Origin of the sequence: Streptomyces sp. VRA16 Mangrove soil (assembly GCF_017377775.1) — a bacterium.
GTDB lineage: Bacteria > Actinomycetota > Actinomycetes > Streptomycetales > Streptomycetaceae > Streptomyces.
In genome coordinates, this window is sequence record NZ_JAFVLN010000018.1 from 115,007 (window position 1) to 171,616 (window position 56,610).

Sequence of the window (56,610 nt, forward strand, 5' to 3'; positions counted from 1 at the left end):
AGGAGCCCGCTTCGCCGATGAGCGAGTACGCGTACCGGGTGCGGGAGTCGGACGGGCTGCCCGTCGACCCGTGGCTGCGGGTGCACGTCCGGGCCGGCGGTGTGATCGAGAAGGTGGCGCCCGCCTCCATGACCGTGTCCGGGTCGCTCGACGAGTGGCGGACCTGGACCGGGCTGCCCTTCGACACGGCGGGGCCCGTCGTGGTGCCGGGCGCGCTGGTCCCGGTGCACTGCGCGCCCGACCGCGACCACGCCGTCTACGTAGAGCCGAACGTGTGGGTGCGGCACGCCCTTTGAACACGCCCCGTGAACACGTGCCGTGAACGCGTCCCGTGAACACTCCTGTGAACATGCCGGTGCGGCACGCGTCGTGGACGCGTGCCGCACCGGTCGCCCCCCTCGGGCGGTGATGGTGGTCCGGTCGCTCAGATCTTCAGGTCCCACTGCGTGCCGTCGTACTCGAAGCTCGGCGTGACCTCGACCGTCAGGTTCTTGGCGTCGGCCGGGGCGTCGAAGCCGTAGACGACCGTGGCCTTCTTGCCGGGCAGGATCGAGCCGTCGAAGCCCGAACCCACCTTGTCGTCGAAGATCTGCTCGGCGGTGACCCCGTCCTTGCCGGCGCGGGCGTCGGCCGTCAGCAGCGAGGCGTCGAACTTCTTCTTCGTGTCGTTCGTGACCGTGACGGTGACCTTGTAGGAGTGGTTGCCGTTCTTGTGGCCCGCCGCGTACTCGCTCGGGCTGAACGCCACCGCGTTCGACACCGTCACCGTCAGATCGTCGTCGTAGACCACGGAGTCGCCCGCCGCCATCGCCTTGCCCGCGGCCGGCTTGTCCCCCTTGTCGGACGTGCCGCTGTCCGACGTCCCCTTGTCGTCCTTGCCCTTCGCGTCGCCGGACGGCTTGGTGTCCTTGGCCTTCGTGTCCGAGACCGACTTGTTGATCTCGTCGACCGCGTCGTCCACCGCCTTGAACGTGGTGTACGCGCCGAAGACCGACAGGCCCAGGGAGACGAGCGCGAGCAGCGCACCGGCCAGCGCCACGCCCTTGTTCGTGGCCTCGCCGCGCTTGGCACGGGCCCGGCCCGTCAGACCCAGGACCAGCGCGATCACACCGAGGATGCCGGCCAGCCAGAACAGGATCGGGACCAGTCCCGACAGGGCGCCGATGACACCGAGGATCAGCGCCGCCGTCCCCAGCCCGTTCCGCGCGACCTGCTGGGGCGACTGCTGCGGCGGCTGGAACGGCGGGTACTGGGGGTGCTGCTGGGGCTGGGTCTGAGACATGACTGTTCCTCCGTGATGAGAGACGCCAACCTCCCCCCGGCTTTCCGTGTATCCGGCGGTTGGCTAGGTCAAGAACACCATCATCTGTGAACCGAGTCAACCGCGTTCACAGAACTTGTTCGGTGAACACTTGTGAATGGGGTTCTTACGCGAAGGTCGGTAGGGTCGCCCGTACACACCACGCCAGGTGTGAGCGCGCCACGCACGAGGGGAGCCGATGCGGTGCAGGACAACGCGACAGAGGTGACGGCCGCCGGGATCGCCCGGCTCGCCGGGGTCGGCCGCGCAGCCGTCTCGAACTGGCGGCGCCGGCACGCCGACTTCCCCAAGCCGGTCGGCGGCACCGAGACCAGCCCCTCCTTCGCGCTCACCGAGGTCGAGGGATGGCTGCGCGCCCAGGGCAAGCTCGCCGAGGTCCCGCTGCGCGAGCGCGTCTGGCAGCAGCTCGCCGGGCACCCCGCGGGCCCGGTCACCGCGCTGCTGCACGCCGGAAGCGTCCTGCTGCTCGTGCACGACCGGCCCACCGAGTGGCTCGTGCTGAGCGCGTCGGCCGACGACGACGGCCTCGCCGGGCGCCTGTCCGCCGCGCTCGAAGGCGTCCTCACCCCGCGCTTCGGACCGCCCGCCGAGCGCGCCCTCGCCACCCCGACGGCCGCCGCCCTGGTGCCGTCCGTCCCGCTGCTGCGCGGCGTCGCCGACCTCGCCGCCGAGCTGGGCGCCCGCCGCGCCTTCGCGTTCCTGCTCGGCCGCCACCTCGACGCGAACCCGCGCCAGTACACGCTGACCCCGCCGGGGCCGGCCGCCCTGATGGCCGCCCTCGCCGGGCCCGCCGCCACTTTCCTGGACCCGGCCTGCGGCACCGGCGCCCTGCTGCACGCCGTGCGCACCGACGGAGCCCGCTCCGAGCAACGCCTCTACGGCCAGGACGCCGCCCCCGAACTGGCCGCCCTGACCGCCCTGCGGCTCGCGCTCGACGGGCCCGCGCGCGACGGCGAGGGCCCCGTCATCCGCACCGCAGCGGCCGACACCCTGCGCGGCGACGCCCTCAGCGACGTACAGGCCGACGTCGTCCTCGCCCACCCGCCGTTCAACGAGCGCGGCTGGGGCCACGACGAGCTGGCCTACGACCCGCGCTGGGAGTACGGCTTCCCGGCCCGCACCGAGTCCGAACTGGCCTGGGTGCAGCACGCGCTGGCCCGGCTCAGGGACGGCGGCACCGCGGTCCTGCTGATGCCGCCCACCGTCGCGTCGCGCCGCTCGGGCCGCCGGATCCGCGCCGACCTGCTGCGCCGCGGCGCCCTGCGCGCGGTCGTCGCGCTGCCCGCGGGCGCGGTCCCGCCCAACAACATCCCGCTGCACCTGTGGATCCTGCGCAGGCCCACCGGATCGCCCGCCGCACCGGAGCTGCTGCTCGTCGACACCACGTCGCTGGCCGCCCCCGGCGACGTGCGCGAGAAGCAGGCGTGGGCCGCCGTGCAGGATGCCGTGCTCGACGCCTGGCGCACCTTCGACCGGGCCGGGACCCTCAAGGAGCGCCCGGGCGTGGCCCGTTCGGTCCCGGTCATCGAGCTCCTCGACGACGAGGTCGACCTCGCGCCCGCCCGCCGGCTGCCCCCGCCCGCCGCGGGCGGCGGCGGCGCCGCCGAGCTGACCGCCGTGCGCGAGAACCTCGCCGACACCCTCCGGCTGACCACCCGGCTCGCCCCGGCGCCCGCCGCGCCCGCCGCCGAGCCCGCGCGCTGGCCGCTGACCACGATCGGTGAACTCGCGCGCGCGGGCGCCCTGTTGATGCGCACGGCCGCGACCACGGGGGCCGACTCACGGACCGGCGACCACGCGCGCGTGCCCGTCCCCGTCCTCACCGACCACGACGTGCTCACCGGCGCCGCGCCCTCCGGCACGTTCACCGGCGACGACGAGCCGTTCCTCCTGGCGGCCGGCGACGTCGTCGTGCCCGTCGTCGGCGGCGGCGCCACCGCGCGCGTCGTCGACGAGGCCACCGCGGGCGCGGCCCTCGGCCGCGGCCTGGCCCTGCTGCGCCCCGACCCGGCCGCGCTCGACTCCTGGTTCCTCGCCGGGTTCCTGCGCTCCACCGCCAACAACCGGCAGGCCAGCAGCTACGCGTCCACGGCGACCCGGCTCGACGTGCGCAGGCTGCAGCTGCCCCGCCTCCCGCTGCCCGAACAGGCCGGATACGGCGATCGGTTCAGGGCGCTCGCCGCTTTCGAGGACGCGCTGCGCAGCGCGGCCCGGCTCGGTGAGCAGCTCGTGCAGGGTCTCCACGACGGCCTCACGGACGGCACGCTCGCGCCGCGCTGAGTGCGGCGCGCGACCGGAGCGGGCGCCACCGCCCGTGCAGGTCGGCAACGGTTCGGTACAACCCGGGGCCGGTTGTCCGAGTGGGCCTATACGCTCGAAGGTAGCGGCACGACGAGCGATCAGGAGCGACCATGTACGGGCCCGGCGCGGCACCTCCCTCGCGCAACGAGGGCACGGCCATCACCCTGCGGGTGCTGTTCGCCGTGCTGTCCGTGCTCAGTTGCGGTCTGCTGTCCTGCGTCCCGCTCTTCCGCATCGCGGTGCTGCGCGGCAAGGCCGTCGACTGGGTGCTCGCCTGGATCGCGCTGCCGCTGACGCTCGGCCTGTTCGCCGTCGTCGGCGCGCTCCCGGAGGCGGACCACCGCACGGACGTCGCGCTCGCCCTGGTCCTGATCATCGCCGCCGCGAGCGCCGCACACTACGTCGTCTTCGACATACGCAGGCTGCGCGCCTCCACGCCGTCGCCGCTGGGCCTGTACCCGCCGACGGCCCCGACGGTCGGCGCCGGGTACGGCTACCCGCAGCAGCACCCCCAGCCCCAGCCCTACGCACAGCCCGCCCCGCCGCCGCCCGCGCACACGACGCCCACCCAGACCGGCGGCCTCGCGCCCACGCCGCCGCCCGCTCAGCCGCCCGCACCGATGCCCGCGCCGCAGCCGAACCAGCAGGGCCAGCCCCCGCACCGCATCGACCAGGTCCGCGCGGAGCTCGACGAGCTGAGTGACTACCTGCGCAAGCAGGACGGCGGCCGGTGACCCCTTTGACCAGCCCGTCCGGACTGCCCACCACCGGCGGACACCTCGTCGCCGGGCGCTACGAACTCTCCTCGCTCATCGGCCAGGGCGGCATGGGCCAGGTCTGGACGGCGTACGACCAGCGCCTGGACCGCCGCGTCGCGGTGAAGCTGGTCCGCCCCGACCGGGTCGCGGGCGCCGAGGCCGAGGAGCTGCGCCGCCGCTTCCTGCGCGAGTGCCGCGTCACCGCCCAGGTCGACCATCCGGGCCTGGTCACCGTGCACGACGCGGGCAGTGAAGGAAGCGCGGCCGACACCGCCACCGGCGGCTCGTTCCTGTACCTGGTCATGCAGTACGTGGACGGCTCCGACCTCGCCGACCATCTCGCCGAGCACGACCCGTACCCGTGGCCGTGGGCGGTCTCCGTCGCCGCCCAGCTGTGCGCCGTCCTGTCGGCCGTGCACGCGGTGCCGATCGTGCACCGCGACCTCAAGCCGCGGAACGTGATGGTGAAGAAGGACGGCACGGTCACCGTCCTCGACCTCGGCGTCGCCTCCGTCCTCGACACCGACACCACCCGCCTCACCCACACCGGCTCGCCCATCGGCACGCCCGCCTACATGGCGCCCGAGCAGGCGATGGGCGGCGCCGTCGGCCCGTACACCGACCTGTACGCGCTCGGGGTGCTGCTGCACGAACTCCTCAGCGGCGACGTGCCGTTCGCGGGCACCACCGCCCTCGGCATCCTGCACCGCCATCTCTACGAGGCGCCGCTCCCGGTGCGCCAACTGCGCCCGGAAGTACCGGAAGCGCTGGAGAACCTGGTGCTCCGCCTGCTCGCCAAGGACCCCCAGCACCGCCCGGACTCCGCCCAGCAGGTCTACGAGGAACTGCTGCCGCTGCTGCCCCCGCGCGGGGTGCCCAGCGGTCGCCCGCTCGACCCGACCCGCCCGTTCCTGCGCCCGCACGCGCCGTGGCCGGACCGTGCCGTGACCCCCGCGCCGCAGCCCGCGGGCTCCGACGTGCGGGGCACCCAGGGGGACCGCCCCGACGTGGCCCGCGCCGTCGACGAGGTCAAGCGGCTGCTCGGCGAGGGCCGTATCACGCAGGCCGTCGACATCCTCGGCGCGATCCTGCCCGCCGCGGCCGCCCAGCACGGCGAGCACTCACCCGTCGTACGGACCCTGCGCAAGCAGTACGCGGCGACGCTCATGGACGACGGCCAGTACCGCCGCGCCCTGCCCGAACTGCGCCGCCTCGCCGACGAGCGGGCCGCGGAGGCCGGGCACGCCGACCCGCAGTCGCTCCAGTTCCGCTACGAGGCGGCCCAGTGCCTGGAGGCCCTCGGCGAACCGGCCGCGGCGCTCGCCGAGTACCGCTCGCTGCTGCCGTACTACGAGAACCAGTACGCGACCACGGACCTCAGGCTCGCCCTCGAAGTGCGGCGCCGCATCGGCCAGTTGCTGCTCGCCGTCGGCGACCGGGGCGCCGCCCAGGAGACCCTGATCCGGCTGCTGCACGACTCCGAGCGGCTGCACGGCCCGGCCCACCCGTTCCCCTCGGAGGTCAGGCGCACCCTGCAGTGGCTGGGCCAGGTCAGGGGCTGACCGATCCCCGGCGGGGGGTGGTAAAGCCCCGGGCAACCCACGGTCAAAATCTGTCGGCAAGCTGGCTCCTGCCTGTGTGACCAGGCATGATCAGCTAGCTCGCAGTGCGCTGGGCCCGTGTCGGCCCACCCCCCAGGCGTACCGTGCCCTGTTCCTTCCCCCCACCAGGGCCTGTCGACGATTCCCCTACGCCTCTCGAGAAACACCATCCTCATGCGCTCTGCTTCCCGTGCCGCCGCCCTGCTCGCCGTCGCCGCCGCCCTCCCGCTCGCCCTCACCGCCTGCTCGTCGGGCGGCTCGGACAGCGGTGACGGCGCTTCCGCGAAGTCCGCGTCGAAGTCCTCCGCCGCGGCCAAGGACCCGAACGCGGGCCTGGCCACCGGCGCGCAGCTGAAGAAGGCGCTCGCGCCGGCCTCCTTCTTCGGCAGCGGCTACAAGGTCGACCCGTCGACGGCCCGCGACACCGGCACCACCTTCCAGCCGCAGAAGAGCCACCCGGCCGCCCTGGCGAAGCCGGACTGCACCAAGTTCGGCGGCACCAGCTGGATCGCCCTCACCGGCGACGACGGTGTCTCCTTCGCGCAGAACGACTACATGAACGCCGACTCCACCGACATCGCCCAGGAGATCGACGTGTTCCGCGGCGCGGGCGCGCAGACGGTCATGGCGCACCTGGAGAAGGTCGTCGCGGCCTGCCCCGGCTACCACGACAAGGACACCAAGTCCGACGTCAAGGTGACCGGAGCCACGACGTCCGGCCTCGGCGACGGCGCGTACACGATCACGCTCACCGACCCGACGTGGACCAACGGCACGACCCTGATCGCGGTCCGCAAGGGCACCGCCGTCGTCACGGTCATGTCGACGGACGGCCACGACAACGGGGCGGCCACCGCCAAGAAGCTCGCCGCCAAGGTGACCTCGGCCCTGGGCGCCTGACGCACCACCGGAGAACGCGCCGGGCCACAGACGACAGACAGGGGAGAACGCATGTCCGGAACCGCAAGAACCGGCACCCACCGGCTGACCCGCGGCCGCCGCCGCACGGTCTGGGCCGCCGCGGGCGCCGCCGTGATCGCGGGCGGCTTCGCCGTGCAGCAGTCCCTCGCCACGACGACGTCGTGGCCCGCCGCGACGTACTACACGGGCCGTGCCTTCGACACCTGCACGGCGCCTTCCGCCTCCGCCATGAAGGCCTGGCACACCGGCTTCTACGGGGCGGCCGCCGTCTACGTGGGCGGCAAGAACCGCGGCTGCACGCAGGCCAACCTCACCGCCTCCTGGGTGAAGACGGTCTCCGCGCAGGGCTGGAAGCTGATCCCGCTCTACGTCGGCGCGCAGCCGCCGTGCGCGAGCGGCTCCAACCCGGAGAAGATGACGTCCACCACCGCCGCCTCGCTGGGCGCGACGGACGGCGCCGACGCCGTGAACAAGGCGTCCGCGCTCGGCATGAAGGCGGGCAGCGCGCTCTACCTGGACATGGAGGCGTACGACATCACGGACTCCTCCTGCAACACGGCCGTCCTCACCTACGTACGGGCCTGGCAGAAGGCCGTGCACGCCAAGTACTACCGCACCGGCATGTACGGCTTCTCCAGCTCCAGCGCGAAGGCCGTCGCCACCACCACCGACCGCAGCAACCTGCCGGGCAACCTCTGGTACGCCAAGTGGGACAAGGTGAACACGACGACCACCGACTGGCCGTTCGCCTCGACGCTGTGGACCGGGCATCACCGCGGCCACCAGTACATGGTCAACAGCAAGGAGTCGCGCGGCGGTTACACCATCACCGTGGACCGCGACGCGTGGGACGCCCCGGTGGCCGTGGTCGGATAACGCGGGGTTCGGTACCTCAAGTCCCGGCGAATCGTTGTCGAATAGGTGGCCGAGCCAGCGGCCACCTCCTACCATCGATCACCGCCGGACTTTGTGCACCGACGCACAAACTCGCCGCAGGGAGGCCACCTTGCACCGCCGCCGTATCGCTCTCGTCCTTACGTCCGCTGCCGCCGCCGTCCCACTCCTCACCGCGTGCGGAAGCGGGGCGCACCCCGGCGCCGCGGCCGTCGTCGGCGGGCAGCGCATCACGGTCTCCCAGCTGGAGAGCCGGGTGAACGAGGTGCGGGACGCACAGCAGGCCGCCACCGACGGCAGCGCGCAGTACGAGCAGGCCGTCGCCAAGACCGGTGGGCTCACCCGCAACACCCTGCACACGATGGTCCTGGACCGGGTGCTGCACCGCGCCGCCACCGACGCGGGCGTCAGCGTCACCCGCAAGGAGATGCAGGAGATGCGGGCCGGCCTGGAACAACAGGCGGGCGGGTCAAGGCAGTTGGAGACCGCCTGGCTCCAGCAGTACAACGTCGCGCCCAAGCGGCTCACCGAGTCGCTGCGCACCGAGATCGAGGCGCAGAAGCTCGCGACGGCCCTCGGCGCGGACATGCAGACGCAAGCGGGGCAGGCGACGTTCTGGAAGGCGCTCGCCACCGCCTCCAAGGAGCTGAACGTCGATCTGAACCCCCGTTACGGCAGCTGGGCCGTCACCAAGAACGGCACGGTGGGCCGGGTCGACGCCAAGACGCCGTGGCTGACCCAGGTCACCAAGGAGGCCTCGGCCGAGCAGCAGCAGACGGCGTAGGTGGAGCGCGCCGGGTGTTGTCGGCGGCCTGCGTTACGTTCGATACGTGAACGACACCACGCCCGACGCCGGCCGCATCGTCCTGCTCACCACCAGCCACCGGGTGGCCCCCGGGCTGCTGTCCTGGCAGGCCTGGCAGACCCTCCGGGACGCCGACGGGGTGCTCTGCTCCGACGCCGCGCACCCGCAGCTGCCGTATCTGAAGGAGGCGGGCGTCGAGGTCACGGTGGAGACCCCGGCCGCCCGTGAGCTCGTCGAGCGCTGCGCCGAGGGCGGCCGCACCCTCGTCGTGCTCGCCACCGCCGAGGGCGACCGCCGGCTCACCGACGGCCTGGCCACGCTCGCCGGGTCGGGCCGCGTCGCGATGCCGGCCCTCGAACTCCTCCCCGGCTCCTACGACCTTCCGGGTGCGCGCCTGCTCGACCTGGTTCAGGTCATGGACCGGATCCGGCGCGAGTGCCCGTGGTCGAGGCTGCGTACCCACGAGGACCTGGCGAAGTACGCCCTGGAGGAGACGTACGAACTGGTCGACGCGATCGAGGCCGGGGACCGCGAGGAGCTGCGCGAGGAGCTCGGCGACGTGCTGCTCCAGGTCGTCTTCCACGCGCGCATCGCGCAGGAGGCGACGGGCGACGACGAGCCGTTCTCCATCGACGACGTCGCGGGCGGCATCGTCGACAAGCTCATCCACCGGCACCCGCACGTCTTCGGCGACGAGTCCGCGGCCACGCCGGAGGAGGTCCGGGAGATCTGGCTGCGCCGCAAGGGGGAGTCCAAGCGGCGCGACTCCGTGACCGACGGCGTCCCGCTCGGCCAGCCCGCGCTGGCGCTCGCCGCGAAGCTCGGGTCCCGGGTGCGGGGCGCTTCGCTGGAGGTGCCGGTGCCCTCGGGGGCCGGGGTCGGCTACGAGCTGCTCGGTCTTGCCCTGCGCGCCGAGGCCGAAGGGGTGGACCCGGAGGCGGCGCTCAGGGCTGCCGCCCGCGCCTACCGCGACGCGGTCCGCTCGGCCGAGGGGCTTTAGCGCGCGTCGCGGCCGCGGGCGGGTGGGGGCTGGTCGCGCAGTTCCCCGCGCGCCTGAGATGCGCACTTTCGGCGCGGCACCTCCCCGACGGGGAAGGCTGCGCGCCGGCGCATGCCTTCAGGGGCGCGGGGAACTGCGCGAAGCAGGACCACCGGGCCCGCGCGCGGCGACGCACACCCGCCCGGCAGACGGGCAGCCGCACCCCCGCACTCCCCGACGGATACCGTCGAGGAGTGACCGAAAGCCCCGCCCCCAAGAAGACCGCCCCCGACCTGTTCACCTGGGAGTTCGCCGGCAACCCGTACCCCGCGTACGCGTGGCTGCGCGACAACGCGCCGGTGCACCGCACCACCCTCCCCAGCGGCGTCGAGGCCTGGCTGGTCACCCGGTACGCCGACGCCCGCCAGGCCCTGGCCGACCAGCGGCTCAGCAAGAATCCGGAGCACCACGACGAGCCCAGCCACGCCAAGGGCAAGACCGGCATCCCGGGCGAGCGCAAGGCGGAGCTGATGACGCATCTGCTCAACATCGACCCGCCGGACCACACCCGCCTGCGCCGCCTCGTCTCGAAGGCGTTCACCCCGCGAAGAGTGGCTGAGTTCGCGCCCCGGGTGCAGGAGTTGACCGACGACCTCATCGACCGGTTCGCGGCGAAGGGCGAGGCCGACCTCATCCACGACTTCGCCTTCCCGCTCCCCATCTACGCCATCTGCGACCTGCTCGGCGTCCCGCGCGAGGACCAGGACGACTTCCGGGACTGGGCAGGGATGATGATCCGCCACGGTGGCGGCCCGCGCGGGGGAGTGGCCCGCTCGGTGAAGAAGATGCGCGGCTATCTGGCCGAGCTGATCCACCGCAAGCGCGCCGACCCCGGGGACGACCTCATCTCGGGGCTCATCCGCGCCTCCGACCACGGCGAGCACCTCACGGAGAACGAGGCCGCCGCGATGGCGTTCATCCTGCTCTTCGCCGGGTTCGAGACGACGGTCAACCTCATCGGCAACGGCACGTACGCCCTGCTCACCCACCCCGACCAGCGCGAGCGCCTGCAACGGTCGATCGCGGCGGGGGAGCGCGGCCTGCTGGAGACCGGGATCGAGGAACTGCTGCGTTTCGACGGCCCGGTGGAGCTGGCCACCTGGCGGTTCGCGACGCAGCCGCTGAGCATCGGCGGCCAGGACATCGCCGCGGGCGACCCGGTCCTCGTCGTGCTCGCCGCCGCCGACCGCGACCCGGACCGCTTCGCAGAGCCCGACACCCTCGACCTCGCCCGCCGGGACAACCAGCACCTCGGTTACGGTCACGGCATCCATTACTGCCTCGGTGCCCCGCTCGCCCGGCTCGAAGGACAGACCGCGCTCGCCACCCTGCTGACCCGCCTGCCCGACCTGCGACTTGCGGCGGAACCGACCGATTTGCGGTGGCGCGGCGGGCTCATCATGCGTGGACTGCGCACGCTCCCCGTGGAGTTCACACCGCGTCAGGACGGGTCCGGTTCCCTTGACGGAGACCCCAAGAGCTGACGGGCCGTCAAAACTGTGACTTTCACGTGATCTCCGCTGCATCGACTTGTGACAAGCGTTCGAGTGCCGCTACGTTCACCACTCATCGCGGCAGCACCACACGTCGCACGCAGCATCGTCACGCGAAAGGCAACCGCATGCTCTCCGGGAACGGCCGACACCGTCGCCCCCGTCAGGCCCCTGCTCTCGTCGTCGCCGCCGGGGTCACCGGCAGCGCCATCGCGATCCCGCTGCTCGCCGCGACCCACGCGAGCGCCGCGTCCACCAGCGCCTGGGACAAGCTCGCCGAGTGCGAGAGCGGCGGCCAGTGGAGCCTGGACGCAGGTAACGGCTACTACGGCGGACTCCAGTTCTCGCAGGACATGTGGGAGCAGTACGGCGGCCTCGACTACGCCCCGCGCGCCGACCAGGCCAGCCGCTCCCAGCAGATAGCCGTCGCCGAGAAGATGCTCGACGCCAAGGGGCCGAGCGCCTGGCCGGGCTGCTCGGTCACGGCCGGCCTCACCAAGGGCGACGACTCGGCCGACGTCGACCCCGGCGTCAGCGCCTCCCCGCAGCCGTCCGGATCGGCCGGGTCGTCCGACAGCTCCTCGGGGGAGAAGAATCACGACGAGTCCGGCAGTTCGGACAAGTCGACGGGCGAGTCCACGGGTGACGCCTCCGACGACGCGTCGGGCGAGGCGTCCGACGGGGCGTCAGCGGATACCTCCGGTAACAAGAAGAGCGACGCGACGGACGACGCGACGACCGGGGCGCCGGACGACGCGACGGCCGGTGCGTCGGAGGACGAGACGGATCTCACGGACGGCAATTCGGCTTCGTCCGACCCGACTTCCTCCGTCACGCCCGACTCCTCCGACGCCGCCTCCGACCCCTCCGCCTCCACGGACTCCTCGGCCGGCGGCCGCCACCGCGGCGACCGGGCGGCGGACGACACTTCCGACTCCCGTACGGGGGAAGGCCGTCACGCCTCCCGCGACGACGGGCGCGCCGACGGCACCTACACGGTCCGCTCCGGCGACAACCTCTGGGACATCGCCGACGCCCGTGCCGTGGAAGGCGGATGGACCGAGCTCTACGACCTCAACAAGAAGACGGTCGGCTCCGACCCCGACCTCATCCTTCCTGGTCAGAAGCTGGATCTTGGGCTCGAATCGGGCGAAAAGTAGCGGGAGTTCAGAGCCTATTGGGGTGCGTATGTCCGCTTTTGATCGAGTGAGACATGAGTCTCAAAGACCCTGATCGGCTTTGAATTCGGGCGGATCGACTGCTTACGGTCGTGACCGCTCGCCACAGCGGGCCCCGACGGACGTCACGCCGAATCCTGCCGACGCCCGTACGGGAACAGTCGACGCGTCAGCGCCGTAGGCAGGAGCGGGGGACCCAGGTAAGCCGCCCTCCCGGGAGACCGGAGGGGCTTGGGGTTAAGCCGCGCACAAGGATGCGCGGCCGGACACTCACTGGTCCGAACCCGACAGCTCACCTCGTAGGCGTCGGTGAGGGGATCTCTCCATGCTGTTCTCCAGCAAGGGCAAGCACCGCCGCCCGTCCAAGGCCGTCCGTGTCGCCACGCTCGCCGGTGTCGCCGGTGCCGCCGTCGCCGTCCCGCTGATGGGCGCCACCTCCGCCTCCGCCGCCACCTCGTCCGAATGGGACCAGGTCGCGCAGTGCGAGTCCGGCGGCAACTGGTCGATCAACACCGGCAACGGCTACTACGGCGGCCTCCAGTTCTCGTCCTCGACCTGGGCCGCGTACGGCGGCACCGCCTACGCGTCCACCGCCGACCAGGCCTCCAAGGCGCAGCAGATCGCCGTCGCCGAGAAGGTCCTCGCCTCGCAGGGCAAGGGCGCCTGGCCGAGCTGTGGTGTGGGCCTGTCCGGCGCCTCCACGAGCAACTCCGCTCCGGCCCCCGAGCAGAACACCCAGCAGTCGCAGCCGCAGCAGCAGAGCCGGCCGCAGCAGCAGGAGCAGAAGTCGACCGAGCAGCACACCGACTCCTCGGCCGCCTCCCGCTCGCAGTCCCGTGACACCGTCACCACCCCGACCGGCCAGAAGGTCGAGAAGGGCGACGGCGAGTACAAGGTGAAGTCCGGCGACACCCTCAGCAAGATCGCCGAGGCGCACGGCACCACCTGGCAGCAGCTGTTCAAGCTGAACAAGGACATCGTCAAGGACGCCGACCTGATCTACCCGGGCCAGCAGCTGCACCTGAGCTGACCCCGCCCGGGCCACGCCACGGGCTCGGCATCGGCGGACGCCGAGCCCCGGCCGCACCCCGTCCCCGGCTCGTCCCCGGCTTGACCCCACTCCCCGGTGGGCCGCTCACGTGAGCAGCCCCCACCCCATGCATCGCGAGATACAGGGGTGGGGGCTGCTGTCTTTGTTCCGTTAAGAAACATTTCGCTCTGGGCGTTGTCCACGAGCCGGGCGGTCGGCTGGCCGATGCCCGGGAGCCGGTTACGCTCAGGGGTGCGGGGCAAGCCGCCCGCGCCATCGCGTCACATCCCAGAAGGAGATGCTCGTGCCGTCCATCGACGTCGTCGTAGCCCGGGAAATCCTGGACTCCCGAGGCAACCCCACGGTCGAGGTCGAGGTCGGCCTCGACGACGGCAGCACGGGTCGTGCTGCCGTTCCGTCCGGCGCCTCCACCGGTGCCTTCGAGGCCATCGAACTCCGTGACGGTGACCCCAACCGTTACCTCGGCAAGGGCGTCGAGAAGGCCGTCCTCGCCGTCATCGAGCAGATCGGCCCGGAGCTGGTCGGCTACGACGCCACCGAGCAGCGCCTGATCGACCAGGCGATGTTCGACCTGGACGCCACCGACAACAAGGGCTCGCTCGGCGCCAACGCCATCCTGGGCGTCTCGCTCGCCGTGGCCCACGCCGCCTCCGAGGCCTCGGACCTGCCGCTGTTCCGCTACCTCGGTGGTCCGAACGCGCACCTGCTGCCCGTCCCGATGATGAACATCCTGAACGGCGGATCCCACGCGGACTCCAACGTCGACATCCAGGAGTTCATGATCGCCCCGATCGGCGCGGAGTCCTTCTCCGAGGCCCTTCGCTGGGGCGCCGAGGTCTACCACACCCTCAAGAAGGTGCTGAAGACCAAGGGCCTGTCCACCGGCCTGGGCGACGAGGGCGGCTTCGCCCCGAACCTGGAGTCGAACCGCGCCGCGCTCGACCTCATCCTTGAGGCCATCAAGGAGGCCGGTTACATCCCCGGCCAGCAGATCGCGCTCGCGCTGGACGTCGCCGCCTCCGAGTTCTACAAGGACGGCAAGTACCAGTTCGAGGGCAAGGAGCGCTCCGCCGCCGAGATGACGGAGTACTACGAGGAGCTCGTCTCCGCGTACCCGCTCGTCTCCATCGAGGACCCGCTGTACGAGGACGACTGGGCCGGCTGGCACGTCATCACCGAGAAGCTGGGCGACAAGGTCCAGCTCGTCGGCGACGACCTCTTCGTCACCAACCCCGAGCGCCTCGCCCGCGGCATCGAGGAGAACTCGGCGAACGCCCTCCTGGTGAAGGTCAACCAGATCGGCTCGCTCACCGAGACCCTGGACGCCGTCGAGCTGGCCCAGCGCAACGGCTTCAAGTGCATGATGTCGCACCGCTCGGGCGAGACCGAGGACGTGACGATCGCGGACCTCGCCGTCGCCACCAACTGCGGCCAGATCAAGACCGGCGCCCCGGCCCGCTCCGAGCGCGTCGCCAAGTACAACCAGCTCCTGCGCATCGAGGAGATCCTGGACGACGCGGCGGTCTACGCCGGTCGCAGCGCGTTCCCCCGCTTCAAGGGCTGACGCCCCGGGTGCGGCGGTCCCCGCGTTCCAAGGGCTGACGCTCGCCCCGTAGGCAGTTCCGTACGTCCCCGCACTCGGTCCCGTACCGTGTGCGGGGACGTACGCACGTGAACAGCAGGGGCCGGCAGGGCCCACCAGGGTCGGGGAGGCGGAGCGCGATGCCGGGCAAGGTCCGAGACAGGGACGCTGATCGTGGTCAGGCCCGTTTCTCCACGGCCACCCGGCTGCGGCTGCTGGGCGAGCAGACCGCCGAACGGGTCTACCGCTCGCAGAACAAGCGCCAGGCCCGCCGCTCCCGCCTCACCGGCCGCGCGGCCCTGCTCGCCCTCGTGGTCTGCACCCTCGTCGTCGCGCTGGCGTACCCCATAAGGCAGTACGTCTCCCAGCGCGGCGAGATCGCGGACCTCCAGCGGCAGCAGCAGGAGGCCAAGGAGCGGGTCGACCGGCTCCGCGACGAGAAGGCCCGCTGGCAGGACGACTCGTACGCCGAGCAGCGGATCCGCGAGCGGCTGCACATGGTGATGCCGGGCGAGACCGGGTACGTGATGCCCGACCCGAAGGCCACCGCCTCCTCCAGCCGCACGGAGCAGGGCGCGGCCGACCGCCCCTGGTACGCGAACGTCTGGGACGGCGTCGACAAGGCCGACCAGGCAGACCTGGCCCAGAACTGAACCGACACGAAAGACATCCGAAGAAGGTCATGGAAACTCCCCCGCCGCAGACCGAGCCCACCGCGCCCACGGACGCCGACATCCACGCGTTCAAGGAGCAGCTGGGCCGTCCGCCGCGCGGCCTGCGGGCCATCGCGCACCGCTGCCCCTGCGGCAACCCGGACGTGGTCGAGACCGCCCCGCGCCTGGAGGACGGCACGCCGTTCCCGACGACGTACTACCTGACGTGCCCGCGCGCGGCCTCCGCCATCGGCACGCTGGAGGCCAACGGCGTCATGAAGGAGATGACGGAGCGCCTCAAGACGGACGAGGAGCTCGCGGCGAAGTACCGCGCGGCCCACGAGGACTACATCGCGCGCCGTGACGCCATCGAGGTCCTGGAGGGCTTCCCCAGCGCGGGCGGCATGCCGGACCGCGTGAAGTGCCTGCACGTCCTGGTCGGCCACTCGCTGGCGGCGGGACCGGGCGTGAACCCGCTCGGCGACGAGGCCATCGCGATGCTCCCGGAGTGGTGGAAGAAGGGTCCGTGCGTGACGCCGTGCGGGGGCGCGGAGGCCGCGGAGGACACGGCGGTGGCCGAGTGACCCGGGTCGCCGCCATCGACTGCGGCACGAACAGCATCCGGCTGCTCGTCGCGGACGCGAATCCGGAGACCGGCGAACTCGTCGACCTGGACCGCCGGATGACGATCGTGCGGCTCGGCCAGGGCGTCGACAAGACGGGCCGGCTCGCACCGGAGGCGCTGGAGCGCACCTTCGCCGCGTGCCGCGAGTACGCCGCGGTGATCAAGGAGCACGGGGCCGAGAAGGTCCGCTTCGTGGCGACGTCGGCCTCCCGCGACGCGTCGAACCGCGACGACTTCGTCCGCGGCGTCCTGGACATCCTGGGCGTCGAGCCGGAGGTCATCACCGGTGACCAGGAGGCCGAGTTCTCCTTCACGGGTGCGACGAAGGAACTGACGGGCCGTGACGACGTGGCCGAGCCGTATCTGGTCGTGGACATCGGCGGCGGCTCCACGGAGTTCGTCGTCGGCACCGACACGGTCGAGCGGGCGCTCTCCGTCGACGTCGGCTGCGTCCGGATGACGGAGCGCCACCTCGTCGCCGAGGACGGCACGGTCACCGACCCGCCGACCCCGGCCCAGATCGAGGCGATCCGCGCCGACATCACCGAGGCCCTCGACAGGGTCACGCAGCTCGTGCCGATCACCTCGGCCCGTACGCTCGTCGGCCTGGCCGGTTCGGTCACGACGGTCGCGGCGCTCGCGCTCGGCCTGGACGCGTACGACTCGGCGGCGATCCACCATTCCCGCATCCCGTTCGAGAAGGTCGCCGAGCTGACCGACTGGCTCCTCGCCTCCACCCACGCCGAGCGCGCGGCGAAGCCGGTCATCCACCCCGGCCGGGTCGACGTCATCGCCTCGGGCGCGCTGGTGCTCCGCCTGATCATGGAGTGGATCGGCGCCCGCGAGGTGGTCGTCAGCGAGCACGACATCCTGGACGGGATCGCCTGGTCGGTGGCCTGAGGGCCGGGCACGCGAGCCGGGGCCCCGACGTGTGGTCGGGGCTCCGCTCAGAGGTTCCGGTAGAGGTCGCGCCGGTTGCCGACTTTGACGTCGAGGACGATCAGGGCGTCGTCCTCGACGGGATAGGCCACCCGGTAGTCGCCGACGCGGAGCCGGTGGAGCCCGGAGGGGCCGCTGAGCTTCTTGACGTCCGCGTCCTCGCGGTCGGGGTCGTCGCCGAGCGCGGTCAGTGCGGTGAGGATCCGCATGGCGGCTGTCCGGTCGATGGTGCGCAGCCGGCGCCGCGCCGCGGCGGTGAACCGGAAGGCGTACTTCACGCAGCACCCTCGCCGTGCTCGGCGAACAGGTCCGCGAGGACCTCCGCCATGGTCGCCGTCGGACCGCCTCGGCGAGTACCGCCTCGGCGAGTACCGCCTCGGCGTCACGGGCGAGCAGCTCGTCGGCGGCGTCCTCCAGGGCGTTGAAGCGATCTTCAGGGCCGAAGAAATGCCTCGCCTGAGCGCCTTTGGCGGCACTTGAGCACCCCGGTCGACCTCCGCGACACGCCCCGGCGACACCCCGTCGGGAAAGTTCGTGAAGTTCTTCACAAGGAAATGGGTCCTCTTGGAGGCTGTTACGGGCCCTTGGGGCCGTCCGGGGCCCACCAAGGGCCCTGTCGGGCGGTGCACGCGGGGTTCCGGGCGTGTTACGCGCGGATGAAAATCCCGGGTGGTCCAGTACCGCCGAACGCTCACTGCCGCTGCTCAAAGGGGGTGAGCAACGACTGGCGTCACATCGTGGTTCCCTTCGGGCACCATGACATGGGTCACGTGGGCGGCGAAGTGTAGCAGAGCCCTCAGGCAACCTTGTGAAGGGGCGCACGAGCACCCCCCTCCACTCGGGTGGATACTCGATGGCATGAGCACCACGGAGCGTCCCAGGATCCTCATTGTCGGGGGTGGGTACGTAGGCCTGTACGCAGCGCGTCGCATCCTCAAGAAGATGCGATACGCGGAAGCGACCGTCACGGTCGTCGACCCGCGCTCGTACATGACGTACCAGCCCTTCCTCCCCGAGACCGCCGCCGGCAGCATCTCGCCGCGCAACGTCGTCGTCCCGCTGCGACGCGCTGTGCCGGGAGCCGAGATTCTCACCGGCCGCGTCACGAACATCGACCAGGACCGCAAGGTCGCCACGGTCTCGCCGCTCGTCGGCGAGGCGTACGAGGTGCCCTTCGACTACCTGGTGATCGCGCTCGGCGCGGTCTCCCGCACCTTCCCGACGCCGGGCCTCGCCGAGGTCGGCATCGGTATGAAGGGTGTCGAGGAGGCCATCGGCCTGCGCAACCACGTGCTCGAGCAGCTCGACAAGGCCGAGTCGACCACGGACGAGGAGATCCGCCGCAAGGCGCTCACCTTCGTCTTCGTCGGCGGTGGCTTCGCGGGCGCCGAGACCATCGGTGAGGTCGAGGACCTGGCGCGCGACGCGGCCAAGTTCTACAAGAACGTGAAGCGCGAGGACATGCGCTTCGTGCTCGTCGACGCCGCCGACAAGGTGCTCCCGGAGGTCGGCCCGGACCTGGGCACCTACGGTCGCAAGCACCTGGAGTCCCGCGGTATCGAGGTCTACCTGAAGACCACCATGCCCTCCTGCGTCGACGGCCACGTCGTGCTGAGCAACGGCCTTGAGGTCGACGCCAACACCATCGTGTGGACCGCCGGTGTGAAGCCGAACCCGGCGCTCGCCCGCTTCGGCCTCCCGCTCGGCCCGCGCGGCCACGTGGACACCGCCGCCACCCTCCAGGTGCAGGGCACCGACTACATCTGGGCCGCGGGCGACAACGCCCAGGTGCCGGACCTCGTCGGCCGCAAGGCGGGCAACGAGAACGCCTGGTGCCCGCCGAACGCGCAGCACGCCATGCGCCAGGCCAAGGTCCTCGGCGACAACGTGGTCTCCGGCATGCGGGGCTTCCCGCAGAAGGAGTACAGCCACAGCAACAAGGGCGCCGTCGCGGGTCTCGGCCTGCACAAGGGCGTCGCGATGATCGTCATGGGCAAGATGAAGATCAAGCTCAAGGGCCGTCTCGCCTGGTACATGCACCGTGGCTACCACGGTCTGGCCATGCCGACCTGGAACCGCAAGGTCCGCGTGATCGCCGAGTGGACGATCAACATGTTCCAGAAGCGCGACATCACCGCGCTCGGCGCCCTGGAGACTCCGCGCGAGGAGTTCTACGAGGCCGCCAAGCCGGCGCCGAAGCCCGCCGCCGCCGAGGCCCCCAAGGCCGAGGAGAAGAAGGCCGAGGAGAAGAAGGCCGAGGCGAAGGCCTCCTGAGGCCGCAGCAGTAGCGTCACGCCCGAAGGGGCCGCCTGCCATCCGTGGTGCAGGCGGTCCCTTCGGCGTTTGCGCACCCCGATACATGGTGGCTACAAGTATTTTGCCGTTCCGTAACGCGGCAACGGGACTGCGCGGACGGCCTCTTGGTGTTTACGTGGTGTTGGACCGTTCCGGGATTTTGTTGTGGATCCGTCACGGAGGTGTGCGCCATGCAGGACGCCGCACAGCGGCTGAAGAACCTCGCCGAGCAGCTGCTCGGCACCGAACTCCCCGTGCGCCTGCGCGCCTGGGACGGCTCGGAAGCCGGGCCTCCGGACGCCCCCGTTCTCGTAGTGCGCCACCGGCGCGCCCTGCGCCGCCTGCTGTGGAAGCCGGGCGAGCTGGGCCTGGCCCGCGCCTGGGTGGCCGGCGACCTGGACGTGGAGGGCGACCTCTACGCGGCGCTCGACGCCATGGCCGGGCTCATCTGGGAGCGGGGCCGGCAAGAAGGGGACGCCCCGCGCCGAAGCCTCGCCGAGGCCCTCAAGGACCCCGAAGTGCGCGCCGGGGCCAAGGAGTTGCTGAAGCTCGCCGGCCCCTGTCCGCCGCCCGCCCCGCCCGCCGAGGAGATGCGCAGGCGCGGCCGTCTCCACCTGCACACCAAGGGCAGCGACAAGCAGGCCATCAGCCACCACTACGACGTCGGCAACGACTTCTACGAGCTGGTCCTCGGCCCCTCGATGGTCTACTCGTGCGCCTACTGGGAGTCGCCCGAGGCCGGCCTCGAAGCCGCCCAGCGCGACAAGCTGGAGCTGATCTCCCGCAAGCTGGGCCTGAAGCCCGGCATGCGGCTGCTCGACGTCGGCTGCGGCTGGGGCTCCATGGCCATCCACGCGGCCCGCGAGCACGGCGTCAGCGTCGTCGGCGTCACCCTCTCGCAGGAACAGGCCGCGTACGCCCGTAAGCGCGTCGCCGACGAGGGCCTCACCGACCGTGTCGAGATCCGCGTCCAGGACTACCGGGACGTGCGCGACGGTCCGTACGACGCGATCTCCTCCATCGGCATGGCCGAGCATGTGGGGCGCGAGCGGTACCTGGAGTACGCACGGGACCTGTACGCCCTCCTCAAGCCCGGCGGGCGGCTGCTCAACCACCAGATCGCGCGACGGCCGCAGGAGGACGAGGCGGCGTACGAGGTGGACGAGTTCATCGACGCGTATGTGTTCCCCGACGGCGAGCTGGCACCGGTCGGCACCACCGCCGGGCTGCTCGAACGCGCCGGGTTCGAGGTCCGCGACGTCGAGGCGATCCGCGAGCACTACGCGCTGACCCTGCGCCAGTGGGTCAGGAACCTGGAGGCGCGCTGGACCGAGGCCCAGAAGCTGGTCAGCCCGGGGCGGGCCCGCGTCTGGCGCCTCTACATGGCCGCCTCCGCGCTGAGCTTCGAGCGCAACCGCATCGGGGTCAACCAGATCCTGGCCGTGAAGACGCCGACCAGTGGCGCCTCCTCGATGCCGCTGCGGGCCCGCACCTGGAACTAGTCCCCTTACGTGCGCGAGGGCGCCCGGCGATCACATCGCCGGGCGCCCTCGTTCGCGTAACTGCCCTTGTGCTACTCGGACTTGATCGCCGCGAGCATGTTCAGGCGGGCCGCGCGGCGGGCCGGCCACAGGGCCGCCAGGATGCCGACCACCGCGGCGAGCGCGAGGAAGAGCGCCATCCGGCCCCAGGGCAGGATCAGCGAGTACGTCGACATCGAGGTGCCGATGAGCTGCCCCGCGGCCCAGCCGAAGAAGACGCCGAGGCCGATGCCGAGCACGCCGCCGAAGAGCGAGATGACCAGCGACTCCAGGCGGACCATGCGCTTGATGCCCTTGCGGTCGATGCCGATCGCGCGGAGCATCCCGATCTCCTGCTGGCGCTCGAAGACCGACATGGCCAGGGTGTTGATGACGCCGAGGACGGCGACGACGACCGCCATGGCGAGCAGGCCGTAGAGCATGTTCAGCATCAGCGTGAACAGCTGCGCGATCTTGTTGGAGATGTCCTGCTTGTCCTGGACCTGGATCGCCGGGTTCTCACCGAGCGCCTTGGTGATCGTGTCCTGGTTGGCCTCGGTGGCGCCGCCGGACGTCTTCACCATGACCTGCATGTCGGTGACGGTCCCGTCGATGTGCGGGTTCAGGGTCGCCGAGTCGAGCAGGACGCCCTGCATCATCTCGTTGTGCTCGTAGACGCCCGCGACGGTCAGCCGCTGCTTCTTGCCGTCCTCGTAGGTGGTGGTGAAGGACGAGCCGGCCTTCCAGCCGTGGTCCTTCGCCGTCTTGTCGTCGACGACGACGTTCGTGCCGCCGAGCGTGAACGTCCCGCCCTTCATCGACAGCGCGACGAGCTCGTCGGCCGTCCTGCCGTTGATGCCGGTCAGGTACTCGGTGCTGCCGTCGATGCGCGATGCCGAGTTGGTCAGGCCGGTGGTGGCGGTGACACCGTCCGTGGAGTTCAGCGTCTTCAGGACGTCGGGGGAGAGCGGGTTGCCGTTCGCCATCGAGACGACGTAGTCCGCCTTGATGGAGTCCGCTGCCATCTTGTCGATGGCGCCCTGGACGCTGCCCGCGATGACGGTGAGGCCGGTGATCAGGGTGAGGCCGATCATCAGCGCCGATGCGGTGGCGGCCGTGCGGCGCGGGTTGCGCACCGAGTTGAGGCGGGCCAGCTTGCCGGAGATGCCGAAGGCGCGCAGGACCGGGGCGGCGGCCGCGATCAGCGGGCGGGACAGCAGCGGCGTGAGGACGAAGACGCCGATGACGAGCAGACCCGCGCCCGCGCCCATCGGGAGCTGACCGCTGTCGCCGCTCATGGTCGTCGCGGCGAGCACGGTCGCGGCGCCGGCCGCGGAGACGAGCGCGCCGAGCGTGTTGCGCAGCACGAGCGACTTGGTGGTCGCGGCGGCGTGCACCGAGTTCATCGCGGCGACCGGCGGGATCCGCGCGGCCCGGCGGCCCGGCAGCCAGGCGGCCAGCATCGTGATGAGGACGCCGACGACCAGCGCGGAGACGACCGTGCCGGCCGAGATCACCAGCGGCCCGTCCGGGATGATCGCGCCCGTCGAGTTCATCAGGGAGCGCATGCCCGCGCCGATGCCGATGCCGACCGCGAGGCCGGTGACGGCGGCGACGGCGCCCACGAAGAACGCCTCCAGGAGCACCGAGCGGGTCACCTGGCGGCGCGAGGCACCGACGGCGCGCAGCAGCGCCAGCTCCTTGGTGCGCTGGGCGACCAGCATCGTGAACGTGTTGGCGATGATGAAGATGCCGACGAACAGCGCGATACCGGCGAAGACCAGCAGCATCGTCTTCATGGAGCTCATCGACGACGAGATCGTCTCGGCCTGGTCGGCGGCGAGCCGCTGACCCGTCTCGGTGTCCACGGCGGTGGTGCCGAGCGCCTTGTCGAGCTGGGTCTTCAGCTGGTCCTGGCTGGTGCCGGCCGCGGCCCGCACGTCGATCTCGTCGTACGCGCCCTGCTTGTGGAAGAGCTGCTGGGCGGTCGCCGTGTCGAACAGGGCGAGCGAGCCGCCGGCCGAGACCTCGCCGTCGTCCGTGGTGAAGATGCCGGTGAGCGTCGGGGTCAGGACGGGGCCGTCGACCGACATCCGGACCTGATCGCCGACCTTGTACCCGGCCTTCTCGGCGGTCTGGGCGTCGAGGGCCACCTGGTGCGCGCCGTGCGGGGCGGTGCCGTCGGTGAGCGGGTAACGCGAGTCCGCCTTTTCGGAGGTGCCCGCGTAGTTGCCGCCCTTGGTGGAGAAGCCGTTGCCGACGAGCTTGCCGTCCTGGTCGGCGACGGCCGCGTACCCGCCGACGACACCGGTCGCAGAGGCGGCGCCCGGTACGCTCCGCGCCTTCTTCAGGGTGGCGTCGGTGAGCTTGACCTCCTTGCTGACCTTGTCGCCCTCGGCCTTGGTGGAGCCGGGGGTGAGGGCGACGTCGACGTGGTCGTAGCCCTTGGCGGAGGACTTCTCCAGGGCGGAGGAGATGGTGTTGGTGAAGACGAGGGTGCCGGAGACGAAGGCGACGCCGAGCATGACGGCGAGCACCGTCATCAGGAGGCGGGCCTTGTGCGCGAAGACGTTGCGCAGGGCTGTTTTGAACATGGGCTTCTACTCAGTCCAGGGAAGAGGTCGACGGGTCGGAGCGCACAGCGGAGAGGTCAGCTGGTGCGGCCCTTGGCGTCGAAGCGCTTCATGCGGTCCAGGACCGTGTCGGCCGTCGGCTGGTGCATCTCGTCGACGATCCGGCCGTCGGCCAGGAAGATCACGCGGTCCGCGTAGGCGGCGGCGACCGGGTCGTGGGTCACCATGACGACGGTCTGGCCGAGCTCGCGCACCGAGTTGCGCAGGAAGCCGAGGACCTCGGCGCCGGAGCGCGAGTCCAGGTTTCCGGTGGGCTCGTCGCCGAAGATGATGTCCGGCTTGGAGGCGAGCGCGCGGGCCACGGCGACGCGCTGCTGCTGACCGCCGGAGAGCTGCGCGGGGCGGTGGCCGAGGCGGCCGCTCAGGCCGACCATCTGGATCACGTTCTCGACCCACTGCTTGTCGGCCTTGCGGCCCGCGATGTCCATGGGGAGCGTGATGTTCTCCAGCGCCGTCAGCGTCGGCAGCAGGTTGAACGCCTGGAAGATGAAGCCGATCTTGTCCCGGCGGAGCTTGGTGAGCTGCTTGTCCTTGAGCGAGCCGAGCTCGGTCTCGCCGATGCGGACCGAACCGGAGGAGAAGGAGTCCAGGCCCGCGACGCAGTGCATCAGCGTCGACTTGCCGGAGCCGGACGGGCCCATGATCGCGGTGAACTCGGCCTGCCGGAAGTCGACGGTGACCCGGTCGAGCGCGACCACCTGGGTCTCGCCCTGTCCGTAGACCTTGGTGAGATCCGTGGCGCGTGCGGCCGCCGTGGTGGTTCGGCCTGCGAGAGGGGTGGTGGTCACGGGAGAGTGCTCCTGTCGGACGGGTACTGCCTGCTGGGGACCGTTCCATCGTCCGGTGCGATCGCGTCCGTGAAGTCAGCCGCAGTTCTCGTTCGAGGGGGCGACTTCGGGGGGACCGGGGAAGGCGGTGTCATACCTGGGGATGACACCGGACCCTGAGGGGAACCGGCCGTACCGGATGCGGGGCGGGCGTGGGGCGGAGGTGAAATTCCGTCAATCCGCGAACAAGGGCGCGCATCACCGGAAGGGCCCCCGGCAAGTGCGGATGGCCTCTGTCATGGTCTGATGCACCCTCAGGCGTCAATAAAATAAGACAACATCGGGCTGTTGTTCCGCTGATCGGGGGATGCCGCCGGATAGTCTCGGAAGGTCACGCGGAGCCGCTCAGCCTGCCCGGATGGTGGAATGCAGACACGGCGAGCTTAAACCTCGCTGCCCTTCGCGGGCGTACCGGTTCAAGTCCGGTTCCGGGCACCTCCGGCTTCCCTTCCCGCTCCTTTCCCGTACCCCTCAGTTTTGAGGGTTTGCCATCGGTATGTGTGCCCGGCTGCTGCCCGCGGTGGGACGCTGCTGACTTCGGAGAGCACGGGTACGGGGGAGCGGTCCGATGGGGCGGTGTTCTGCCAAGGAGTCGCTGCGCTGTGCGGCGGTGGCGGCGATCGCGCTGCTGGCCTTCGGCGCGGCCGGATGTTCGGGCGGGGTCCAGGGTGGTTCCGGTGACTCGGGCGGGGTCGGCGACTCGGGCGGGGTGGCGCCGGGGGCCGGCGGCGCCGCGGGCGGCGGCACCGGCTCCGTGGCGTCGCAGCCGCCCGGGGCCACCGGGGCCACGGGGGTCTCGGACGCCGGCGCCGGTGGGTCCGGTGGGTCCGGTGGGTCCGGTGGGGGACAGGTGGCCACGACGCTCACCGGGGACCCGGGCGTCCCGTCCGTCGCCCCGCCGCCGACCGACACCGGCCCGCAGTGGACCACGCCGGGCCCCGGCGTCAGCGGCAGCGAGCCGGCCACGTCGCCTCCCGCCTGCGCGGGCTCGGCGGACCCCGACCCGGTCACCGGGCAGTGCCCGGCACCGGTGAGCACGAGCCCGGACACCGGCGTCTCCCCGGACCCCGGCGCCACGCCGTGACCGGCCTCGTACCACCATCGCCCGCATACCCGCCGGAGCCACCTGGCCCGTCGGGCCCGCCTGAGCCGCCTGGCCCGTCGGCCCGGCCTGAGCCGTCTGGCCCGTCGGGCCCGCCTGAGCCGCCTGGCCCGTCGGCCCCGCCTGGCCCGCCTGATCCGCCGGAGCCGCCTGGCCCGCCTGATCCGCCTGAGCCGCCAGGTCCGTCGGGCCCGCCTGAGCCGCCAGGTCCGTCGGGCCCGCCTGAGCCGCCCGGCCCGTCGGGCCCGCCTGAGCCGCCAGGTCCGTCGGGCCCGCCTGAGCCGCCCGGCCCGTCGATCCCGCCCGGCCCATCGGCCCCGACGCCGCGCCGCCCTGATCCCGTGCCGGATCCCGATCCTGCGCCGGGCCCCGCCCCCGCGCCGGGCCCCGATCCGGAGCCGGGCCCCGCCCCCGCGCCGGGCCCCGATCCGGAGCCGGGCCCTGCCCCCGTGCCGGACCCCGCCCCCGCGCCGACGCCCGCCCCCGCACCCGCCCCCGGGCGCCCCGCGCCGGGTGGCGGTGTTCGGCTCGAACTGCTCAACTCCGTTGTCGGAGCGGGGTCGTTCATCGCCGGGCTGATGCTGTACGCGGGGTACATCTACACCAACGCCTACTTCGGGCACTTCCGTCTGGACACCTTCGCCGTCGGGTTCTCCACCTTCGAGCTGGTCATGCGGAGTCTGCGGCTCGCCACCCTCCCGCTCCTCGAAGCGCTCACCCTGCTGCTGCTCGCGCCCGCGCTGCCCCGGCTCCTGGCGCTGCTGCGGGTGGAGCGGCGGCACGTCGACCGGGTGCGCGCGGCGGGGCGGGCGGTGGCCCGCGCGCATCTGCTGCCGGTGGCCGCCGGGGCGCTGCTGCTGCTCCTGTGGCGCTGGATCCAGCCCTACGGCTGGGTGGCGCCGCTGCTCGTCGCGGGCGGGCTGCTGCTCGGGCAGACGGCCGCGGCGGGCCCGCGCGGGGCGTGGGAGCGGTCCGTCTCGCTGCTGCTCGCGGGCCTGTTCCTGATCTGGGTGGTCGCGCTGGTCGCGGGGCAGCTCGGCCGCGCGGACGCCCGCGCCGACGCGGCGCTGATCGTGCGCCGCCCCGCGGTCGTCGTGCTGAGCACGCACCGGCTGTCGATCGCGCCGCCGGGACCGGGCGGCGAGGACCTGGGCCGCGGCGCCTACTACCGCTACCGCTACCAGGGCCTGCGCCTGCTGATCGAGCGGGACCACCGCTACTACCTGCTGCCGGTGGGCTGGCGGCGCAGGACCGATCCCGTGTACGTCGTCCAGGACGACAGCAGCGTCCGGATCGAGATCAGGCCCGGTGTGCTGCCCCGGACCCATTGACACCACTGCCGTACAGGCGGAGGATCCGCACGAGCCCCTTCGATGAACGAAAGTTCGCCAGGCGAACACTGCGCGTGTGGCGAGCGGGGCGAGCACGCGAACAGAGTCCACGCGACGCAGCGAGAGGATCCGTATGCGCACCACCGTAGGCATCGTCGGAGCAGGCCCGGCAGGACTGCTCCTGGCCAGGCTTCTGCACAACGCGGGGATCGACTCCGTCGTCCTGGAGAGCCGCGACCGTGCCTACGTGGAACAGCGCCAGCGCGCCGGAATCCTGGAGCAGGGCACCATCGACGTGCTGCGCGAGGCCGGTGTGGGCGCGCGCATGGACCGCGAGGGCCTGCCGCACGACGGCATCGAGCTGCGCTTCGCCCGCCGCCGCCACCGCGTCGACTTCCCCGCCCTGACCGGCGGGCGGCAGGTCATGGTCTACGCCCAGACCGAGGTCTGCAAGGACCTGATCGCCGCTCAGCTCGCCGCCGGCGGGCCCCTGTTGTTCGAGGCGGAGGCGCTGGCCGTGGAGGGCGCGGACAGCGACACCCCGCGCGTCCGGTTCCGCCACGAGGGCCGCGAGGACGTCCTCGCATGCGACTACGTCGTCGGCTGCGACGGCTTCTGGGGCGTGGCCAGGAAGGCGATACCGGCGGAGCTCTCGCGCACGTACGAACGCACGTACCCCTTCGCCTGGCTCGGCATCCTCGCCGACGTCGCTCCCTCCCACGACGAGCTGGTCTACGCCCGCGGCGAGCGCGGCTTCGCCCTGCTCAGCATGCGGTCGCCGACGGTCACGCGCGCGTACCTGCAGGTTCCCGAGGGCACGAGCGCCGACGACTGGTCCGACAAGGAGATCTGGGACGAGCTCGACCGCCGCCTGGAGGTCGACGATCCGGGCTGGCGCCTCGCCCGCGGACCGATCACGCAGAAGTCGGTGACTCCGATGCGGTCCTACGTCCATGAGCCCATGCGGCACGGCCGGCTCTTCCTCGCCGGGGACGCGGCCCACATCGTCCCGCCGACCGGCGCCAAGGGCCTCAACCTCGCCGTCGGCGACGTCGTCACCTTCGCCCGCGCGGTCGTCGCGCAGCGGGAGAAGGGGGACCCGTCGCTCCTCGACGCCTACTCCGAGACCTGCCTGCGGCGGGTGTGGCAGGCCGAGCGGTTCAGTTACGCGATGACGACGATGCTGCACCGCGCGCCCGACGCGACCGCCTTCGACGACAAGATCCAGCTGGCCCGGCTCGACCGGGTGACCACGGCGAAGTCCGCCGAGGCCGACCTCGCGGAGGGCTACACCGGCTTCCCGCTGTGATCCCTCGGTGGGCGGAACACCGCAGGCCCCTGCCACGTTCCTCGTAACAGGATGGGAAAGATCCTCCTTGAGCACTAGGGTCGGATCTTTGCCAGACCATTACTCTTGATGGCAAGGCCATATCCGGTGGCCACGGAGGAGTGAAATGAGGAGCAGCAACCCGGTCTTCTCGCGACGGGGGTTCAGCCGCGACAACGGCTACGCGCAGTTCAACGCGCAGCCGCAGGCCGGGGGCCCCGCTGTCGGCACGGCGCAGGGAAACCCGTACGCGCAGGCCCCCGCCGGCAACCCGTACGCGCAGAACCCCTACGCCCAGCAGGATGTGCAGTACGGCGCCCCGCAGGCGCCGGTCTCCGCCGGCCGCATGACGATGGACGACGTCGTCCTGCGCACCGGCACCACGCTCGGCATCCTGGTCGTCACGGCGGCGCTCGCCTGGGCGTTCCTGCCGGTCGACGAGGCCAACATCGGCAAGTCGTACGGCATCGCCATCGGCGCCGCCCTGATCGCGATGGTCCTGGGCTTCGTCCAGGCCTTCAAGCGCAAGGCGTCCCCGCCGATCATCCTGGCGTACGCGGCCCTGGAAGGTGTCTTCCTCGGCGTCGTCTCGAACATCGTCGACACCTTCATCGCCCCCGGCGCGGCCATGCAGGCCGTGCTCGGCACGATGGCCGTGTTCGTCGCCGTCCTCGTCGCCTACAAGGCCGGCTGGATCCGCGTCAACCGCCGCTTCTACGGCTTCGTGATGGCCGCGGCGATGGGCTTCGTCCTGCTGATGGCCGTGAACCTGCTGTTCGCCGTCTTCGGCGGCGGTGACGGCCTCGGCTTCCGCAGCGGTGGGCTCGGCATCCTGTTCGGCATCATCGGCATCCTGCTCGGCGCGTGCTTCCTGGCCCTGGACTTCAAGCAGGTCGAGGACGGGATCGCGTACGGCGCCCCGAAGGAAGAGGCGTGGCTCGCCGCGTTCGGTCTGACCATGACGCTGGTCTGGATCTACCTGGAGTTCCTGCGGCTCATCTCGATCCTGCAGGGCAACGACTAGCTCCGCCTCAGGCAGCAGTCAGGGGCCCGCGCACCGGACGGTGCGCGGGCCCCTTGCCGTAGTGGGTGGGGAGAAGCCGGGCGGCTAGCCAAACCTTCGGGCAGCTCGCCTCAGGTCGTACTCGTGGATGATCGCCTTGGCATGGCCGTACGCGAGATCGTGCTCCCCGCGCAGCCAGCTGACCTTCTCTTCGAAGCGAAGGAAGCAGGGACCTTCTTCGACGGTGCGCAGCCAGTCGGCGACTTCACGACCGGTGCAGTGGGGGATGCGAGCCAGCAGATTGCGGTGGGTCTCCTCGGAGAAGACTTGGGACATCGGCGCCTCCGGAACGCTTCGATGTAGCCGGGTCTTCACGTCACCGTGCCTGAGCATCGGGGCCTTGTAAACAGCTAGAGTCGCCCGCGTGCTTGATACGACGCCATTGACGGCCGCAGTGGATCAGTTCGCCGATCGGTTGCGGGCCGCTCCGCAGAGCCGGCTGCAGCGGGGTGCTGCCGCGGCGGCGCTCGACCTGGCCAGGGAACTCTCCGGATGGGCGCAGCGGCTGGAGGCGCCGGGAACGGCGGAGGTGCGGGAGATGCCGGACGCCGGGATGTTCGCCGCCGCCGATCAACTCACCGTTGCGGGGCGGGATCTCGGGGTGGCGCTGCGCGACGCGGGGGCCGAGGACCTGGCGCGGGCCGTCGAGATGGTGGAGGCCGGGATGAAGCGGGCCGGGGTGTAGCGCCGGTTCGGCTGCCGGGTGGGGTTTTTCGTCGGCGGGCGCAGGCCCGTGGTCCTGCTGCGCGCGGTTCCCCGCGCCCCTGAGCGGGCGCGGGCCGCGCCCGCCGACGATCAGGCGGAGGCTATGACGCGGTCCGCGAGGATGTAGACGGAACCCGAGGCGCACTCGAAGGTCAGGGCGTACGCGCCCGAGACGCCGGAGCCGCCGAGCAGGACCGGGGTGTCGCCCGCCCGCAGCGCGTCGGCGAGCTGCTCCGCGGTCTCGCGGTGGCCCGGGGTCATGCACAGCGTCGTACCGTCGGCGAAGACGTAGACGTCGAGCGTGCCGAGCGGGCCGGGGCGGACGTCGGCCAGGGCCGTGCGGGCCCGTGCCAGCTCCTCCAGGCACTCCACCGTGCGCTCGTGGTCACCGATGACCGGCGACTGGACCGGCACGAAGTCGGGGTGCGAGGGGTGGCGGCGACGGGCCGCGGCCAGCTCGGGGGAGTCCTCGGCGAACTCCTCCTCCGGTTCGAGGGAGGTCTCCAGGGCCGGCTCGACGACGGGCTCAAGGCCCGCGAAGTCCGCCTGCCGGGGCATGAAGAACTCCTCGCCCAGGGCGCCGCCCGCGAGGAACGGGGGCAGGTCGGAGGTGTCGCGCGCCTCCTGCGCCGCCCAGAACGCCCGCGCCTCGGCCAGCTCGCGCTCCCGCTCCTCGGCGAGGGCGTCGGCGACGGCGGCGCGTATCGCGTCGGTGTCCGGGGTGGTGCGGGCGGCCGGAACGGTGGGGGAGGGCGCCGTGCGGGCGCGGTCCACGGCCAGCTCGTCTCTCAGGTCCGCGAGCTGCCGTCGCAGGCCCCGCACATGGTGCAGAGTGACAGCGCCGACGGCCGTGGCAGCGGCCGAGGCGAGCAGCAGGACACTGAGGGTGGCAGGCAAGGCGCTCACTGACGTACTCCCGGTTTCAAGTCGACCCCCGACTTCCTACATCAGCTTGAAGCCTGGACGAACCTGCTGTCAGTGCATTACGTCACGAATTGGACAGGTCTTTTGGCCGGGCGTTTAGCCCCGGTATGGCCTGGGTACTGCGCTGACCTGCGTAAACGGCTCTCCCCCATGATGCGGATCACATCATGGGGGAGATTGGATCACGATTGAGTAGACGGATTCAGGTCAGCTCAGGCGCTCGATGACCATCGCCATGCCCTGGCCGCCGCCGACGCACATGGTCTCCAGGCCGAACTGCTTGTCGTGGAACTGGAGGCTGTTGATCAGGGTGCCGGTGATGCGGGCGCCGGTCATGCCGAAGGGGTGGCCGACGGCGATGGCGCCACCGTTCACGTTCAGCTTGTCCTCGTCGATGCCCAGGTCGCGGGCGGACGGGATGACCTGCGCGGCGAACGCCTCGTTGATCTCGAACAGGTCGATGTCGGAGACGCCGAGCCCGGCGCGCTTCAGCGCCTGCTTGCTGGCCTCGACCGGGCCGAGGCCCATGATCTCGGGGGACAGGCCCGAGACGCCGGTCGACACGACGCGGGCGAGCGGGGTCAGGCCGAGCTCGCGGGCCTTGGTGTCGGACATGATCACGAGGGCGGCGGCGCCGTCGTTCAGCGGGCAGCAGTTGCCGGCCGTGACCAGTCCGTCGGGGCGGAAGACCGGCTTGAGGCCGGAGACGCCCTCCAGCGTGACGCCGGCGCGCGGGCCGTCGTCCTTGGCGACGACCGTGCCGTCGGGGGTCGTCACCGGGGTGATCTCGCGCTCCCAGAAGCCGTTCTTGATGGCTTCCTCGGCGCGGTTCTGCGAGCGCACGCCGAAGGCGTCCATGTCCTCGCGGGTGATGCCCTTCAGGCGGGCCAGGTTCTCGGCGGTCTGGCCCATCGCGATGTACGCGTCCGGCACGAGGCCGTCCTCGCGCGGGTCGTGCCAGGTCGAGCCGGTCGACTCGGCGGTGGCCTTGGTGCGGGCCTCCGCCTCGGCGAAGAAGGGGTTGCGGGTGTCGGGGAGCGAGTCGGAGTTGCCCTTCGCGAACCGCGACACCATCTCGACACCGGCGGAGATGAAGACGTCGCCCTCGCCCGCCTTGATGGCGTGCAGCGCCATGCGGGTCGTCTGCAGGGAGCTGGAGCAGTACCGGGTGATGGTGCAACCCGGGAGGTGGTCCATGCCCATCTGTACGGCGACGATGCGGCCGAGGTTGTTGCCCTGCTCGCCGCCGGGCAGGCCGCAGCCCAGCATCAGGTCGTCGATGTCGTGCGGGTCGAGCTCGGGGACCTTGGCCAGGGCCGCCTGGATGATCGTGGCGGTCAGGTCGTCCGGGCGCAGGTCCTTCAGCGAGCCCTTGAAGGCGCGGCCGATCGGGGAACGGGCGGCTGAGACGATCACTGCTTCGGGCATCACGGCTCCAGGGGTTCGTGGACCTTTTCAGGGGGACCGTCTGGGAAGTTACCCGTACGTATGGCGCGGGTCACGGGCGTGAGTGTGTGACTCCGGCCGCATTTTTCTAAGCGCTTGCTCAGCGCTCCGCGGGTTCAGGGGTCCATCGTGCGGGGTGAGGGGCCCGGCCGGGGGTTCCGCGGGCTCCGCCGATGGTGGTCGTGCCCCGTAGGGGCGCGGGGAACTGCGCGACCAGCCCCCACCGGGCCTGCACCCGGCGATGGTGCGACCCGGACCGAGCTGGAGGCCGCTTGGAGCGCTCGCCCCGCGCCGGGGTGCCGCCTTGCCCACCCTGCCGCCCATGGCGGCAGATTGCCCAAGGCGGCCGTGGCGGGCGGCAAATGACCTGCGGCGGCGCGGCAGCCGGCCGGGGCGGGAAAGCCCCAGGCGGCAGATTGCCCAAGGCGGCGCGGCGCGCGGCAGATTGCCCAAGGCGGCGGGGCGCGCGGTGGCTTGCCCAAGGCGGCTAGCCGTGGGTGGACGGGACCGTAGGGGTCGGGTCCTGGGTGGGGACTCGGCGGCGGCGACGGCGCTTGAGGAGGGCCCAGGGGCCGCGGGGCCCCGTGGGCATGGCCCCGGTGACCTCGGTACCCCCCTCCGCCGCGGCCCGCGCAGCCGCCCGCGCCACCGGGAGGAACCCCTCCTCGCGGGAGACGTCGGGACGCTCCTCCTCCGGCCACAGCCCGAGCGCCGCGCACAGGGTGGGAAGCACCGCCATGGCGGCCGTCGCGTACCCCTCCGCCGAGGGGTGGTAGTTGTCCGGGCCGAACAGCTCGCGCGGATTCGCCGAGAACTCGGGGCCGAGCAGATCGCCGAGCGACACCGTGCGCCCGCCCTGCTCCACGGTGCCGATGGTCTGCGCGGCCGCGAGCTGCCGGGACGCGCGCCGGGCCAGCCAGCGCAGCGGCTGCTGCACCGGCTCCACCGACCCCAGGTCGGGACAGGTCCCGACGACCACCTCGGCGCCGGCCGTGCGCAGCCTGCGTACCGCCGCCGAGAGATGACGTACGGACTTCGTGGCGGGGATCCGGTGCGTGACGTCGTTCGCGCCGATCATGATCACGCAGACGTCCGGCTGCCAGCCCGGATCGGCGAGGATCAGCGCCACCTGCCGGTCGAGATCGTCGGACTGGGCGCCGGGCAGCGCCACGTTGCGCAGCTCCACCGGGCGCTCCGCCACCGCCGCGAGCCCCGAGGCGAGCAGCGCCCCCGGGGTCTGCCGGGCCCGGTGCACCCCCTGCCCGGCGGCCGTGGAGTCGCCGAGGACGGCGAACAGCAGCGGGGTGCTGTCCGCGCTGCCGTACACCCGGCCGTACCGGCCGTCCGCGGGCGGCACATGCACCGGATCGGGGCCGTGATGGCCCACCTGGCGGCGCGCCATCTGGACCTCCGCGAGGACGATCCCCACCGCGGCCGCCCCGAGCAGCCCGATCCCGCCGCCGCCGTACGCCGCCCCCGCGGCGATCCGCCGTGCCACCCTCGCCCTGCTCGACATGTTCCGCGGCCACCTGCCTCTGCGTCTGCGTCTACGTCTGCGACGTGCTGAGGAGACGCGTCCGGGACGCGACTCTTTTACGGCTCCATGAACTCATTGCCCCGTAATCACCGTCGGCCAATCGCAATGGGAGATGAAGCCCCGGTGGGCGCAATACGCTGACCGCATCCCCACGCAGGAGATCAACCGGAGATCCGGAGTAGACCGTGCAGATCCACGACTCGATGATCAGTCTCGTCGGCAACACCCCGCTGCTGAGGCTCAACAAAGTCACCGAAGGCCTCCAGGCGACCGTCCTGGCCAAGGTCGAGTACTTCAACCCGGGCGGTTCCGTGAAGGACCGCATCGCGCTGCGCATGATCGAGGCGGCCGAGCAGAGCGGGGAGCTGAAGCCGGGCGGCACGATCGTCGAACCGACCAGCGGCAACACCGGTGTCGGGCTCGCCATCGTGGCCCAGCAGAAGGGGTACAAGTGCATCTTCGTGTGCCCCGACAAGGTGAGCACCGACAAGATCAACGTGCTGCGCGCGTACGGCGCCGAGGTCGTCGTCTGCCCGACGGCCGTCGACCCCGAGCACCCGGACTCGTACTACAACGTCTCCGACCGGCTCGTACGCGAGACGCCGGGCGCGTGGAAGCCCGACCAGTACAGCAACCCCCACAACCCGCTCTCCCACTACCACTCGACCGGGCCCGAACTGTGGGAGCAGACGGACGGGCGGATCACGCACTTCGTCGCGGGCGTGGGGACCGGCGGCACCATCTCCGGCACCGGGCGCTATCTGAAGGACGCGAGCGAGGGCCGGGTCCAGGTCGTCGGCGCGGACCCCGAGGGGTCGGTGTACTCGGGCGGTTCCGGGCGGCCGTATCTCGTCGAGGGCGTCGGCGAGGACTTCTGGCCGACGGCGTACGACCGTGAGGTGGCCGACGAGATCGTCGCGGTCTCCGACAAGGACTCGTTCCAGATGACGCGGCGGCTCGCGAAGGAGGAGGGACTGCTCGTCGGCGGCTCCTGCGGCATGGCGGTCGTGGCCGCGCTGCGAGTGGCGGAGCGGCTCGGGCCCGACGACGTCGTGGTCGTGCTGCTGCCGGACAGCGGCCGCGGGTACCTCTCGAAAGTCTTCAACGACGAATGGATGGCTTCCTACGGGTTCCTGGAGGAGGCGGGGCCGACCGTGGGGGCTGTTCTCCGGGCCAAGGAGGGCGGGATGCCGTCGCTGCTGCACATCCACCCGGACGAAACGGTCGGGCAGGCGGTACAGGTGCTCCGCGAGTATGGCGTCTCGCAGTTGCCCGTGGTCAAGTCTCCGGGCGATTCCAACGAGGCCCATGCGGACATCAAGGCCGCCGAGTTGGTCGGGTCCATCTCGGAGCGCGCACTGCTGACCGCCGTGATCGCGGGGGCTGCAGTCGTGGACGAGCCCATCGAGAAGCACATGTCCGCAGCCCTTCCGGCGGTCGGTGCCGGTGAGCCGCTGTCGCGGCTGAACGCCGCCCTGGCGAACTCCGCGGCCGTCGTGGTCATGGACGGCGGGGAGCCGGTGGGGGTGCTGACCGCTCAGGACCTCCTGGCGTTCGCCAGCGCGGGCGCGTAGTCCTCCGGGGCCGGTGAGCCGAGCGCTCGCGCTCCGCGGTGCAGGTGTGACCGCGAAGCGCGAGCGCTGCCGGGGACTGCCTTTCTCACCTGGGCGGCATCCCAATCCCCTGCCCCGTCAGATGAGTTCGTGGCCACGCCAGGGATAGATCTCCGACGTGTCCACTCGTGCGTCGACTGCGCGGGCGTTGTCCGGCCATCGCGTGCGCCATTCTGCGACCAGAACAGCTTCGTCCGCCCACGTGGGCACGATCAGCACACGGTCCGTATCCCACCTGCTGCCCTGGCGGACCAGAATCTTGGCAACCACTTGCATGAGCAGGGGGCGCAGCTGGGGGAGATCCGCTCGTTCCCACTGACGTGCGAGGCTTTCGAAGATCTCGGCAGAGGGCGGCGCCGCGTGGGACAGCTGCTCCTTCAGATGGCGTACGCCCTCGCGGATGACCTCGGCGCGTGCCTCTCGGTTCGCCTTGCGCTGCAGATAGTCCTCCTTGCTCAGTCCGCCGTCGGGATCCTCGTAAAGGTCAAGGAGGCGCACCAGCGCCTGCTGCTCCTTCGCGAGTTCCGATGACAATCTCTCCAGCATCCGCCCCTGACGGTCGTCCTGTTCCTGGCTGACGGGGCGGCGGGAGACCGGTCCCGCTGCCGCCTGGGCGGGCAGCCAGTCATGGATCTTGTGCTCCAGGGTGTGCATGGCGACGGATGTGCCAGGGCACACCCCACGAAACCGCAAGGCGCTCCCGCACCGCATGTGGGCGTAGTTTCCGCCGCCGCGCAGGTGATCCACCCCGGCGCGGCAGCGCTGGCCGCAGTGGGCGCAGAAGACCAGTCCGGTGAGCAGGTGGGTCTTTCCCGGCTGCGGCTTGGCGGCGCTGTGGCGTTCTCTGCGCCACGGCACGTACTGGTTCCAGAAGAAGTCCTGGGAGACGATCGGCTCGTGGTTGCCCTGCAGCCAGATGTCGTAGGCCCACGGTGCACTGTTGCTGCTGAGTGAGCGGCCCTCCTTCCTGGCGTCGATGCGTTGCTGTTCCGAGTGGTAGCGGCACAGGCCCGCGGCGAAACCGGAGTCCAGGATCGACAGCCATCCGCTGCCGGTGATCTTCCGTCCGAAGGTCGAGCGAATGCCCCGCTCCTGCATCTCCTTGGCCAGGCGGTCCAAGGGCTCGCCGGAGACGACACGCTCGTACATTTTGAGGTAAGCGGGGGCGATGGCCGGGTCGGGGACGAGTACACGGTCGGCGCACCGCTCGCATCGCTGCTGCGCAGGGCAGGAGCGACAGTGCCGGCCAGGCCCCTTGGCGGCGCAGGGCCCGCACTGGCCGCGAGGCGGACAGTCCAGGCAGGTGCGGTAGCCGAAGACGACCCGCCCGGAATGGGGGAGCCCTGTGCGCTTGCGCTGTTCCTGGGCGTCCTTCCAGTTCTTGGAGATCTGCTTGCGGCGAAGTTCCGCCAGGAGCAACAACTGGTCGCGGTTGTACGCGCCCCAGTCCGTCGAGGCATCGACATCCTCGGTGGCCGCACGGGCGACGCCGCCCGCATCTTCTTCGAGCTCCCGTAGCCGGGCCCTGGATTCGAGGAAGTTCCGCCCGAACCGGTCCCACGTGTAGAGAACGACGCCGTCGGCGTGGCCTTGCCGGATCTGGTCGATCATCCAGTTGATCTTGCGGTGCGCGAAGTCCGCTCCGCTGAGGTCGAGATCGGCGACCACCTGGACGACAGTTCCGTTTTCCCGCTCCACGAGCCTGCGGCAGGCAAACTCCTGGATGTCCGGCGAGACCATGACCTCGCGGGCGGTGGACACGCGTACGTAGATGAACCAGCGCAGGCCTTGCGGTGTGCGCCGTAAGGGGGCGGTGCCGATGCCCTTGTCGTCGTTCTCGTCAGAGTGTGGATCGATAGCATTGGCCACGGCTGTTCCTCCTGGTGGTGCAGGTGGATCGCTTCCTGGGCCTTCCGTGCGCGGATGGGCCAGGCTTGTTGCACGAGGAGAACCGTAGTCAAGAAGTTGGCATACTGCCAACTAGTTGGAAAAGGTGGACCCATGTCGGAGGCGTCGACGGGCAGTGGCGTGGAGATCGATGTTCCCGTCCTGGTCACGTTCACCAGCGGGGCTTCCTTGCTGGTACAGCTCGGCATCGTGTCCTCGATGACCCGCGAGGGTGTGCGAAGGATTGCCAAGACCGACCCTGATTGGCCCTTCGGGGAGGACCGGGCGTATCCCTATCGGAAGATCGCCAACGCGCAGGCCATGGATGCCGGTCCGTTCCTGGAGTTCTTCCGGGCACGGCAAGTGCGGGGGCGAGGGCCGGACAGGCGGCCCCGGAAACCGCGCCATTAGGGCCTGTCCGGCGGATTTCGGAAGTCTTGGAGCCGAAGCATGATCAATGTCCAGGTCCGCAGCGAGAGCGGCACGATCGAGGCTCGCGCCAGGCATGGTGTGGTCTGGGGGCCGGAGTTGGCGGGTCTCGACCAGTCGGCGTTTCCGATGATGGGGCACCTGCTGCCCTATGCGGACACTGTTCTCAACAGCCGCCAGGTGGTCACCCTGCTGGCCGAAGTGCCGCGTCTGCCCCCGGGCGTGGTCACGGAAGAGTTCGCGCGCGAGCTTCTGGACCTGGCCCAGGAGGTTCTCGACGGACAGCATCTCTACCTGTGGTTCCTCGGGGACTGAGACAGCAAGTCTGTTCGGTCCCTGAACCGGAGCCGGATCGAGGCGGTGGTGCCGGTGGGCGGCAACTCGGCGGCGTGCAGGTGAGCCCGTGTCACCGTGAAGTCCAGCGAGATTCCCGGCCGATCGCACCGTCCGCGTCGGCGGCGGCCCGGGCCTGCTGGGACATCCGCGCCCGGGTGCTGTCTGCCGACCGGAGTCCGTGCCTCTCAGGCGCGCTCTTCTCGTGCCCGCATCGTTCGGGAAGGCTCTGCCTCGGGCCACGCTCCGACCCCGCGGTTACGGTGAGGGCATGTCAGACGATCAGCGTCGCGTGACCGTGGACGACGACGTCAAGATCCCGACGCCTGCCGACGGCGAGGTGTGGGCGGTCGGGGGCCGTCATCCTCAATGGGAACGGACACGCCTTCGCCCAGAAGCGCAGCCGAGGTGGAGGGGGATACCGGCTGGCGTCTGTGCCGCCTCCGGCGCCTCCTTGGGATCACCACGTGGACCGGCGACGACGGGGACGGATTGCGGCACGAGGCCGACTTCCTCGTCGAAGTGGACGGCGATCTGAGCCACCCCGCCCTGGAATGGTCCAAACACACCGCCTACGGCTGGTTCGGCCCCGACGACCTTCACCGCCTCAAAGAGAACCGGGCCCTCGGCGAGTACCTCATCCACGCCCCGATCGCGAAGGCCTTGCCGGATCGCCCGGACGCGCCCTAGCAGTGCGTCGTGAGGTCTGTGCGGATGTGTTGGCCTCGGCGCCGCCCATGGGCCAGCGGGGCTGAGGTGAGTGTTTTCTGCGTGGGTGGTCGACGACGTGTCGCTTCCCACGTACGGCAAGGCGTCGGTCGGGGTGGCCTGAGCCGGACCCCGGCCAAGAACTAATAGGCCCGTGTTGGGGAATCGGCGCTGATCGCGGGGTGCGTGGAGATCCTCCGGCGATTCGCGAAAACGGTACGAGCGCGTCACGTGCGCGCAGCACCCGCTTAACACGCGACCGGCAGAGTTGGGGATGTCGAAAGGGGCGGGAGCGGCTCCCCGCCCCACTCGGCACAGAGCGGCGTCGAAGGACCTCCGGAGCGGCTCCCGGACCTCCATGGACGCCCAGGACGTGACAGTCGGGCCCTGACTCGGCTGTGTGCGTCCCTCGCGGGGACCGCCGTCGTCCCGCCCCCCGTCACACGGGGGTGCGGCGGTCCCCGCGCAACTCTCTTTCCCGGCGCGCGGGGTCACTCCACGAACAGGCCGCGCTCCGCCGCCCGTACGTCGAACTCCTCCAGGCGGGCCTGCGCCTGCGGCAGACCGTCGCACATCGCCTCGAGAAGCACCCGGCCGAGCAGCATCGGCGCGCACGCCGTGTCGAAGGCGAGGCCCGTGCCGACCGCGGCGGGCAGCAGCAGGTCGCTGTGGCGGGCGACCGGGGCGAACGCCGAGTCGGCGACCGTGACCACCGTCAGGCCCGCGGACCGGGCGTGGGCGAGAGCGTCGACGACCTCGCGCGGATGGCGCGGGAGCGCGAAGCAGAGCAGGGCCGTGGCGCCCGCCCGCACCGCCGCGTCGATCCGGTCCGCGAGCATCGTGCCGCCCTCGTCGAGCAGCCGGACGTCGGGGTGCACCTTCGCCGCGAAGTACGAGAATCCGTACGCCTGCGAGGCCGCCGCGCGCAGACCGAGGACCGGCAGCGGGCGGGACGCGGCGAGCAGCCGGCCGGCCCGCTCCACCGGGGCCGGGTCGGCGAGCAGACCGGCGAGGTGGCGCAGGTTCGCGATCTCGGCCTCCACCGCCTGCTGGTACTCGTTGGCCTTGGTGGCGGTGCCGGGTTCGGCGGGGGCCACCTCGCGCAGGTGCTTGCGCAGCGCCGGGTAGCCGTCGAACCCGAGGGCGACTGCGAAGCGGGTCACCGAGGGCTGGCTGACCCCCGCGAGCTCGGCCAGCTCCACCGAGGACAGGAACGGCACGTCCGCCGCGCGGCGCACCATGCAATGGGCGATACGGCGCTGCGTGGGGGTGAGCCGGTGCCCCTCGAAGAGGTGCTGGAGCCGGGTGGCGGCGCTGGTGGTGGTCTGTTCGGTGTGCTCGGTCATGGCTCCCCGTCCGGGCCCCGCTGGGTCATTCATCGGGGCTGAGATGTGTATGAGCCTATTCATGACGGGTGCGGGGCGCCAGGGGGTGGCCGGCGGCGCGGGACGCGGCGGGTACGGGCGGTGCGGGGCCACAGCGGGGTGCGGGGCGGGTCGGCGGCCGGGGCGGGGGCTAGGGCGCGGTGGAACGGTCCGAGACCGTCGGCTCCGGGGCGGCGCATGCGCCGTCGCTTCGGTCTCGGCCGCCGGAGCGCTTTTCTCCAGTGCCGCATCCGCGGCCGTGGGCCACCAAGGCCCCGGTGGGAGCGGGGCGGTCGGCTACCCCGCGAACCGCTCCAGCAGTGCGGCCGCCCGCTCCACGTCAAGGGTGAGCGGCCGGTCCGCCGTCTCCTGCGGGAGCTCCGCGTCCGCCAGCGCGAACGCGCGGCCCACCGGGAGTTCCGGGTCGGGGCGCAGGTCGCGCAGGCGCAAGGCCCGTACGGCCGCGACGAGTTCGCAGCCGACCACCTGGCGGTAGGCGGCGCACAGGCGGAGCGTCTGGCGGGCCGCCAGGGAGGCGAAGCTGGCCTGTTCCTCGACGCCCCGGGACAGGACCGCGTGGCCGAGGGACGCCGGGGCCGCGAAGGCGCGCAGGTCCGCGAGGGCGCCGCCGGCCGCGTACTCCAGGATCATCACGCCCGAGGCCGCCGCCTCGCCGTCCGCGAGGAAGGGGCGCAGGCGCGTGAACGCCGGTTCGTTCAGGGTGGAGAGGCGGGACGTGGAGAGGCGGGCCACCTGGGTCATCGCGAGCCTGAAGTGGTCCAGGGCCAGGGAGAGTTGGGCCATGTAGAAGCCGCCGTGGTGGTAGGCCGCCATGTCCGCGGGGGAGATGAGGGGGTTCTCCGCGGCCGCGTTGATCTCGACCGTGAGGACGTTCTCCAGGGAGTCCGCCGCGTCCTGCGCCGGGCCGTGGATCTGCGGCACGCAGCGGAAGCCGTACGGGTCCTGGATGCGGCCGAGCGGCGGGGTGGGGCGTTCGTCGGCGCCGAGCGCGGCGCGCATGTTCGCCGCCACGTCGTACGAGCCCTTGTGGCGGCGGGCCTCGTGCACCGGCAGCGCGTACGCCTCGTAGGAGCCGTCGACCGCCAACAGGCTCATGGCGGCCACGAGTTGAGTGGCCGTCAGGAGCGTCCGCAGCTCGTGCAGGGCGAGTGCCGACTGGCCGAGGGTGAGGGCGTTGGAGGAGATCAGCGCGAGGGCGTCGTTGTTGTCGAGGGGCTGCGGCTGTGGGGGCGTGCCCTTGCCGCGCCAGGGGTGCTCGCCCGCCAGCGCCAGGCCCATCTGGGCCAGCGGGGCGATGTCGCCGGTGCCGACCGAGCCGAACTCGTTGACCGCCGGGTGTGCGCCGTTCTCCAGCGCCTCGCACAGGGCCGTGACCACGGTCGGGCGCAGGCCCGCGCCGCCCGCCAGCAACTGGTTCGCGCGGACCGCGAGCATCGCCCGTACCTCGCGCTCCGGCAGCTCGTCGCCGATCGCGCCCGCGTGGCTGCGCAGCAGCCGCAGGCCGTGGTCGGCGGCGGCCTCGGTGGGCACGTCCTCGCTGCGGTTGGCGCCGACGCCGGTCGAGCGGCCGTAGACGCGGCCCGACGCGGCGATCTCGCGGGCCGCGTCCCAGGACTCCTCGACCCGCTTCATGGCGTCGGTGCCGGGCACCGGCCGGGCCTCGGCGTGCGCGAGGCGGACCACGTCGGCGACCGGCAGACCGTGGCCGTCGAGGACGACGACCGGGCGGGCGGCGGGGGCGGGACTCGTGAAGGACGACTTCGGGGGCATGACGGGCTGTTCCTCCTCAAACAGTCGTCCGCGGGGGCGCGGAGGCGGCGACGTGACCGCGATTTACCTGCGATTTACACGCGGCCATTGACAAATTATTCACTCACCGAGAACTCTGCATGACGATATACAGAGCGGGCAAGGGGAGACTCTCATGGCAGCGGTAGTGGAGCGGCACTCCATCGATGTCGTGCCGGACGGTGAGCGGCACGGACACGCGTTCAGCCAGTTCACCCTCTGGCTCGGCGCCAACCTCCAGATCACGGCCGTGGTCACCGGCGCGCTCGCCGTCGTCTTCGGCGGCGACGTCGTCTGGTCGCTGATCGGCCTCGTGCTCGGCAATCTGCTCGGCGGCGCCGTGATGGCGCTGCACTCCGCGCAGGGGCCGAAGCTCGGCCTGCCGCAGATGATCCAGTCACGGGCGCAGTTCGGCGTGCGCGGGGCGGTCGTCCCGCTGCTCCTCGTGATCCTGATGTACGTCGGCTTCTTCGCCAGCGGCAGCGTGCTCGCCGGGGAGGCCACGGCCCGCCTCACCCACACCGGTGACACCACCGGCATCGTGCTCTTCGCCGCCGTCACCGCCGTCATGGCCGCCGTCGGCTACCGCGTCATCCACGCGCTCGGCCGGGTCGCGAGCGTCGTCTGCGCGCTGGCCTTCGTGTACCTGGGCATCCGGCTCCTCGACCGCGTCGACCTCGGGGACCTGCTGGGCGACGCGCACTTCTCGCTGCCGATGTTCCTGCTCGCCGTCTCGCTCTCCGCGTCGTGGCAGCTCGCCTTCGGCCCGTACGTCGCCGACTACTCGCGCTATCTGCCCCGCTCCACCAGCTCGAAGGCCACCTTCTGGTGGACGCTGTCGGGCTCGGCGCTCGGCTCGCAGTGGTCGATGACGTTCGGGGTGTTCGTCGCCGCGAGCGCGGGCGGCAAGTTCCTCGACGACCAGGTCGGCTACGTCGTCACACTCGGCGGCGCGGGCCTCGTGGCGTCCTTCTTCTACTTCGTGATCGCCCTCGGCAAGCTCACCATCAACGTGCTCAACACGTACGGCGGCTTCATGTCGATGGTCACCGGCGTCAGCGGCTTCCGCGGCCAGCGCGCCATCTCGCCGCGCGTCCGCGCCGCGTACATCGCGGTCATCATGGTCGCGGGCACGGCCGTCGCCCTCGCCGGCAAGGACAGCTTCCTGTCCTCGTTCAAGGACTTCCTGCTCTTCCTGCTGACGTTCTTCACGCCGTGGTCGGCGATCAACCTCGTCGACTTCTACCTGATCTCGCGCGAGAAGTACGACATCCCGGCCCTCGCCGACCCGCGCGGCCGCTACGGCGCCTGGCGGTGGGACGCGCTCGTCGTGTACGGGGTCGGGGTCGCCGCCCAACTCCCGTTCCTGGCCACCTCGTTCTACACCGGTCCGGCCGTGGCACCGCTCGGCGGCGCCGACATCTCCTGGATCGTCGGGCTCGTCGTCCCGGCCGCCCTGTACTGGCTGCTCGCCCGGCGCGACACCTCGCACATACCGGCCGAGACGATCCTCGGCCCGGTCGCGCACGACGCGCCGTTGATCTCGGAACGGGCATGATCGGGCGACGGAACGATCAAGAGTCGCCGACGCGGTCTAGCCACGGTGAGTGACGGGCTCTTACCGTGCGTATGTGCCCCAACGCAGGATCTTCCTGACGGCGACGGCCGCCCTGGCTCCTTTGCTGGCCGTCCCGGCCGTCGCCGCCCCGTCCCCGCGACCCCGATCCGCCCACGAGGCCCTGTCCACCCTCCTCGACGGCAACCTCCGCTACGCGCAGGGCCGTTCCCGCCATCCGCACCAGGGGCGCGACGTGCGCCAGGTGCTCGCCGCCGCCCAGCGGCCGTTCGCCGTCGTCGTCGGCTGCGTCGACTCCCGCGTCCCGCCCGAGATCGTCTTCGACCAGGGACTCGGCGACCTGCTGTGCATCAGGACGGCGGGCGAGGTGCTCGACGACGCCGTGCTCGGATCCGTGCAGTACGGGGTCGGCGAACTCGGCGCGCCGCTCGTCCTCGTCCTCGGGCACGAGCGCTGCGGTGCCGTCGCCGCCGCCCTCGCCCATGTCGCCGTCGGCGCGCCCGCCCCGGGCCACCTCGGCCGCCTCGTCGACTCCATTGCGCCGGCCGCCCGCGCCTGCCGCGGCCTGCCCGGCGACTGGGCCGACCACACGGTGCGCCGGCACGCCCGCTCCGTCCGCGACACGCTCCGGGCGGACCCCGCGATCGGCGGGGGCGGGACGGTCGTGGCCGCGGCCCGGTTCGACCTGGACTCCGGGGTGGTGGCCCTGCTGTCGTGACCTGCCGCGACCGGGCCCTCGTCGAAGAGGGGGGTTAGCCCCACTGCGTACCGGTCCCCGGCTCCGTACCGTACGACGGTATGGACGCACCCGAACGCACACGCGACGGCGCACGCGACGGTGCGCGTGACGCCGAACTCAAGAAGGAACTCGACGCCACGCTGCAGGCCCGCAGGGAGCTCGGCGAGGAGTACGACTCCGCGCTCGTCGAGTCCTTCCTCGACAAGGTCGAACAGCGGCTCGACTCCGTCGTCGACCGCCGGGTGCGGCGGCAGCTCGCCGAGGAGCGGACGACCGTCGCCCGCGGCGCCCGCCGCGGCCGCACCGGCGACGGCTGGGGCGAGCGCTTCGGCTTCACCGCGGTCTCCCTCGTCCTCGCGATCCCGCTCTCCGCGATCGCCGTGGCCAACGCCCATCTGCCGGGGCTGCTGATCGCCTGGGGCGGCATCGTCGGCGTGAACGCGGTGCATGCCGGGGGCTGGCCGCCGCAGTGGCGGCGCGAGCGCGCGGAGCGCGGGCGGCAGGACTCCGACTGGGAGGAGTGAGCGGCCCGCCGGGTCAGGCCTGACGGGTGGGCAGCACGATCGCCTGGCGCAGATTCACGTGGCGGGCGCGGCTCGTCGTGTACGCGATCAGGTCCGCGATGTCGTCCGACGAGAGCCCGATGAGCGCGTCGAACATGCCGTCCAGCTGCGCGGAGAGTTCCGCGTTGTCGACGTGGCTGCCCAACTCGGTGTCCGTCAGGCCCGGTTCGATGTTGGTGACGCGGACGTCGTGCGGGCCGAGCTCCGTGCGCAGGGACTGCGACAGATACGTCAGCGCGGCCTTCGTCGCCCCGTACACCGCGTAGTTCGGGAACGGGACGTGTGCGCCGATCGAGGAGATGTTGACCAGGTCGGCGGTGCCGCCGTCCCGCGCCGCCGCGATCAGGCCGGGGGTGAAGGCGCGGATCACGCGCAGCGCGCCGGTGACGTTCGTGTCGAGCATCCGCTGCCACTCGTCGGTGCGGCCGTCGGCGATCGGGTTGGGGAGCATCACGCCGGCCGCGTTGACCACCAGGTCGACGCGGCCGTAGGCGGCGTGGACCTGCTCGGCCGCCGCGTCCACGGATGCCTGGTCCGTGAGGTCCGCGGGCACGGCCAGCGCACGGCCGCCCTCGGCCCCGATCTTCTCCGCCAGTTCGGTGAGCCGGTCGGCGCGGCGGGCCAGCAGGCAGACGCGGACGCCGTGCGCGGCGAGCAGGCGGGCGGTGGCCTCGCCCATGCCGCTGGCGGCGCCGGTGATCACGGCGGTGCGGCCGGAGAGGGAGGCGTAGGGGTGCGGGGTGGTGTTCGTCATGGGCAGCACTCTGGTCCGGGTCCGCGGGCTTACCCAGGGCCGGGTCTTTCCTGGGTTTCGCAGTACCAGGATGCGCGGGCGCGCGGTGCCTAGGATCTGACCCATGGACGAGCACGGGGATCTGAGCGGCATAGGGGACTTCCTGCGGTCGCGGCGCGCCCGCATCCAGCCCGAGGAGGTCGGGCTTCCCGGACACGGGCGGCGGCGGGTGCCGGGGCTGCGGCGCGAGGAGGTCGCGCAGCTCGCCGGGGTCAGCGTCGACTACTACATCCGCCTCGAACAGGGCCGCGGGTCGGGGGGCACCTCCCGGACGAACTCCGGGGGAGTCTCCGACGCCGTGCTGGACGCGGTGGCGCGGGTGCTGCGGCTCGACGAGACCGAGCAGGCGTATCTGCGCTCGGTGGCCAGGCCCGCGCGCACCCGGCGCCGGACGGACGGCGCGGGCCCGGGGCAGCGGGTGCGGCCCGGACTGCGGCTGCTCCTCGACACGATCGAGAAGGCGCCCGCGTTCGTGCTCGGCCGACGCATGGACGTACTGGCGTGGAACGCGCTCGGGGACGCCGTCGTCGGTTTCTCGGCGATGGCGCCCGAGGAGCGGAACATGCCGCGGCAGGTGTTCCTGAACCCCGCGGCCCGCGAGCTGTACCCGGAGTGGCGGGCCGTCGCCGCCGAGACGGTGGCCCATCTGCGCCTGGACGCGGGACTGCACCCCCGCGACCCGCAACTGGCCGTCCTGGTGGGCGAGTTGTCGCTCGGCAGCGAGGAATTCCGGCGGCTGTGGGCGGACCACCAGGTCAAGGAGAAGACCCACGGGGCCAAGCGGCTGCTGCATCCCGTCGTGGGTGAACTCGTCATGCCGTACGAGACGTTGAGCGTCTCCGGCGAACAGGACCAGGTCCTCGTGGTCTATACCCCTCAGCCGGGCTCGCCGACGGAGGAGAGGCTCAGGGTGCTGGCGAGCTGGGCGGCCGACAGGGTGTCCTGAGCCCCCCCCGCGGGCAAGCACGTCAAGGGCGACCGGACCGGGCGACCGGGGCGAGCGCGGGTGACGCCGCGCCCGGCGGGGCGCGGCGTCACCGACGTATCAGGCCGTCAGACCTCCAGGTCGGACTCGATCTTCTTGAGCTGGTGGCGGGCCATCGCCAGGTTGGCGCGCGCGGAGTCGAGCACGAGGTAGAGGAACAGGCCGTTGCCGCCGCGGCCTTTGATCAGGCGGATCAGGTGGTACTGGCTGTTGAGTGTGATCAGGATGTCCTCGATCTCGTCCTTGATGCCGAGGTGCTCCATGGTGCGCAGCTTGGCGCGGACGACGTCGGTGTTGCCCGCCGCCGCCACCTCCAGGTCGAACGACTTGGAGCCGCCGATCGTCCCGAGGGCCATGCCGCTCGTGTAGTCGACCAGCGCGGCCGCGCTGGCGCCCTCGATGGAGGCGAGCGCGTCCTTGAGGGCGGTCTCGGTGTTGGCCATGGTGATGGGTCCTTTCCTGTGCAGCTGACTGTCCGAGCAGCTGTCCGTGTGACTGTGCCGGTGGGTGGACTCGGGGCTGTGTGCGTGGCTGTGCCGGTGGCCGGGTGGTGTTGTGGTCGTGGCCGTCAACGGGCCGTTCTGGGCTGCAGCGCGCTCTCGGGGAGCGGGCCCGGCTCCGTGGGCCTGGGGGTTCTGACCGGGAGTCCGCTGTCGGTCGTCGAGGTGGTGCGGGCGCGGGCCCGGCCCCGGGTGCGCACCACGGGCTCGGCCGCCGCGGCCTCGACGAGTTCGCCGACCTTGGCGCCGGCCCTGCGGCCCTCCAGATGGAGCCGTCCGACGTTGACACGGTCCTCGGCGAGCAGGGTGAGCACCGCGGTGTCCCCGGCCGCGTACGTGGCGACGTAACCGCGCGAGCCGCGCACCAGGAGTTCACGGAAGACGCCCTGTCCCGTGGCGTCCGCGAGGCGCTGGGCGACGCCGAGCGCGGCGGCGGTCAGCGCGGCCACGCCCTCCGGTTCGACGCCGGAGGTGTCCTGGGCGAGTACGAGCCCGTCGACGCTGGCCGCGAGCGCGCCCGTGACCTGGGGCACCCGTATTCTCAACCGCTGTAGTTCGCCGAGGACTTCGGCCTCGTCCGCCATCGGCGGTCTCCCTTCGGAGGTGTCGGAAGCGACGGTCCGGGTGGTGCGCCGGAGACGGATCACAGTGCCTCCAGTGCGTCGCGCAGCCGGCGCAGCAGGGCCACGTCGGGGTCGTCCACGGCGGCCTGCGCCAGCCACTCGGGCGGGGCGGCGGTCACCGGCGGTACCGGGGGCGCGGTGGTGATCAGGCCGCCCGCGGCGAGCCGGCGCAGATCCACCAGCGTGTGGTACGCGGGTCTGCCGAGGGCGAGCGCGATCTGGGACGCGGTGCGCTCGCCGTCCACCAGGTCCAGCACCCGGCGGCGGCGCGGCGGCACCCGCACATCGTGGACGCCGGCCCGGGTGAGCGGCGCCGTGTCGGTGTCCGGCTCGGGCCAGATCCGCTGCAGCAGGTCACGGCGGCGCAGCGTCTCCCGCTCGACGGTCGCCACCGGCACCGGCCGCACCGAGCCGAACCAGTGCGAGACCCCGTAGCGAAAGCGGGTCGGCCCGCTGCTGGGAGCCAGCGTGAAGTACGCGGCGTCGAACAGCGCGCCCAGATGGCACAGTTCGAGCGCGCCGTCGGTCAGCGGCCCGTGCTCGACGAGATAGCGGCCGACCCCGCGCCGGGCCCCGGCCCGGTCGACCGCCTCCCACCAGCGGTCCGCCTGCAGCGCGCCGCCCGCGGTCAGCAGCACGTCCATGCCGGGCGTGGCCGGGGACTCGGCGTGCACGATCCGGCCGTCGGCGAGGTAGAGGGTGCCGTGCTCGCGGATCAGCGCACCGGTGGCCCGCTCCGAAGCGAGTCTGTTCAGCATGGGGGAGACGCCCGCGGGGGCGGGTGCCGCACTCATCCCAGGACCAGCCGGTCGGCGAGGTCGGCGAGCCGGAGCCGGGCGAGCGCGAGATTGCCCTCGCCGCGGTCCAGCCACAGATGCAGGAAGACGCTGCTGTCGAACGTCGTCGGCACGAACCGCAGCAGGTGGTAGCCGTCGCGGCTGGTGACGATGACGTCCTCGACGGGCGGTGTCTTGTCGCCGTCGGGGCCGCTCGTGCCCTGCGTCCAGTCGTTGCCGTCGGCGGGCGCGAACGCCCGGTGCTCGGCGGCGAGCCGGGCCAGTTCGGCGGCCTCGGTGGCGGTGGCCTCGTGGTCGCCGTTGGGTGAGTCCCCGATCGTGCCCAGCGCGAGACCACTGGTCCAGTCGACGACGGAGGCACCGCGCGCCCCCGGCAGTCGCATGGCCTCGAGCAGGCACTCGTCGATTCCGGGCACGCCTGAAACTCCCCACCTGTCGCCACTTCCGCACGCTCAGAGCACTGCTGATGCGCGTGTGACGAAGACGCTACGCACTGTACGGCGACCTGGTGAGCGTTCTGGCATTTTCCAGTGGAACATTCGGCGAGGGTCTAGAATCCGCCAACCCGCCCGGAAAGCAGGGGTGTTCAGGACACGGCAGTCACGCGTGCCCCGCACGTCACAGGCCGGTCAGCGCCCCGCGGTGCGCCCCGCCGGATTCGGCCACGATGTCCTCGATGGCCTGTGGTTCCCGCACGGTCGCGAACCGCACCCCCTCCGGCGTCGTCGTGAAGCCGTAGATGCCCGGCCTGGCCAGCGAGTTGTACGAGTAGTGGTGGGCGAAGCAGTAGGCGCCGGTGTCGAGGGCGGCCGCGTAATCGCCCGCCTCCAGGAGCGGCAGCTCGCGGTTCTCGGCGAGCAGGTCACCGGCGAAGCAGGCCGGTCCCGCGATGTCCTGGGCGACGCCGGGCCCGGACTTGGGCCGGCCCTCGGCGTCGTACGCGACGACCCGCAGCGGCCACGATCCCGGCATGTACACCGTCCGGGTCGCCACCTGGACGCCCGCGTGGGTCAGGGCGATCGGGCGGCCGCCGGTCTCCTTCGCGTACTCCACGCGCGCGAGCGTGATGCCGTGCTTGGCGAGCAGTGAGCGTCCGAACTCGGTGACGAGCCCGTAGCGCCCGTCGAAGAGCCCCGGCACGGTCTCGGCGAGCAGCTTCGCGTACGTGGCGTGGTCGGGCAGGTCCTCGTCGGAGCCGAAGTTCACCGGGAGGCCGCCGCCGATGTCGAGGGTGTCGATCTGCTGCCGCCCGGCCGCCGCGTTGATCTCCTCGGCGAGCTCGTACACGGCGCGCACGCCCTGCGCCATCAGCTCCAGGGGGACGCCCTGCGACCCGGAGTGGGTGTGCAGCCGGGTCAGCCACGGCCGGTCCAGGTAGGCGCGCACGAGCCAGTCGTGGGCCCCTTCGTCGCGCAGCGCGACACCGAACTTGGAGGTGGCGGTCGCGGTGGACAGGGCGCCGATCGACCCGGCGCCGATCTGCGGGTTGACCCGGATGCCCAGCGGGGAGCGGGTCGGCGCGGAGGTGACGAGGGTGTCGAGGCGGGCCAGCTCCTGCGCATTGTCGGCGTTGACGGCGATGCCGAGCGCGAGCGCCTCGCGCAGTTCGGCGCCGGTCTTGGCGGGGGAGTCGAGCACGGTCCGCGCGGGCGAGACCCCCGCGGCGCGGGCCAGGGCCAGCTCGCCGGGGCTCGCGACCTCGGCGCCCATCCCGGCCTCGTGGAGCAGCCGCAGCACCGGCACGAGCGGGGTCGCCTTCACCGCGAAGGCGTGCAGCACCGGGGTGCCGGGGGCGGTGACCGCGTCGAAGGCGGCGCGTACGGCGGCGGCGGAGGCCCGGATGCCGGCGACGTCGAGCAGCCCGGCGACCGGGGCCGCGGGCCCGACCAGGCCCTGGGCGACGGCGGCCCGTACGGCCTCGTCGCGGGCCTGCGCGCGGCGGGCGGGGAGTCCGGGCAGGGGAACGGTGGACGCGTCCATGGATGCCATGGGGGCCAGACAACCACCGGGGTGGGGTCCGGACCACGTATTGACTAGGTCTATTCAGAACCGCAGGATATGAATAGCTCCATCATCAGCAGACGTACGTACACCGGGAGGCAGGCATGACGTCAGGACCCCGAGCCGTACGAGCCCCGCGCGGTACACGGCTGAGCGCCCTGGGCTGGCAGCAGGAAGCCGCCCTGCGCATGCTGCAGAACAACCTCGACCCCGAGGTCGCCGAGCACCCCGACGAGCTCGTCGTCTACGGCGGCACCGGGAAGGCGGCCCGCGACTGGCGCTCCTTCGACGCGATGGTGCGCACCCTGAAGACCCTCAAGCAGGACGAGACGATGCTCGTCCAGTCCGGGCGCCCGGTCGGTGTGCTGCAGACCCACGAGTGGGCGCCGCGCGTCCTGCTCGCCAACTCGAACCTGGTGGGGGACTGGGCGAACTGGGAGGAGTTCCGCCGCCTGGAGGCGCTCGGCCTCACCATGTACGGCCAGATGACCGCGGGCTCCTGGATCTACATCGGGACCCAGGGCATCCTCCAGGGCACGTACGAGACGTTCGCGGCGGTGGCGGCCAAGAAGTTCGGCGGCACCCTGGCGGGCACGATCACCCTGACCGCCGGGCTCGGCGGCATGGGGGGCGCCCAGCCCCTCGCCGTCACCATGAACGACGGCGTCGCCATCTGTGTCGACTGCGACCCGCGCGCCATCGAGCGCCGCATCGCCCACCAGTACCTCGATGTGAGGGCCGACTCCCTGGAGCACGCGATGAGCCTCGCGGTCGAGGCCCGCGACGCCCGCCGGCCCCTCTCCATCGGCCTGCTCGGCAACGCGGCGGAGCTGCTGCCGCGGATGCTCGCCGAGTCCGCGCCCATCGACATCGTCACCGACCAGACCTCCGCGCACGACCCGCTCGCCTACCTCCCCCTCGGCGTCGACTTCGACGACATGAAGACCTACGCGGCCAAGGACCCGGCCGGCTTCACGACGCGGGCCCGTGAGTCGATGGCCCGGCACGTCGAGGCCATGGTCGGCTTCATGGACGCGGGCGCCGAGGTCTTCGACTACGGCAACTCGATCCGCGGCGAGGCCCGACTGGCCGGCTACGGGCGGGCGTTCGCGTTCCCCGGCTTCGTCCCCGCCTACATCCGGCCGCTGTTCTGCGAGGGCAAGGGCCCGTTCCGCTGGGCGGCGCTGTCCGGCGAGGCGAGCGACATCCACAAGACCGACCGCGCGATCCTCGATCTCTTCCCCGAGAACGCATCACTGGCCCGCTGGATCAGGATGGCGGGCGAGCGGGTCCACTTCCAGGGCCTGCCCGCGCGCATCTGCTGGCTCGGCTACGGCGAGCGGGACAAGGCGGGCGAGCGCTTCAACGACATGGTGGCGTCCGGCGAGCTGCAGGCCCCGCTCGCCATCGGCCGCGACCACCTGGACTGCGGCTCCGTCGCCTCCCCGTACCGCGAGACCGAGGCCATGAGGGACGGCTCCGACGCCATCGCCGACTGGCCGCTCCTGAACGCGATGGTGAACGTGGCGTCCGGCGCGTCCTGGGTCTCGATCCACCACGGCGGCGGCGTCGGCATGGGCCGCTCGATCCACGCGGGCCAGGTCACGGTCGCCGACGGCACCCCGCTGGCCGGCGAGAAGATCCGCCGGGTGCTGACGAACGACCCGGGCACGGGAGTGATCCGGCACGTGGACGCCGGGTACGACATCGCCGAGTCGGTGGCGGACGAGCGCGGGGTCAGGATTCCGATGCGAGAGGACGACAGCAAGTGAGCAACGCCCCCACGGTGGGCCCCGACTTCCTGGAGATGTGGCGGGACCTGCTCCCGATCGGCCAGGACAAGGACTCCCGCGGCTACCGCCGGCACGCCTGGACGGGCGCCGACGCCGACTGCCGCGCCTGGTTCAGGGCCCAGGCCGAGACCCGCGGCCTGACGTACGAACTCGACCGCAACGGCAACCAGTGGGCCTGGCTCGGCGACCCCGAGGCAGGCGGCGCCGTCGTCACCGGCTCCCACCTGGACTCGGTCCCCGACGGCGGCGCGTTCGACGGCCCCCTCGGCGTGGTCTCCTCCTTCGCCGCCCTGGACGAACTCCGCCGCAGGGGAGCGGAGTTCACCCGCCCCTTCGCCATCACCAACTTCGGTGACGAGGAGGGCGCCCGCTTCGGTCTGGCCTGCGTGGGCTCCCGCCTCACCTCCGGGGTGCTCACGCGTGAGCAGGCGTACGCGCTCAAGGACGGCGACGGCGTCGGCCTCCCGCAGGCGATGGAGAAGGCCGGGTACGACCCGGAGGCCATCGGCGCCGACCCCGAACGCCTCTCCCGCATCGACGCGTTCATCGAACTCCACGTCGAGCAGGGCCGCGCCCTCGACCTCTCCGGTGACGCGGTCGGCATCGCCAGCTCCATCTGGCCGCACGGCCGCTGGCGGTTCGACTTCGCGGGCGAGGCCAACCACGCGGGCACCACCCGCCTGGTCGACCGCCGCGACCCGATGCTCTCCTACGCGGAGACGGTCCTGGCCGCCCGCCGCGAGGCCCGGCTCGCAGGCGCCGTCGCCACGTTCGGCAAGATCGCGGTCGAGCCGAACGGCGTCAACGCCATCCCGTCGCTGGTCCGCGGCTGGCTCGACTCGCGCGCCGCCGACCAGCAGGCCCTCGACCGGACGGTCACCGCGATCGAGAAGGCGGCCCGCGAGTACGGCGAGGCGCACGGCATCGACGTGTCGCTGACCCGCGAGTCCTTCACCCCGGTCGTCGAGTTCGACCACGCGCTGCGCGACGAGCTCGCCCGCATCCTCGGTACCGGTACGTCCTCGGACGAGCTGCGCGTCCCCGTCCTGGGCACGGGCGCGGGACACGACGCGGGAATCCTCGCCGCACGGATCCCCACCGCCATGCTGTTCGTACGCAACCCGACCGGCGTCTCGCACTCCCCGGCGGAATCCGCCGCGGAGGACGACTGCCTCGCCGGGGTGCGCGCACTGGCCGACGTACTGGAAGGGCTGGCCTGCAAGTGACGGTGGAGCACACGGAGCGAGCGGTGACGACGACGTACTGGCTCGAACACGCCTGGCTCGGCAGCCACGTCGAACCGGGCGTGGCGGTGGACGTGTCCCGCGACGGACGCGTCGCGGCGGTCCGCACCGGGGCCGACACCCCGCCCCCCGGCGCCGAGATCCTGCGCGGCCTGACCCTGCCGGGCCTCGCCAACGCCCACTCGCACGCCTTCCACCGCGCCCTGCGCTCGACCGTGCAGGTCGGCTCGGGCACGTTCTGGACGTGGCGCGAGGTCATGTACGGCATCGCGGACCGGCTCACGCCGGACACGTACCACGCGCTCGCGCGGGCCGTGTACGCGGAGATGGCGCTCGCGGGCATCACGGCGGTCGGCGAGTTCCACTACGTCCACCACGCGCCCGGCGGCGCCCCGTACGCCGATCCGAACGCGATGGGCGAGGCGCTGATCGCGGCGGCGGCCGACGCGGGCATCCGCATCACGCTCCTCGACACGGCGTACGTCTCGTCCGGCTTCGGCAAGGAGCCCGACCACCACCAGCTGCGCTTCTCCGACGGCACGACGCAGGCGTGGGCCGAGCGCGCCTCGCTCCTCACGGCGCGGGAGCACGCGAAGATCGGCGCGGCGGTCCACTCGGTGCGGGCGGTCCCGGCGGACCAGCTGGCGACGGTCGCGCAGTGGGCGTCCGAGCGCGGCGCCCCCCTGCACGTCCACCTCTCCGAGCAGACCGCGGAGAACGACGCGTGCCAGGCCGCGCACGGCTGCACACCGACCCAACTCCTCGCGGACCACGGCGTGTTGAGCGCCCGCGCCACCGGCGTCCACAACACCCACCTCACGGACGCCGACATCAAGCTGCTCGGCGGCTCGGGCACCGGCACCTGCATGTGCCCGACGACGGAACGCGACCTGGCGGACGGCATCGGCCCCGCGGTCGCCCTGCAACAGGCGGGCTCCCCACTCTCCCTCGGCTCGGACAGCCATGCGGTGATCGACCTCTTCGAGGAGGCCCGCGCGATGGAGCTGAACGAGCGCCTGCGCTCGCGCACCCGCGGCCACTGGACGGCGGCGGCGCTGCTGCGCGCGGCGTCCGTCGACGGCCACGCGTCGCTCGGCTGGGACGACGCCGGCACCCTGGAGCCGGGCGCCCGCGCCGACCTGGTCACGGTCACCCTGGGCTCGGTCCGCACGGCGGGCGCGCTGCCCCGCCTGGGCGCGGAGACGGCGGTGTTCGCGGCGAGCGCGGCGGACGTCACGGACGTCGTCGCGGACGGGCGCAGGATCGTACGGGACGGGGAGCACGTCCAGGTCGGCGATGTGGCGAAGGCCCTGACGGAGGCGATCGCGGCCCTGCACTGACAGCCAGCCCTGACAGCCCTCCGGAAGAGGAACCATGACCACGACCACGACCACGACCACGGCCGTCACCAACATCGCCACCCTGGTCACGAACAACCCCGACCTCGGCGAGGGCCCCCTGGGCCTGCTGAAGGACGCCGCGCTCGTCATCGACGGCGACACGATCGCCTGGGTGGGCCCGGCGTCCGCCGTCCCCGCGACGGACGAGGTGCACGACGCGGCGGGCCGCGCCGTGATCCCCGGCTTCGTGGACTCGCACTCCCACCTGGTCTTCGCGGGCGACCGCACGGCCGAGTTCAACGCCCGTATGTCCGGCCGGAGTTACCAGGCCGGCGGCATCCGTACGACGGTGGCGGCGACCCGCGCCGCGACGGACGCCGAGCTGGAGGCGAACCTCACCCACTACCTGGCGGAGGCCCTCCGCCAGGGCACCACCACCTTCGAGACGAAGTCCGGCTACGGCCTGACGACGCACGACGAGGCACGCGCCCTGCGCCTCGCGTCGGCCCACACCGACGAGGTCACGTACCTGGGCGCGCACATCGTCTCGCCCGACTATGCGGACGACCCGGCGGCGTACGTCGACCTGGTGACCGGCGAGATGCTGGACGCCTGCGCCCCGCACGCCCGCTGGATCGACGTGTTCTGCGAGAAGGGCGCGTTCGACGGCGACCAGGCGCGGGCGATCCTGACGGCGGGCAAGGCGAAGGGCCTGCTGCCCCGGATCCACGCGAACCAGCTCTCCTACGGCCCCGGTGTGCAACTGGCCGTCGAGCTGGACGCCGCGTCGGCCGACCACTGCACGCACGTCACGGACGCCGACGTGGACGCCCTGGCGAGCGGCAACACCGTGGCGACGCTCCTCCCCGGCGCCGAGTTCTCGACGCGTGCCGAGTGGCCGGACGCCCGCCGCCTGCTGGACGCGGGCGTGACGGTGGCCCTCTCCACCGACTGCAACCCGGGCTCGTCCTTCACGTCCTCGGTCCCCTTCTGCATCGCCCTGGCCGTACGGGACATGGGCATGACCCCGGACGAGGCGCTCTGGTCGGCGACGGCGGGCGGCGCGACGGCGCTGCGCCGCACGGACATCGGCCACCTGGCTCCCGGCGCCCGCGCCGACCTGGCGATCCTGGACGCCCCCAGTCACGTACACCTCGCGTACCGGCCGGGAGTGCCGCTGGTGAACGAGGTGTGGCGGGCGGGGGTGCGCGCCTGAGCCGGTTCAGCCGGCCCCGCCGAGCACGGCGCGGCCCGCCTTGAACGCGGAAGCGACGGAGACGGCCCGCCGCCCCAGATAGCGGGCCGCCTCCAGCGACACCTCGCCCGGCGCGCCCTCGCCCGACACGTGCGAAGCGCCGTACGGGTTACCGGACTTGAGCTGGATCGGGTCGGTGTAGCCGGGCGGGACGATGATGCCGCCCCAGTGGTAGAAGGTGTTGGCCAGCGCCAGCAGTGTCGACTCCTGGCCGCCGTGCGCGGAGTTGGACGCGGTGAACGCCGAGTACACCTTGTCGGCGAGCGCGCCCCGGAACCCGAGCGGCCCCAGCGACTCGATGAACGCCCGCAACGGGGCCGCCGGATTCCCGAACCGCGCGGGCGTCCCGAACACCACGGCGTCCCCCCACTCCACGTCCCCGGCCGA

52 protein-coding genes, 1 tRNA gene and 1 riboswitch (2 of these 54 only partly in view) are annotated in these 56,610 nt (G+C 71.9%); of the genes, 35 read left to right on the plus strand and 18 right to left on the minus strand.

Features of this window, described 5'->3' with window-relative positions:
* On the plus strand, positions 1–296 hold the 3' portion of the coding sequence (locus tag J3486_RS35675; RefSeq protein WP_207827948.1) for an N-acetyltransferase. It extends 454 nt beyond the left edge of the window; only the last 296 of its 750 coding nucleotides appear in the window; the start codon falls outside the window, past its left edge; its stop codon occupies positions 294–296.
* A gap of 128 nt (positions 297–424) precedes the next feature.
* Here the strand turns inward: J3486_RS35675 and J3486_RS35680 are convergent, their stop codons facing one another.
* A complete protein-coding gene (locus J3486_RS35680; protein WP_207827949.1) occupies positions 425–1,282 on the minus strand; it encodes a DUF4190 domain-containing protein in 858 nt (285 codons plus the stop codon).
* Positions 1,283–1,504: 222 nt separating this feature from the next.
* On the opposite strand from J3486_RS35680, the gene J3486_RS35685 reads away from it, so the two are divergent.
* The 14 genes from J3486_RS35685 to J3486_RS35750 all read left to right on the plus strand — a co-directional run bounded on the left by J3486_RS35685 (position 1,505) and on the right by J3486_RS35750 (position 17,122).
* On the plus strand, positions 1,505–3,601 hold the full coding sequence (locus J3486_RS35685; RefSeq protein WP_207827950.1) for an N-6 DNA methylase: 2,097 nt from the start codon (positions 1,505–1,507) through the stop codon (positions 3,599–3,601).
* 131 nt (positions 3,602–3,732) lie between these two features.
* Positions 3,733–4,356: a hypothetical protein gene (locus J3486_RS35690; protein ID WP_207827951.1), complete on the plus strand. Its 624-nt coding sequence runs from the start codon at positions 3,733–3,735 to the stop codon at positions 4,354–4,356.
* A gap of 5 nt (positions 4,357–4,361) precedes the next feature.
* Positions 4,362–5,942, plus strand: coding sequence for a serine/threonine-protein kinase (locus tag J3486_RS35695; RefSeq protein WP_207828036.1), 1,581 nt, complete (start codon positions 4,362–4,364; stop codon positions 5,940–5,942).
* 213 nt (positions 5,943–6,155) lie between these two features.
* A complete protein-coding gene (locus tag J3486_RS35700; RefSeq protein WP_207827952.1) occupies positions 6,156–6,881 on the plus strand; it encodes a hypothetical protein in 726 nt (241 codons plus the stop codon).
* 51 nt (positions 6,882–6,932) lie between these two features.
* Positions 6,933–7,778, plus strand: coding sequence for a glycoside hydrolase domain-containing protein (locus J3486_RS35705; protein WP_207827953.1), 846 nt, complete (start codon positions 6,933–6,935; stop codon positions 7,776–7,778).
* Between the two features lie 130 nt (positions 7,779–7,908).
* The gene (locus tag J3486_RS35710) at positions 7,909–8,580 is read left to right on the plus strand and encodes a SurA N-terminal domain-containing protein (RefSeq protein ID WP_207827954.1); all 672 of its coding nucleotides are present in this window, start codon (positions 7,909–7,911) and stop codon (positions 8,578–8,580) included.
* A 46-nt stretch (positions 8,581–8,626) separates the two neighbouring features.
* A complete protein-coding gene (locus tag J3486_RS35715; protein ID WP_207827955.1) occupies positions 8,627–9,601 on the plus strand; it encodes a nucleoside triphosphate pyrophosphohydrolase in 975 nt (324 codons plus the stop codon).
* 233 nt (positions 9,602–9,834) lie between these two features.
* A complete protein-coding gene (locus J3486_RS35720) occupies positions 9,835–11,124 on the plus strand; it encodes a cytochrome P450 (RefSeq protein ID WP_207827956.1) in 1,290 nt (429 codons plus the stop codon).
* Between the two features lie 137 nt (positions 11,125–11,261).
* Positions 11,262–12,293 carry a transglycosylase family protein gene (locus J3486_RS35725; protein ID WP_207827957.1) on the plus strand — a complete coding sequence of 344 codons (1,032 nt, stop codon included), beginning with the start codon at positions 11,262–11,264 and terminating at the stop codon, positions 12,291–12,293.
* Between the two features lie 181 nt (positions 12,294–12,474).
* Positions 12,475–12,632, plus strand: a riboswitch (cyclic di-AMP (ydaO/yuaA leader).
* Between the two features lie 4 nt (positions 12,633–12,636).
* Entirely contained in the window at positions 12,637–13,341 is a 705-nt protein-coding gene (locus J3486_RS35730; RefSeq protein WP_207827958.1) for a transglycosylase family protein, read from the plus strand.
* Positions 13,342–13,639: 298 nt separating this feature from the next.
* Positions 13,640–14,926, plus strand: coding sequence for a phosphopyruvate hydratase (gene eno / locus J3486_RS35735; protein ID WP_207827959.1), 1,287 nt, complete (start codon positions 13,640–13,642; stop codon positions 14,924–14,926).
* 158 nt (positions 14,927–15,084) lie between these two features.
* On the plus strand, positions 15,085–15,597 hold the full coding sequence (locus J3486_RS35740; RefSeq protein WP_207827960.1) for a septum formation initiator family protein: 513 nt from the start codon (positions 15,085–15,087) through the stop codon (positions 15,595–15,597).
* 29 nt (positions 15,598–15,626) lie between these two features.
* Positions 15,627–16,181, plus strand: a complete 555-nt coding sequence (locus J3486_RS35745) for a DUF501 domain-containing protein (protein WP_207827961.1) — start codon at positions 15,627–15,629, stop codon at positions 16,179–16,181.
* Entirely contained in the window at positions 16,178–17,122 is a 945-nt protein-coding gene (locus tag J3486_RS35750) for a Ppx/GppA phosphatase family protein (RefSeq protein WP_207827962.1), read from the plus strand. The genes J3486_RS35745 and J3486_RS35750 overlap by 4 nt, the downstream gene beginning before the upstream one ends.
* A gap of 47 nt (positions 17,123–17,169) precedes the next feature.
* Here J3486_RS35750 and J3486_RS35755 read toward each other — a convergent pair whose 3' ends face one another.
* Positions 17,170–17,439: a type II toxin-antitoxin system RelE/ParE family toxin gene (locus J3486_RS35755; protein WP_207827963.1), complete on the minus strand. Its 270-nt coding sequence runs from the start codon at positions 17,437–17,439 to the stop codon at positions 17,170–17,172.
* Positions 17,440–18,019: 580 nt separating this feature from the next.
* On the opposite strand from J3486_RS35755, the gene J3486_RS35760 reads away from it, so the two are divergent.
* Both J3486_RS35760 and J3486_RS35765 read left to right on the plus strand, forming a co-directional pair.
* Positions 18,020–19,435, plus strand: coding sequence for an NAD(P)/FAD-dependent oxidoreductase (locus J3486_RS35760; RefSeq protein ID WP_207827964.1), 1,416 nt, complete (start codon positions 18,020–18,022; stop codon positions 19,433–19,435).
* Between the two features lie 212 nt (positions 19,436–19,647).
* Positions 19,648–20,958 (plus strand): cyclopropane-fatty-acyl-phospholipid synthase family protein, encoded by a 1,311-nt coding sequence (locus J3486_RS35765; RefSeq protein ID WP_207827965.1) that lies wholly within the window; start codon positions 19,648–19,650, stop codon positions 20,956–20,958.
* A 71-nt stretch (positions 20,959–21,029) separates the two neighbouring features.
* Here J3486_RS35765 and J3486_RS35770 read toward each other — a convergent pair whose 3' ends face one another.
* Entirely contained in the window at positions 21,030–23,570 is a 2,541-nt protein-coding gene (locus J3486_RS35770) for an ABC transporter permease (protein WP_207827966.1), read from the minus strand.
* 56 nt (positions 23,571–23,626) lie between these two features.
* Positions 23,627–24,397 (minus strand): ABC transporter ATP-binding protein, encoded by a 771-nt coding sequence (locus J3486_RS35775; RefSeq protein ID WP_207827967.1) that lies wholly within the window; start codon positions 24,395–24,397, stop codon positions 23,627–23,629.
* Between the two features lie 391 nt (positions 24,398–24,788).
* Between J3486_RS35775 and J3486_RS35780 the strand changes: the two genes are divergently transcribed.
* From J3486_RS35780 to J3486_RS35800, 5 genes are all read left to right on the plus strand, one after another.
* Positions 24,789–24,871, plus strand: a tRNA-Leu gene (locus J3486_RS35780).
* A gap of 133 nt (positions 24,872–25,004) precedes the next feature.
* Complete coding sequence (locus tag J3486_RS44830; protein WP_207827968.1) at positions 25,005–25,520, plus strand: hypothetical protein; 516 nt, start codon at positions 25,005–25,007, stop codon at positions 25,518–25,520.
* Positions 25,521–25,987: 467 nt separating this feature from the next.
* Positions 25,988–26,869, plus strand: a complete 882-nt coding sequence (locus J3486_RS35790; protein ID WP_307805078.1) for a hypothetical protein — start codon at positions 25,988–25,990, stop codon at positions 26,867–26,869.
* Between the two features lie 133 nt (positions 26,870–27,002).
* Positions 27,003–28,178 carry a 4-hydroxybenzoate 3-monooxygenase gene (locus J3486_RS35795; RefSeq protein ID WP_207827969.1) on the plus strand — a complete coding sequence of 392 codons (1,176 nt, stop codon included), beginning with the start codon at positions 27,003–27,005 and terminating at the stop codon, positions 28,176–28,178.
* A 145-nt stretch (positions 28,179–28,323) separates the two neighbouring features.
* Positions 28,324–29,220 (plus strand): Bax inhibitor-1/YccA family protein, encoded by an 897-nt coding sequence (locus tag J3486_RS35800; RefSeq protein WP_207827970.1) that lies wholly within the window; start codon positions 28,324–28,326, stop codon positions 29,218–29,220.
* Between the two features lie 84 nt (positions 29,221–29,304).
* Here J3486_RS35800 and J3486_RS35805 read toward each other — a convergent pair whose 3' ends face one another.
* Positions 29,305–29,535 (minus strand): DUF4287 domain-containing protein, encoded by a 231-nt coding sequence (locus tag J3486_RS35805; protein ID WP_207827971.1) that lies wholly within the window; start codon positions 29,533–29,535, stop codon positions 29,305–29,307.
* A gap of 88 nt (positions 29,536–29,623) precedes the next feature.
* Between J3486_RS35805 and J3486_RS35810 the strand changes: the two genes are divergently transcribed.
* Positions 29,624–29,944: a hypothetical protein gene (locus J3486_RS35810; RefSeq protein WP_207827972.1), complete on the plus strand. Its 321-nt coding sequence runs from the start codon at positions 29,624–29,626 to the stop codon at positions 29,942–29,944.
* Between the two features lie 110 nt (positions 29,945–30,054).
* Here J3486_RS35810 and J3486_RS35815 read toward each other — a convergent pair whose 3' ends face one another.
* The 3 genes from J3486_RS35815 to J3486_RS35825 form a co-directional block, all read right to left on the minus strand.
* Positions 30,055–30,861: a hypothetical protein gene (locus tag J3486_RS35815; protein WP_229379160.1), complete on the minus strand. Its 807-nt coding sequence runs from the start codon at positions 30,859–30,861 to the stop codon at positions 30,055–30,057.
* A gap of 234 nt (positions 30,862–31,095) precedes the next feature.
* Positions 31,096–32,316, minus strand: coding sequence for an acetyl-CoA C-acetyltransferase (locus J3486_RS35820; protein WP_207827973.1), 1,221 nt, complete (start codon positions 32,314–32,316; stop codon positions 31,096–31,098).
* A 505-nt stretch (positions 32,317–32,821) separates the two neighbouring features.
* On the minus strand, positions 32,822–33,850 hold the full coding sequence (locus J3486_RS35825; RefSeq protein ID WP_207827974.1) for an SGNH/GDSL hydrolase family protein: 1,029 nt from the start codon (positions 33,848–33,850) through the stop codon (positions 32,822–32,824).
* Positions 33,851–34,056: 206 nt separating this feature from the next.
* Between J3486_RS35825 and J3486_RS35830 the strand changes: the two genes are divergently transcribed.
* The gene (locus tag J3486_RS35830; protein ID WP_207827975.1) at positions 34,057–35,445 is read left to right on the plus strand and encodes a cystathionine beta-synthase; all 1,389 of its coding nucleotides are present in this window, start codon (positions 34,057–34,059) and stop codon (positions 35,443–35,445) included.
* A 117-nt stretch (positions 35,446–35,562) separates the two neighbouring features.
* Here J3486_RS35830 and J3486_RS35835 read toward each other — a convergent pair whose 3' ends face one another.
* On the minus strand, positions 35,563–37,353 hold the full coding sequence (locus tag J3486_RS35835; protein WP_207827976.1) for a recombinase family protein: 1,791 nt from the start codon (positions 37,351–37,353) through the stop codon (positions 35,563–35,565).
* A 132-nt stretch (positions 37,354–37,485) separates the two neighbouring features.
* Here J3486_RS35835 and J3486_RS44490 point away from each other — a divergent pair, with 132 nt between their 5' ends.
* The 3 genes from J3486_RS44490 to J3486_RS35850 all read left to right on the plus strand — a co-directional run bounded on the left by J3486_RS44490 (position 37,486) and on the right by J3486_RS35850 (position 38,823).
* Positions 37,486–37,782, plus strand: coding sequence for a hypothetical protein (locus J3486_RS44490; RefSeq protein ID WP_229379132.1), 297 nt, complete (start codon positions 37,486–37,488; stop codon positions 37,780–37,782).
* 39 nt (positions 37,783–37,821) lie between these two features.
* Positions 37,822–38,115: a hypothetical protein gene (locus J3486_RS35845; RefSeq protein ID WP_207827977.1), complete on the plus strand. Its 294-nt coding sequence runs from the start codon at positions 37,822–37,824 to the stop codon at positions 38,113–38,115.
* Between the two features lie 387 nt (positions 38,116–38,502).
* On the plus strand, positions 38,503–38,823 hold the full coding sequence (locus J3486_RS35850; protein WP_307805081.1) for a hypothetical protein: 321 nt from the start codon (positions 38,503–38,505) through the stop codon (positions 38,821–38,823).
* A 509-nt stretch (positions 38,824–39,332) separates the two neighbouring features.
* Here J3486_RS35850 and J3486_RS35855 read toward each other — a convergent pair.
* Both J3486_RS35855 and J3486_RS35860 read right to left on the minus strand, forming a co-directional pair.
* Positions 39,333–40,187: a MurR/RpiR family transcriptional regulator gene (locus J3486_RS35855; protein ID WP_207827978.1), complete on the minus strand. Its 855-nt coding sequence runs from the start codon at positions 40,185–40,187 to the stop codon at positions 39,333–39,335.
* A 315-nt stretch (positions 40,188–40,502) separates the two neighbouring features.
* A complete protein-coding gene (locus tag J3486_RS35860) occupies positions 40,503–41,996 on the minus strand; it encodes an aromatic amino acid ammonia-lyase (RefSeq protein ID WP_207827979.1) in 1,494 nt (497 codons plus the stop codon).
* Between the two features lie 154 nt (positions 41,997–42,150).
* Between J3486_RS35860 and J3486_RS35865 the strand changes: the two genes are divergently transcribed.
* From J3486_RS35865 to J3486_RS35875, 3 genes are all read left to right on the plus strand, one after another.
* A complete protein-coding gene (locus J3486_RS35865; protein WP_207827980.1) occupies positions 42,151–43,572 on the plus strand; it encodes a cytosine permease in 1,422 nt (473 codons plus the stop codon).
* Positions 43,573–43,645: 73 nt separating this feature from the next.
* The gene (locus tag J3486_RS35870; protein ID WP_207827981.1) at positions 43,646–44,308 is read left to right on the plus strand and encodes a carbonic anhydrase; all 663 of its coding nucleotides are present in this window, start codon (positions 43,646–43,648) and stop codon (positions 44,306–44,308) included.
* An 80-nt stretch (positions 44,309–44,388) separates the two neighbouring features.
* Positions 44,389–44,853, plus strand: coding sequence for a hypothetical protein (locus tag J3486_RS35875; RefSeq protein ID WP_207827982.1), 465 nt, complete (start codon positions 44,389–44,391; stop codon positions 44,851–44,853).
* Positions 44,854–44,866: 13 nt separating this feature from the next.
* Here the strand turns inward: J3486_RS35875 and J3486_RS35880 are convergent, their stop codons facing one another.
* Positions 44,867–45,646, minus strand: a complete 780-nt coding sequence (locus tag J3486_RS35880; RefSeq protein ID WP_207827983.1) for an SDR family oxidoreductase — start codon at positions 45,644–45,646, stop codon at positions 44,867–44,869.
* 103 nt (positions 45,647–45,749) lie between these two features.
* Between J3486_RS35880 and J3486_RS35885 the strand changes: the two genes are divergently transcribed.
* Positions 45,750–46,631, plus strand: coding sequence for a helix-turn-helix domain-containing protein (locus tag J3486_RS35885; protein WP_207827984.1), 882 nt, complete (start codon positions 45,750–45,752; stop codon positions 46,629–46,631).
* Between the two features lie 107 nt (positions 46,632–46,738).
* On the opposite strand, the gene J3486_RS35890 is transcribed toward J3486_RS35885, so the two are convergent.
* From J3486_RS35890 to J3486_RS35910, 5 genes are all read right to left on the minus strand, one after another.
* A complete protein-coding gene (locus tag J3486_RS35890; RefSeq protein ID WP_207827985.1) occupies positions 46,739–47,113 on the minus strand; it encodes a hypothetical protein in 375 nt (124 codons plus the stop codon).
* Between the two features lie 125 nt (positions 47,114–47,238).
* The gene (locus J3486_RS35895; RefSeq protein ID WP_207827986.1) at positions 47,239–47,754 is read right to left on the minus strand and encodes a roadblock/LC7 domain-containing protein; all 516 of its coding nucleotides are present in this window, start codon (positions 47,752–47,754) and stop codon (positions 47,239–47,241) included.
* Between the two features lie 59 nt (positions 47,755–47,813).
* Positions 47,814–48,551, minus strand: a complete 738-nt coding sequence (locus tag J3486_RS35900) for a transcriptional regulator (protein ID WP_307805082.1) — start codon at positions 48,549–48,551, stop codon at positions 47,814–47,816.
* A 32-nt stretch (positions 48,552–48,583) separates the two neighbouring features.
* Positions 48,584–49,006 (minus strand): hypothetical protein, encoded by a 423-nt coding sequence (locus tag J3486_RS35905; protein WP_207827988.1) that lies wholly within the window; start codon positions 49,004–49,006, stop codon positions 48,584–48,586.
* A 202-nt stretch (positions 49,007–49,208) separates the two neighbouring features.
* Entirely contained in the window at positions 49,209–50,579 is a 1,371-nt protein-coding gene (locus J3486_RS35910) for a diaminopimelate decarboxylase (RefSeq protein WP_207827989.1), read from the minus strand.
* A gap of 116 nt (positions 50,580–50,695) precedes the next feature.
* Between J3486_RS35910 and hutU the strand changes: the two genes are divergently transcribed.
* The 4 genes from hutU to hutI are packed head-to-tail and all read left to right on the plus strand — an operon-like array spanning position 50,696 to position 56,184.
* Positions 50,696–52,363, plus strand: a complete 1,668-nt coding sequence (hutU, locus tag J3486_RS35915; RefSeq protein WP_207827990.1) for a urocanate hydratase — start codon at positions 50,696–50,698, stop codon at positions 52,361–52,363.
* Positions 52,364–52,398: 35 nt separating this feature from the next.
* Positions 52,399–53,610: an allantoate amidohydrolase gene (locus J3486_RS35920; RefSeq protein ID WP_207828040.1), complete on the plus strand. Its 1,212-nt coding sequence runs from the start codon at positions 52,399–52,401 to the stop codon at positions 53,608–53,610.
* A gap of 23 nt (positions 53,611–53,633) precedes the next feature.
* Positions 53,634–54,968 carry a formimidoylglutamate deiminase gene (locus J3486_RS35925; RefSeq protein WP_307805083.1) on the plus strand — a complete coding sequence of 445 codons (1,335 nt, stop codon included), beginning with the start codon at positions 53,634–53,636 and terminating at the stop codon, positions 54,966–54,968.
* Positions 54,969–55,002: 34 nt separating this feature from the next.
* A complete protein-coding gene (hutI, locus tag J3486_RS35930) occupies positions 55,003–56,184 on the plus strand; it encodes an imidazolonepropionase (RefSeq protein ID WP_207827992.1) in 1,182 nt (393 codons plus the stop codon).
* A gap of 6 nt (positions 56,185–56,190) precedes the next feature.
* On the opposite strand, the gene J3486_RS35935 is transcribed toward hutI, so the two are convergent.
* Positions 56,191–56,610, minus strand: partial view of an NAD(P)H-dependent oxidoreductase gene (locus J3486_RS35935; protein ID WP_207827993.1) — the 3' portion only. It continues 162 nt past the right edge of the window; 420 of the gene's 582 nt are visible here — the last part of the coding sequence; the start codon falls outside the window, past its right edge; its stop codon occupies positions 56,191–56,193.

Coding starts and splice junctions, on each gene's coding strand:
- J3486_RS35795 (WP_207827969.1), top strand. CDS start 27,003: ATGCGCACCACCGTAGGCATCGTCGGAGCAGGCCCGGCAGGACTGCTC.
- J3486_RS35875 (WP_207827982.1), top strand. CDS start 44,389: ATGGACGCACCCGAACGCACACGCGACGGCGCACGCGACGGTGCGCGT.
- J3486_RS35690 (WP_207827951.1), top strand. CDS start 3,733: ATGTACGGGCCCGGCGCGGCACCTCCCTCGCGCAACGAGGGCACGGCC.
- J3486_RS35820 (WP_207827973.1), bottom strand. CDS start 32,316: ATGCCCGAAGCAGTGATCGTCTCAGCCGCCCGTTCCCCGATCGGCCGC.
- J3486_RS35850 (WP_307805081.1), top strand. CDS start 38,503: ATGGGAACGGACACGCCTTCGCCCAGAAGCGCAGCCGAGGTGGAGGGG.
- J3486_RS35885 (WP_207827984.1), top strand. CDS start 45,750: ATGGACGAGCACGGGGATCTGAGCGGCATAGGGGACTTCCTGCGGTCG.
- J3486_RS35895 (WP_207827986.1), bottom strand. CDS start 47,754: ATGGCGGACGAGGCCGAAGTCCTCGGCGAACTACAGCGGTTGAGAATA.
- hutU (WP_207827990.1), top strand. CDS start 50,696: ATGACGTCAGGACCCCGAGCCGTACGAGCCCCGCGCGGTACACGGCTG.
- J3486_RS35860 (WP_207827979.1), bottom strand. CDS start 41,996: ATGCCCCCGAAGTCGTCCTTCACGAGTCCCGCCCCCGCCGCCCGCCCG.
- eno (WP_207827959.1), top strand. CDS start 13,640: ATGCTCGTGCCGTCCATCGACGTCGTCGTAGCCCGGGAAATCCTGGAC.
- J3486_RS35805 (WP_207827971.1), bottom strand. CDS start 29,535: ATGTCCCAAGTCTTCTCCGAGGAGACCCACCGCAATCTGCTGGCTCGC.
- J3486_RS35920 (WP_207828040.1), top strand. CDS start 52,399: ATGTGGCGGGACCTGCTCCCGATCGGCCAGGACAAGGACTCCCGCGGC.
- hutI (WP_207827992.1), top strand. CDS start 55,003: ATGACCACGACCACGACCACGACCACGGCCGTCACCAACATCGCCACC.
- J3486_RS35845 (WP_207827977.1), top strand. CDS start 37,822: ATGATCAATGTCCAGGTCCGCAGCGAGAGCGGCACGATCGAGGCTCGC.
- J3486_RS35725 (WP_207827957.1), top strand. CDS start 11,262: ATGCTCTCCGGGAACGGCCGACACCGTCGCCCCCGTCAGGCCCCTGCT.
- J3486_RS35680 (WP_207827949.1), bottom strand. CDS start 1,282: ATGTCTCAGACCCAGCCCCAGCAGCACCCCCAGTACCCGCCGTTCCAG.
- J3486_RS35740 (WP_207827960.1), top strand. CDS start 15,085: ATGCCGGGCAAGGTCCGAGACAGGGACGCTGATCGTGGTCAGGCCCGT.
- J3486_RS35705 (WP_207827953.1), top strand. CDS start 6,933: ATGTCCGGAACCGCAAGAACCGGCACCCACCGGCTGACCCGCGGCCGC.
- J3486_RS35770 (WP_207827966.1), bottom strand. CDS start 23,570: ATGTTCAAAACAGCCCTGCGCAACGTCTTCGCGCACAAGGCCCGCCTC.
- J3486_RS35880 (WP_207827983.1), bottom strand. CDS start 45,646: ATGACGAACACCACCCCGCACCCCTACGCCTCCCTCTCCGGCCGCACC.
- J3486_RS35800 (WP_207827970.1), top strand. CDS start 28,324: ATGAGGAGCAGCAACCCGGTCTTCTCGCGACGGGGGTTCAGCCGCGAC.
- J3486_RS35730 (WP_207827958.1), top strand. CDS start 12,637: ATGCTGTTCTCCAGCAAGGGCAAGCACCGCCGCCCGTCCAAGGCCGTC.
- J3486_RS35910 (WP_207827989.1), bottom strand. CDS start 50,579: ATGGCATCCATGGACGCGTCCACCGTTCCCCTGCCCGGACTCCCCGCC.
- J3486_RS35825 (WP_207827974.1), bottom strand. CDS start 33,850: ATGTCGAGCAGGGCGAGGGTGGCACGGCGGATCGCCGCGGGGGCGGCG.
- J3486_RS35890 (WP_207827985.1), bottom strand. CDS start 47,113: ATGGCCAACACCGAGACCGCCCTCAAGGACGCGCTCGCCTCCATCGAG.
- J3486_RS35865 (WP_207827980.1), top strand. CDS start 42,151: ATGGCAGCGGTAGTGGAGCGGCACTCCATCGATGTCGTGCCGGACGGT.
- J3486_RS44830 (WP_207827968.1), top strand. CDS start 25,005: ATGGGGCGGTGTTCTGCCAAGGAGTCGCTGCGCTGTGCGGCGGTGGCG.
- J3486_RS35745 (WP_207827961.1), top strand. CDS start 15,627: ATGGAAACTCCCCCGCCGCAGACCGAGCCCACCGCGCCCACGGACGCC.
- J3486_RS35765 (WP_207827965.1), top strand. CDS start 19,648: ATGCAGGACGCCGCACAGCGGCTGAAGAACCTCGCCGAGCAGCTGCTC.
- J3486_RS35900 (WP_307805082.1), bottom strand. CDS start 48,551: ATGCTGAACAGACTCGCTTCGGAGCGGGCCACCGGTGCGCTGATCCGC.
- J3486_RS35760 (WP_207827964.1), top strand. CDS start 18,020: ATGAGCACCACGGAGCGTCCCAGGATCCTCATTGTCGGGGGTGGGTAC.
- J3486_RS35855 (WP_207827978.1), bottom strand. CDS start 40,187: ATGACCGAGCACACCGAACAGACCACCACCAGCGCCGCCACCCGGCTC.
- J3486_RS35700 (WP_207827952.1), top strand. CDS start 6,156: ATGCGCTCTGCTTCCCGTGCCGCCGCCCTGCTCGCCGTCGCCGCCGCC.
- J3486_RS44490 (WP_229379132.1), top strand. CDS start 37,486: ATGTCGGAGGCGTCGACGGGCAGTGGCGTGGAGATCGATGTTCCCGTC.